Here is a 53855-nt window from a genome sequence, read left to right on the forward strand (position 1 = left end):
CAGGTCCTGGTGGTTGCCCATCGGGAAGTCGGTGCGGCCGATCGATCCCTGGAACAGCACGTCGCCCACCGTCGCGAACTTCGATTCGGGATGGTGGAAGACGACATGGCCCGGCGTGTGGCCGGGGCAGTGATAGACGTCCAGGACGAGGTTGCCGATCGTGACCTGGTCGCCCTGCTCCAGCCAGCGGTCGGGCTCGAACACCGTCCCGCGGATGCCATAGTTGCGGCCGTCCTCGTCGAGTCGGGCGATCCAGAAGCGGTCCGCCTCGTGCGGCCCCTCCAGCGGCACGCCCAGTTCCTTGGCGAATTCGCCGGCAGCGCCGCAATGGTCGATATGGCCATGGGTGACGAGGATCTTCTCGATCGTCACATTGTGCTGCTTCGCTGCGGCGCGCAGCTTGTCGAGGTCGCCGCCCGGATCGACGAAGGCGCCGCGCATCGTCTCGGTGCACCAGAGGAGCGAGCAGTTCTGCTGGAGCGGCGTGACCGGGATCACCGCGGCGCGCATCGGGGGATTGGACATGGTGCGGAGATAGGCCGCGCGCTCCCGCGCCGCAACATGGGCTTGCCGTGGCGCGCGCAGGGCTGCATGCGGGGCACGGCATGACCCTGCCCGACGCTCCCTTCGTGCTGCTCGACGATGCCCGCCCGGGCGGCGCCGGCGCGCGCCTCTATCACGAAGTGCGGGAAATCGTCCGTGCAGACTCGTCTGACGACGTCGCCGCCGCGCTGGCGAAGCTCGGCCAGGGCCACCGCGCCGGCTTGCTGCGCTATGAGGCCGCCGCGGGGTTCGAGCCGCGCGCGGCGACCAGACCGGGAACTGCGCCGTGCCTGTGGTTCGGCCGATTCGCCCAGCGCGAAGCGGTGGATGTCGCCGCGCTGCTCCCCGATCCGGCGGGCGCCTGGGCCGGTGCGCCGGTGCCGCGCATCACCCGCGCCGCCTATCAGCGCCAGTTCGCCCGCGTCGCCGACTATATCACCGCCGGCGACATCTATCAGGCCAACCTCACCTTCCGCGCCGAGGTGCCGTTCGCCGGCCATCCCGCGGCGCTCTATGCATTGCTCCGCGCCCGCGCCGGCGCCGGCCATGGCGCGCTGGTCTTCACCGGCGATGCCTGGATCCTCTCCTTCTCGCCCGAGCTGTTCTTCACGCTCGACGAGACCGGCTTCACCGTGAAGCCGATGAAGGGCACCGCGCGCCGCGGCGCCACCCCGGCCGAGGACGATGCGCTTGCCGCGCATCTCGCCGCCGATCCCAAGCAGCGTGCCGAGAACCTGATGATCGTCGATCTGATGCGCAACGATCTCACCCGCGTCGCCCGGCCCGGCACCGTCCGTGTGCCGTCGCTGTTCGAGGTCGAGCGCTACCCCACCGTCCACCAGATGGTCTCCACCGTCGTCGCCCAGCCGGCGGAGGGCATCACTGCGCGCGACGCGCTGGCCGCGCTCTTCCCCTGCGGCTCGGTCACCGGCGCGCCCAAGCTGCGCGCGATGGAAGTGATCGCCGAGGTCGAGGGCGATGCCCGCGGCGTCTATACCGGCGCGATCGGCGCGATCGATGCCGACGGCAGCGCCGCCTTCAACGTCGCTATCCGCACCTTGACCATAGAAGAGGGGGCGACACGCGCGACGCTGGGGCTAGGATCGGGTGTGGTTGCCGATTCGAACGCTGCGGAGGAATGGGACGAGTGCCTGGCCAAGGGCGCCTTCGTCACGTCCGGCGAGACGCCGTTCGACCTGATCGAGACGATGCGCTTCGATCCACTCGCCGGCCTGCCCCTGCTCGAACGCCATCTCACGCGGATGAAGACGAGCGCGCAGGTCTTCGGCTTCGAGTTCGATCGCCATTCGGCGCGCAACGAGCTGCAGGCGGCGACCTTCCGCCTGCGAGCGCCGGCGCGCGTGCGCCTGCTGCTCGCGCCCTCGGGGGCGATCGCGATCGGCATCGCGCCCCTGCCCGACGCGCCCGCCGGCCCGGTCGAGGTCGCAGTCCGGCCGAGCGAAGTCGCGCGAGACGACTTCCGCCTCGCCCACAAGACCAGCCGCCGCGGCTTCTACGACGCGGCGCGCCAGGCTTCGGGCGCCTGGGAAGTGGTGTTCACCGATGCGCAGGGCTTCCTCACCGAGGGCAGCTTCACCTCGATCTTCGTCGAGCGCGGCGGCATGCTGGTGACGCCGCCGCTGGCGCGCGGGCTCCTCCCGGGCGTGCTGCGCGCCGAGCTGATCGCGACCGGCCGCGCGGTGGAGGGCGACCTCACCCCCGCCGATCTCGCGGGCGGCTTTTACCTCGGCAATGCCCTTCGCGGACTGGTTTCAGCCGTAACGGTTGCGAAAGCCTAGAAGCGGGTCCTATAGGCCCGGCGTCTCCCCTCCGGAAAAGGCGCCATTCATGCAGACCTCGGCCGCGCTCAATCGTATCCAGCCCTCCGCCACGCTCGCGATGACGAGCCGGGTGTTCGAGCTGAAGCGCCAGGGGATCGACGTGATTGGCCTCGGCGCCGGCGAGCCCGATTTCGACACGCCCGACTTCGTCAAGGAAGCCGCGATCGAGGCGATCCGCGCGGGCAAGACCAAATATACCCAGGTCGACGGCACTCCGGAGCTCAAGCAGGCGATCATCGCCAAGTACGGCCGCGACAACGGCCTGGCCTATGCCGAGAACCAGATCAGCGTGAACTCGGGCGGCAAGCACACCTTGTTCAACGCCTTCTGCGCGACGATCGACGCGGGCGACGAAGTGATCATCCCGGCGCCCTATTGGGTGAGCTACCCGGACGTGGTCGAGTTCGCCGGCGGCAAGCCGGTCTTCATCTCGGCCGGCGCCGAGCAGGGCTACAAGATCAAGCCCGAGCAGCTCGAGGCCGCGATCACCGCGAAGACCAAGTGGGTCGTGCTCAACTCGCCGTCCAACCCGACCGGCGCCGCCTATTCGGCCGCCGAATTGAAGGCGCTGGGCGAAGTGCTCGAGCGCCATCCGCATGTGCTGATCTATGCCGACGACATGTACGAGCACATCCTCTACGACGGCTTCGAATTCGCCACGATCGCCCAGGTCTGCCCGTCGCTCTATGATCGCACGCTGACCGCCAACGGCGTGTCCAAGGCCTATGCGATGACCGGCTGGCGCATCGGCTATGCGGGCGGCCCGGCCTGGCTGATCAAGGCAATGGGCAAGCTCCAGTCGCAGTCGACGTCGAACCCGTCGAGCATCTCGCAGGCCGCGTCCGTGGCAGCCTTGAACGGCGACCAGGGCTTCCTCGCCGAGCGCGTCGCCGCCTTCCAGGGCCGCCGCGACCTCGTCGTGTCGATGCTCAACCAGATCAACGGCATGCACTGCCCGCGTCCGGAAGGCGCCTTCTACGTCTATCCCGAGTTCAGCCAGCTGATCGGCAAGACCACGCCCAAGGGCCAGAAGATCACCACCGACGAGGAGATGGTCACCTATCTGCTCGACGATGCGCGGGTCGCGGCGGTGCACGGCGCGGCGTTCGGCTTCTCGCCGGCGCTGCGGATCAGCTATGCGACGTCGGAGGCTTTGCTCACCGAGGCGTGCGGCCGCATCCAGGAAGCCTGCGCGGCCTTGCGCTAAGCCTCCGCGCATACGACATTGCGGCCATGCTCAAATGGTCGCTCCCCGCTGTCGCCCTCCTCGGAGCCGCGCTGTTCCTTGTCCCCGATGCGCTTTCGAGCGCGGGGATGGTCGAGCGCGCGGTGCCGGTGCCCGTCCCCACGCTCGATGTGAAACCGGGCAAGGGCGAGCAGGTCGCAGTGCTCGCCGGGGGCTGCTTCTGGGGCATGGAAGCGGTCTTCCAGTCGGTGAAGGGCGTGCATTCGGTGACGACGGGCTATGCCGGCGGCACGCCGCAGACCGCCACCTATGACCAGGTCTCGACCGAGCGGACCGCCCATGCCGAGGCGGTGCGCATCGCCTATGATCCGCGCAAGGTCAGCTACGGCACCCTGCTGCGCGTCTATTTCTCCGTCGCGCACGATCCGACCCAGCTCAATCGCCAATATCCCGATACCGGCTCCAGCTATCGCTCGGCGATCTTCCCGCAGGATGCGGAGCAGCGCAGCGTCGCCGCCGCCTATATCGCGCAGCTGACCAGGGCGAAGGCCTTCTCCAGGCCGATCGTCACCAAGCTGGAGACCGGCGGCTTCTATCCAGCCGAAGAGTACCACCAGGACTTCTTCTGGCGGCACCCGACGCATCCCTACATCGTGCGCTGGGACAAGCCCAAGGTCGCGGCGTTCCGGAACGCCTATCCGCAGCTGGTGAATTGACGGCCCAGCCGTCGCCCCGGCGAAAGCCGGGGTCTCGTGGGGCAGGCGGGCGCTAGCGGCCTGCGATCCGGGCCTTTGCTGGCATGACGGTTTCCGTCAGATCAGTCCCAGCCCCGCCAATTCCCCCATCAGCGCGGGCGGCAGTTCGTCCAGCCCCGCCCCGGCCTCGCCCAGGTCCTTGGGCGCGTCGGCATCTTCGAGATAGCGCCAGCCCTGGTGCGCGCGCTTGGGCCGGGCGGCGACCAGGATAAGCTTCGGCTCCATCAGGATCGCGGTGCGCCCGCCCTCGGCCTCGCCGAAGCCGACGATCGGCGTGCGGCCGATCAGCTGGTGCTTGAGGATCCAGAACAGCGAGCCCTGCCCGCCGATCTCCTCGTGCCGCTTGGGCAAATAGCGGGTGGTCAGCCCCCAGGGGTTCGCGCGCGATGCGAGGCGCTCGGCGAGATACTCAACGGAATCGCACCCGAAGGCGACTTTGGTCAGATGCAGTGGCACGCCCCTGATTTGGAGGCGCAGCCGCTCGCGATCAAGTCAGCTGCCGAGGCCCGCCAGCGTGGCGAGGCCGAGGAAGGAGAAGAATCCCATCACGTCGGTCATCATCGTGACGAACACCGCCGAGGAGACCGCGGGATCGACGCGCAGCCGGTCGAGCGTCAGCGGCACCAGCACGCCCGAAAGCCCGGCGATCAGGTTGTTGATGATCATCGCCAGCCCGATCACCAGCGCCAGCATCGGGATATGATAGATCAGCAGCGTGCCCAGCCCGATCGCGAGCCCCAGCGAGGCGCCGTTGGCCGCGGCGATGCGGAACTCGCGCACGATCATGCGCACCGTGTTGGTGTCGGTCAGCTGGTTGGTCGCGATCGCGCGCACCACCACCGCCAGCGTCTGGGTGCCGGCATTGCCTCCCATTCCCGATACGATCGGCATCAGCACCGCGAGCAGCGCGAACTTGGCGATCGTGCCTTCGAACAGCCCGACCACCGATGCCGCGATGATCGCGGTGAACAAATTGACGAACAGCCAGGTCAGCCGCGTCCGCACGGTGAGCAGCACCGGCTCGTTGATGTCGCCTTCGCCGGCGCCCGACAGGCGCAGGATGTCCTCGCCGGCCTCTTCGGAAATGATGTGGACCACGTCGTCGACCGTGATCACGCCGACCAGCCGCCCGCTGGGATCGACCACCGCGGCGGAGATCAGCGCGTATTTCTGGAAGCGCAGCGCCACTTCCTCCTGGTCCATGTCGACCGGGATCAGCGTCTGCTCGCGCTTCATCACGTCGCCCATCGACACGACGCGCGGGGTGCGCAGGATCCAGGACAGCGCGCAGGTGCCGACCGGCTTGTGCGCCGGATCGACGATGAAGATCTCCCAGAAGTCGGTCGCCAGGTCCTCGTTCTTGCGCAGATAGTCGAGCACGTCGCCGACGGTCCAATGCTCGGGCACCGCGATCAGCTCGCGCTGCATCAGGCGGCCGGCGGACTCCTCGGGATAGGACAGCGCCTCCTCGATCGCGGCGCGGTCGTCGGGGTCGAGCGCGCGGAGCACCTCGCGCTGGTCCTCGACGTCCATGTCCTCGATGATCGCGACGGCGTCGTCGGTATCGAGCTCGGAGGCGATGTTGGCGACCTGGTGCGGTTCGAGCGCGTCGACCAGCGCCTCGCGCACCCAGTCGTTCATCTCGGCGAGCACGTCGCCGTCGATCAGGTCGGCGATCGCATCGACCAGCGCCGGGCGCGCCTCGGCCGGCGTCAGCTCGACCAGATCGGCGATGTCGGCGGGGTGGAGCGGCTCGGCCAGCTCGTGCGCGCGGGCGGAGTCGCCGGCATGGACCGCGTCGAGCACGGCATCGACGAACTCCGGCCGCAGCCGGTCGTCCGCGTCGAGCTGGGACTCGGGAGCCGGGCTATCTGCTTGAAGTTCGGTCTCGCTCATCGTTCGACCTCCCTGTTTGGCCCCGCCCCGCCGCTGCCACCCTGCGCCGCGATTTGCAAGTCGCCCCGCACGCCATTACGTGCGGTGCAAATCGTTCTCAGGAGTAACAACGTGTCCGAACCGACCAAGCTCATCATGACCCTCGACACCGGCGACGTGACCATCCAGCTGCGCCCCGATCTCGCGCCCCAGCATGTCGAGCGGATCGCGACGCTGGCGGACGAGGGTTTCTATGACGGGGTGATCTTCCACCGCGTGATCGACGGCTTCATGGCCCAGGGCGGCGACCCCACCGGCACCGGCATGAGCGGCTCGCAGCTGCCCAACCTGCCCGCCGAGTTCAGCCGCGAGCCGCATGTCCGCGGCGTCTGCTCGATGGCGCGCACGATGGATCCGAACAGCGCCAACTCGCAGTTCTTCATCTGCCTCGACGACGCGACCTTCCTCGACGGCCAGTATACCGTGTGGGGCGTGGTGACCGAGGGCATGGACCATGTCGACGCGCTCCCCAAGGGCGAGCCGCCGCGCAACCCGGGCAAGATCGTCAAGGCGCGCACCGAGGCGTAAGGCCTTCTCGAGCCCCTTCCCTTCAGGGGAGGGGTTGGGGTGGGGCTTGTCCGCGGGCGAAGCGCTCGGCGAGACGCCCCCACCCCGCAACTTCCTACGCCACCCGGTCGGCGCCGAGCACGTCGATCAGCCAGTCGTGGAACAGCTTGACCGGCCGCGTGGTCAGCGCGCGCGGGCGGCAGACGAACCAGTAGCTGTAGTCGCTCTCCACCGTCAGGTCGAAGAGCTGGACGAGCCGGTCGTCGCGCGCCGCCTCGAAATGCGATTCGAGCATGAACGCCACGCCCAGCCCCTGCGCCGCCGCCTCGAGCATCAGCGTGCCCGAATCGAAATGGTCGATCGCGGCGGGCTCGATCTCCATGTCCGAGAGACCCGCCGCCGCGCGCCACGCGGTGAAGGTGTCCGCCATGTCGCGGTGGACCAGCGCGGTCAGCTTCGAGAGCTGCTCGGGCCGGGTGATCGGATCCGGCCCCTCGAGCAGCGAGCGCGCGCCGATCACATAGACGCGGTTGCGGTCCAGCCGCTTCGAATAGAGCGTCGGGTCGATGTCGCGCGCCACCACGATCGCCGCGTCGAGGCCGTCGCCCAGCCGCGCCACGGCATGGCCGCCGGTATCGACGTCGAGATGCAGCTCGGGATGCTTGCGCTTGAGGTCGCCCATGTGCGGCATCAGCCGCTGCGTCGCGAACAGCGGCAGCAGGCCCAGACGCAGGCGGAGCAGCTCGGTCCCGCTGGTCATCGTCTCGACCGCGTCGGCCATGGTGTCGAGCGCCGGCGCGATCATGCCGAGCAGCCGGTCGCCATCGTCGTTGAGCTTGAGCGCCTGGTGGCGCCGCTCGAACAGCGGCTTGCCGATGAAGCGCTCGAGCGCCTGGACGCGGCGGCTGAGCGCGGGGGAGGACAGCGCCAGCTCCTCGGCGGCGGCCTTGATCGATCCCAGCCGGGCGACCTGCACGAACGCCTCGATGGCCGTCAGCGGGGGAAGTCGTCGCATATCGCTCTCTTTTTGTTGCGCTGCGTCATTATCCTTGGCGGGTGTTTCACGCCACGCCAATGCCCTTTTGGGTGTTAGGCATATATCACCCCAGTTATTCGCGATTGCAAGTTATGCACGCGTTAATGTTTCTTTTCGCACTTGCACAAAAACCGGCCGCACTGCACAAAGCACGTGCCTTTCAGGCATCCTCTCCTAAAACTTTCCCGGCCGGTCCTCGTGATCGGCCTTTTTTTTGTGCAACTCATCCCTAGCTTCTGCGTCTCACGCCTGGGGAGAACAGAAAATGGCGGACGAAGAAGCGCAGCCCACCCGGCTGCAGGTTGCCAATGCCCGGCCCGAGGATAGCGGCCGCGGCCTCGCGCATCTGCCGCGCTCGCTGATGGCGCGGCTCGGCCTCACCGAAGGCGATGTGATCGAGATCATCGGCAAGCGCACCACCCCGGCGCTCGCCGTGCTGCCCTATGCCGAGGACGAGGGCCTCGAGATCCTGCGGATCGACGGTCTCCAGCGCGCCAATGCCGGCGTCGGCTCGGGCGATTTCGTCGAGGTACGCAAGGGCGTCTCCAAACCCGCGACTCGCGTGGTCTTCGCGCCCGCCCAGCAGAACCTCCGCCTCCAGGGCAGCGGCGAGGCGTTGAAGCGCGTCTTCTTCCAGCGCCCGCTGGCGCAGGGCGACGTCGTCGCCACGGCCGGCCAGCAGCGCGCCGACATCCCGCCCCAGGTCGCCCAGTTCCTCCGCGCGCCCGCTTATGCGCTGCAGGAGATCCGCCTCACCGTCGTCGCGGCGAGCCCCAAGGGCATCGTCCATATCGACGAGAATACCGAGGTCGAGCTGCGCCCCGAATATGAGGAAGCCACGGGCGACGCGCGCCGCGCCGACGTCACCTATGACGATATCGGCGGCATGGCCGCCACGATCGACCAGCTGCGCGAGATGGTCGAGCTGCCCTTGCGCTATCCCGAGCTGTTCCAGCGCCTCGGCGTCGATCCGCCCAAGGGCGTGCTGCTCCATGGCCCGCCCGGCACCGGCAAGACGCGCCTCGCCCGCGCCGTCGCCAACGAATCGGACGCGCAGTTCTTCCTGATCAACGGGCCCGAGATCATGGGCTCGGCGTACGGCGAATCCGAAGGGCGGCTGCGCCAGATCTTCGAGGAAGCAGCCAGGGCGGCCCCGTCGATCGTCTTCATCGACGAGATCGATTCGATCGCGCCCAAGCGCGGCCAGGTCTCGGGCGAGGCGGAGAAGCGCCTCGTCGCGCAGCTGCTCACCCTGATGGACGGGCTCGAGGCGCGCGCCAACATCGTCGTCATCGCCGCCACCAACCGGCCCGATGCGATCGACGAGGCGCTCCGCCGCCCGGGCCGCTTCGACCGCGAGATCGTCGTCGGCGTGCCCGACGAGCGCGGCCGCCGCGAGATACTCGGTATCCACACGCGCGGCATGCCGCTCGGCGATCGCGTCGATCTCGGCGAGCTCGCGCGGACCACCTATGGCTTTGTCGGTGCCGACTTGTCCGCGCTCGCCCGCGAGGCGGCGATCGAGGCGGTGCGCCGGATCATGCCCAAGCTTGACCTGGAGAAGGGCACGATCCCGCCCGAGGTGCTCGATACGCTCGCCGTCACCCGCGAGGATTTCCTCGAGGCGCTGAAACGCGTCCAGCCTTCGGCGATGCGCGAAGTGATGGTCGAGGCGCCGCGCGTCCGCTGGGAGGATGTCGGCGGGCTCGACGATGCCCAGATGCGCTTAAAGGAAGGCGTCGAGCTGCCCTTGAAGGACCCCGACGCGTTCCGCCGCCTCGGCATCCGCCCGGCCAAGGGCTTCCTGCTCTATGGCCCGCCCGGCACCGGCAAGACCTTGCTCGCCAAGGCCGTCGCGCGCGAGGCGGAGGCGAACTTCATCGCCACCAAGTCGAGCGACCTGCTCAGCAAATGGTACGGTGAATCCGAGCAGCAGATCGCCCGGCTCTTCGCCCGCGCCCGCCAGGTCGCGCCCTGCGTGATCTTCATCGACGAGCTCGATTCGCTGGTCCCTGCCCGCGGCGGCGGCCTCGGCGAGCCCCAGGCGACCGAGCGCGTGGTCAACACGATCCTGTCCGAGATGGACGGGCTCGAAGAGCTGCAATCGGTGGTGGTGATCGGCGCGACCAATCGCCCCAACCTGATCGATCCGGCGCTGCTCCGCCCGGGCCGGTTCGACGAGCTGATCTATGTCGGCGTCCCCGATGCCGCCGGCCGCGAGCGGATCCTCAGGATCCAGACCGAGAAGATGCCGCTCGCCGGCGACGTCGATCTCAAGGCGATCGCGGGCAAGACCGAGCGCTATACCGGTGCCGACCTGGAAGACGTGGTCCGCCGCGCCGGCCTGGTCGCGCTGCGCCAGTCGCTCCAGACCAAGGAAGTGACCCAGGCGCATTTCGAAGAGGCGCTCGCCGATTCGCGCGCCACGGTCACGCCCGAGATGGAGGACGAGTATCTGGCGATGTCCGGCCGGCTCAAGCAGCAGGCCTCGGCGATCCAGCCGCTCGGCTTCATCGCCCCGGGCATGCTGCGCGGCCACGGGCCGAAGGGCGAGGGCTGATAAATCCTCCCCCGGAGGAGTGTTGGGTTGGATTGCCCCCGGCAATCCAAGCCCGTGCCGGGGGCACGGGCGACCCAACACTGGGGACCAGCCGCAGGCTGGTGGAGGGGGCCAGCCACAGGCGATATCGTCGGTGGCTTTCCCTCTCCACCACCGCCTAACGGCGGCGGTCCCCCTCTCCCTCCGGGAGAGGACTTGAAGGACCCCGCGTCGCCACCCAGGCGTAGACCAGCAGGCAGCCCAGCCACCCCGCCGCGGTGAGATACGGCAGCGGCCGCCACAGCTCGTACAGCCCGACCCCCAGCGACGGCCCGAGCACGAACGCCGCGCCGTTCACCGAGGTGACCTTGCCCGCCACCGATCCCTGTGCCTCCGGCCCGACGCCGAGCGAGGCGCCGGCGGTGAAGCCGGGCCGCGCCAGCCCCATGCCGAGCGCCGTCACCGCATAGCCGAGCGCGATGCCGTAGAGCGACGTCGCCGTCCCCACCGCGACGCAGCCCAGCGCCCCCAGCGCCGCGCCGGCCAGGATCAGCGCGCGCGGCTTCAGGTCGAGCATCGGGATCAGCCCCCATTGCGCGAGCAGCGACGATCCCGCGCCGATCATCAGCACCAGCCCGGTCGGGTGGATCGCATCGATCGGCGCCACGTGCATCCGGTCGATGATCAGGAAGCCGATCGCCTGGCCGGTCATCGCCTGGGCATGGCCGACGATCAGCCCGGCGATGATCCAGGCGCGGATGCGTGGGTCGAAATAGCGGACATTCTCGCTGGTCTCGGCGGTCGCGGCGGTCACCGTCGCGCCGGTGCCCTGCCCGCCGATCGAGGGATAGGAGGCCGCGGCGCCATGCGCATTGCCCTCGTCCTTGGAAAGCCCGCGCGCTGCGGCGATCCAGATCACCACCCCTACCGCGCTCGCGGCAAAGGCGGGGCCCGCCAGCCCGATCATCGGCCCGCCCGGCCACAGCCGCCCCATCACCAGCAGCGGCGCGATCGCCGGGCCCAGGATCGTGCCGAGCCCGAAGGCGGAGGCGAGCAGCGTCAGCGCGCCGGTGCGTTCCTCGCGGCTCGTGCGTCCGGCGACGATCGCCTGCACCGCCGGCGGCGCCGCCGCGCCGAACGCGCCATAGAGCATCCGCCCCAGGATGAAGGCGATGAAGGTCGCCGCCGGCCCGAGCAGCCCGTTGATCCCCATCGCCAGGCATAGGCCGCACAGCCCCAGCGACACGGTGAAGCCGGCCACCCCGACCAATACCATCGCGCGCCGCCCGTGCCGGTCCGACCGGTTGGCCCAGAAGGGCGCGGCGATCACCCAGAGCAGCGCCGAGACCGAGAACACCGCGGCGACCGCGCTGTCGGGCGCGTGGAGCGAGCGGCCGAGCGCGGGCAGCACCGATTGCAGCGCGGTATTGCCCGCCGCGATGACGAGCATGACGGTGAAGAGCAGGCCGAAGGTCCGGTCGAAATGCCGAAACCTCATTTGCGCTCCCAGCTGTAGCTGCGCCCGATTGCGGCGACATGGAGCATGTACCATTTGTACCAGCGCCCGCGGCCCTTCTCGCGCGTCGCCGCGTGTTCCGGATGCTTGCGCCAGGCGACCGCGCTCGCCTCGTCGGCCCAATAGCTCAGCGTGATCGCCTGGCCGCTCGCGTCGCCGACATGATCGACGCCGCGATAGCCCGGCTGCTGCGCCGCCAGCGCGTCCATCGCCGCTGCGGCGGCGGCATAGCCCTCGGCGTCCTCGCCGGTGCGCTCGGAGATGAACAGGACGGCGGTTTGCCCGGTGCGATCCTCTGCCATGGGTCGCCGACTTAAGCCCCTCTCCCTATTTCGTCACCCCCGCGAAAGCGGGGCCCATCTCCTGGACCCTCCACGATCGCAACGGTGGTATTTGCTCCGCGCGCACGAGATGGGTCCCCGCTTTCGCGGGGATGACGGTTGAGGCATGGGGCTGGGTATGATCACCGATTGGCATTTCTACGCGCTCGCCGTCCCCGCGGTGATCCTGCTCGGCCTGAGCAAGGGCGGGTTCGCCGGCATGGGCGCGCTCTCGCTCCCGCTGCTCGCCTTCGCGATCGATCCCGTCCGCGCCGCCGCGATCACGCTGCCGATCCTGATCGCGCAGGATGTTGTCGGCGTATGGGCCTTCCGCCGCACCGTCGACTGGCGGTTGCTCGGCTGGATGCTGCCCGGCTCGATGCTCGGCATTGCGCTCGGCTACTGGTTCGCGGCGAGCGTCTCTTCCGCCGCGGTGATGGCGATGGTCGGCGCGATCTCGATCGTCTTCGGGGCCTATCGCCTGTGGGCCGCCCGCCACGCGACACCGAGCGATACTGCGCGCTGGCCCGACTGGATCGGCTCGATCTTCGGCGTGGCCTCGGGCTTCACCAGCCAGATCGCCCATGCCGGCCAGCCGCCCTTCCAGCTCTGGGTGCTGCCCCGCAATTTGCCCCGCGACCTGCTCGTCGGCACCACCGCGCTCTTCTTCGCCGCGACCAACTGGATCAAGGTCCCCGCTTATTGGGCGCTCGGCCAGTTCACCGCAGCTAACGTCATGACGTCGGCCGCGCTGCTGCCGCTGGCGCTGGTTTCCACCGTCGCGGGCGTCTGGCTGGTGCGCAGGGTCGACGCGGCGCGCTTCTACACTGCGATCTATGTGCTGATGATGCTGGTCGGCACCGCCCTCGTCGCCGAGGCCGTATTTTAGGCTTTCAATGTAGGATTTTGCATGGTCTGGTCGTCGTCATGACCAGCGCCGTGCCCTTCGCCCGTTCCACGCGGCGGCCGGGCGAAAGCGGCAAAGTGAAAGAATGTTGGTCGACTCCCTTCACTTTGCCGTCAACCAAATCAGTCGAACAGCGAGGAAACCGAGCTCTCGTCCGCGATGCGCTTGATCGCCTCCGCCAGCAACGGCGCGATCGTCAGATGGCGGATCTTGCTGCTCTCGGCGATCACCGCGTGGTTGCCGATCGAGTCGGTGATCACCAGCTCGGCCAGCGCCGACCCGTCGACCCGGGCGACCGCGCCGCCCGAGAGCACGCCGTGGGTGCAATATGCGACCACATCCTCGGCGCCCGACGCCTTGAGCGCGGCGGCGGCGTTGCAGAGCGTGCCTGCCGAATCGACGATGTCGTCGATCAGGATGCAGAAGCGCCCTTCGACATTGCCGATGATGTTCATCACCTCGGATTCGCCCGGCCGCTCGCGGCGCTTGTCGACGATGGCGAGCGGGGCGTTGTCGAGCCGCTTGGCCAGCGCGCGGGCGCGGACCACACCGCCGACGTCGGGCGAGACGACCATCCACTGCTTGCCCGGGAAGCGGCTATGGATGTCGGCGCTCATCACCGGAGCGGCGAAAAGATTGTCGGTCGGGATGTCGAAGAAGCCCTGGATCTGCCCCGCGTGCAGGTCGACCGAGAGCACGCGGTCGGCGCCGGCGGTGGTCACCAGATTGGCGACCAGCTTGGCCGAGATCGGGGTGCGGGGGCCGGGCTTCCGGTCCTGGCGGGCATAGCCGAAATAGGGGAGCACCGCAGTGATGCGCTTGGCCGATGCGCGCTTCAGCGCATCGATCATGATCAGCATCTCCATGAGGTTGTCGTTCGCCGGATAGCTGGTCGACTGCATCACGAAGACGTCCTCGCCGCGGACGTTCTCGAGGATCTCGACGAAGATCTCCTCGTCGGCGAAGCGGCGGACATTGGCCTGGGTGAGCGGAATCTCGAGATACTCGGCGATCGCCTTGGCGAGCGGCGCGTTCGAATTGCCGGCCAACAGTTTCATGTGCGCCACTCCCCAGGTTTGCTACGCTGGGCGCGCATTAGAGGGCAAAGGGCGGGGTTGAAAAGAGCGGATGGCGATTGTCCACGACGAACCTGCGACAAGTGTGACTTATGTGCTCGGCGAAGAACCCCAGATCGCCGCCGCGAAGGCGCATCTTTGGCGCTATATGCGCTCGCGGCGCGGGCTGACGCGGATGGCGATTGGCATTCCGATCATGCTCGTGCTGGGGGCAGTCCTTGGCTTGGCGCTCGGCGAGGATCCGCTGTGGTGGATGCTGATATTCGCCGTCGAGATCGTGCTGCTGGTTCCACTGATCTATCTCCTGCTCTTCCCTGCGGCGCCGCGCCGAATCCGCCGCCTGGTGTCGCAGAGCCCGATCTGGAAACAGCCTGTCACGGTAACCTGGTCGGCGGCCGGGCTGTCGTCGGACGCTGCCGTCGGTACCACCGCATTGGCCTGGGCCGATTATCACGCCTGGCACAAAGCGCCCGCCGGCTTCCTGCTCTATTTCAACGACCTGCAATATCAGGTCATCCCGGCATCGGCGTTGGCACCGGGGCAGATGGATGGGCTGCGTGCTATTCTCGAGCGCTCGGGGCTGCGCCGTTTCTGAGCCGTTTGCGTGCATCGGCGGCGCCCGGTAGAGCGCCGCGATGACCGTCACCACCCGTTTCGCGCCCAGCCCCACCGGCAATCTGCACGTCGGCAATATCCGCACCGCGCTCCACAACTGGATGTTCGCGAGAGCGAATGGCGGCCGCTTCCTGCTGCGGATCGACGATACCGATGGCGCGCGCTCGGAGGAGCATTTCGTCGCGGCGATCCGCGCCGATCTCGCCTGGCTGGGGCTGAACCCCGACGGCGAAGAGCGCCAGTCGGCCCGTTTCGGCCTGTACGAGGCGCGCTTCGAGGAATTGAAGGCCGCCGGCCGCGTCTATCCGGCCTATGAGACTGCGCAGGAGCTCGAGCTCAAGCGCAAGGTCCTGCTCGGCCGCGGCCTGCCCCCCGTCTATGACCGCGCCGCGCTCGCCCTTACCGGCGAGGACCGGGCCAGGCTCGAGGCCGAGGGCGTGCGCCCGCACTGGCGCTTCAAGCTCGATCATGACGCCATGATCGAATGGGACGACATGGTCCGCGGCCCCCAGCGCTTTGATCCCAGGACGATGAGCGACCCGGTGGTCCGCCGCGCCGACGGCTCCTGGCTCTATCTCCTCCCCTCGGTGATCGACGATATCGACATGGGCATCAGCCATGTCGTGCGCGGCGAGGACCATGTCTCGAACACCGCGACCCAGCTCCAGATGTTCGCGGCGCTCGGGGCCGCTGCCCCGCGTTTCGCCCATGAGGCGCTGCTCACCGGCAATGAGGGCAAGCTCTCCAAGCGGCTCGGCTCGCTCGGCATCGATCATTTCCGCGAGCTCGGCATCGAGCCCGAGGCGCTGATTGCCCTGCTCGCCCGGCTCGGCACCAGCGATCCGGTCGAGCCCTATGTCGATCCGGCGCCGCTGGTCGCCGGCTTCGACTTCGCCCGTTTCGGCCGCGCACCCGCCCGTTTCGACGAGGAGGAGCTCGCCCAGCTCAACGCCCGCATCGTCCACCAGCTCGGCTTCGACGCGGTGCGTGAGCGGCTCCCCGCCGGCATGACCGAGGCGGGCTGGGAAGCGATCCGCCCCAATCTCTCGACGGTCGCCGAGGCGGCGGACTGGTGGCAGGTCGTCGAGGGCCCGGTGACCGCCGAGATTGCCGAGGAGGATCGCGCCTTCCTCGCCCAGGCCGCCGGGATCGCCGTGACGCTCGACTGGGCAAACCCCTGGCCCGCCCTCACCGGCGCGCTCAAGGAAGCCACCGGCCGCAAGGGCCGCGCGCTCTTCCTGCCGCTGCGACTCGCGCTCACCGGCCGCGAGCATGGGCCGGACATGGCGGCGCTGCTGCCGCTGATCGGCAAGGAAAATGCCCTGGATCGTCTCCGCAGCGGATGATTCGGGAACTATTTACCTGAGTTGTGTAATGTTGTATCATCACTGAAGCCGGCCTCAGACCGGCGTGGAGATGGAGTGCAACGCCATGTATGCCGATACTCGCTACCAGCCCCGCAAACCGCGTGCCGCCAGCATCGGGGCCTCGCTGCTGTTCAGCGGCGCGATCATCACCGGGATGATCTATTCCTCGCCCAATTTCGTGAAAACCTTCATCGACAAGCCGATCGAGACCTATCCGGTCATCGAGAAGATGCCGCCCCCGCCGGAGCCGACCGAGAAGCCCGAGATCAAGGCCAAGACGCCCACCCAGCCGCCGATCACCGCGCCCGATCCGATCCTAAAGACCGATAGCGACGTCGTGATGAAGACCACGCCGGACATCCCGCCGGTGCTGCCCGACATTGCCAAGCCGCCGGTCGATACCGGGCCCCTGGTCAAGGCCGAGCCGCGCGTCGAGCCCGCGCCTGCCTTCTTCGTCGCCCGGCGCGATCCGCGCTACGCCGATGCCTTCCAGCCCGAATATCCCGCGATCGAGCTGCGCGGCCAGCGCGACGGCAAGGTTTCGGTCAAGGTGCTGGTCGGCGCCGATGGCCGGGTCAAGGCGGTCGAGCAGGTCAGCGCCACCAGCCCTGCCTTCTTCGACGCGACCAGGCGTCAGGCGCTGTCGAAATGGCGGTTCAAGCCGGCGACCCGTGGCGGCGTCGCCGAGGAAAGCTGGCTGACGCTCAGCGTCACCTTCCGGATCCAGGACCAGTAACAGGGACTGGCGGTGCGCGGGGGCTGGCTCTCGGGCCCCCGCGCCCCTATCTTCGGCAGCGAGATGCAGTACCTCCAGAAATACAATCCCCTGCGCGCGTTCGGCGACCTGCGCCGCTGGCTTGCCACCCGCAAGCCCTATGAGCTGTGGTTCATGATGCTCGCGATGCTGATCACGCTGGTGATCCTGTGGATGTTCGTGAAGGATTCCAATGTCGCGACGCCCTACAAGCGCGACATCATCTATGTGCAGCAATGGCGCCTCGATCGCAGCGATGCGGACATCAAGGCGCAGCAGGCCAAGGACCTGCCCGAGGAGCTGAAGCGCAAGGCCGCGTTCGAGGCGGCGCAGAAGAAGCGCCAGGCCGAATTCAAGAAATATGACGATTGGCTGACCAAGCACGGCTTCTGAGCGACGCGCGCTGCATGGGTGCCGCGCTCGCTCTGGCGGAGCGCGGCCGCGGGCGGACTGCGCCCAATCCCAATGTCGGCTGCGTGATCGTCCGCGACGGCGTCGTGGCCGGCCGCGGCTGGACCCAGCCCGGCGGACGCCCGCATGCCGAGGCGATGGCGCTCGCTGCAGCCGGCGAAAAGTCGCGCGGCGCAACTGCGTACGTCACGCTCGAGCCCTGCGCCCATGAATCGGCGCGCGGCCCGGCCTGCGCGAACCTGCTGGTCGCGGCCGGCGTCGCCCGCGTGGTGATCGCGCTCGGCGATCCCGATCCGCGAACCAACGGTGCAGGAGCCGCGCGCCTGCGCGCCGCCGGGATCGAAGTCATCGAAGGCGTCCGTGCCGCCGAGGCGCGCCGAGCGATGGCCGGCTTCCTGACGCGGCTCGAAAAGCATCGCCCCTTCGTCACGCTCAAGCTCGCCACCTCGCTCGACGGCCGCATCGCGCTCGCCTCGGGCGAGAGCCAATGGATCACCGGCGCCCAAGCCCGCGCCCACACCCATCTCGAGCGCGCGCGGCATGACGCCATCCTGGTCGGCCGCCGCACGATGGCGGTGGACCAGCCGCGCCTCGACGTACGCTTGCCCGGCCTCGAGGACCGCTCGCCGCGCCGGCTGATGCTGTCGTCGACCGGCGATCTCAGGCGCCCCGAAGACATCGCCACCCTCGAAGGCGTCGATCATCTCTTTGTCGAAGGTGGCGCCGAAACCGCCGCGTCGTTCCTACGCGCCGACCTGGTCGACCGGCTGCTGTTCTACCGCGCGCCGATCCTGATCGGCGACGGCAAGCCCGCGCTCGGCGACATCGGGCTTACCCGGCTGGGGGATGCGCAGGGCCGCTGGCGGCTGCAGGATAGCCGCATGCTTGGCAGTGACAGGATGGAGGTCTACGAGCGCGCCTGATGTTTACAGGAATCGTCACCGATATCGGCACGGTCGATGCCGCGGAGAAGCAGGGTGACCTGCATGTCCGCGTCTCCACCGCCTATGAAACCGCCGGCATAGACCTGGGCGCCTCGATCTCCTGCTCGGGCGTGTGCCTGACGGTGGTCGACAAGGCGTCAGGCTGGGTCGCGTTTGACGTCTCGGGCGAGACGATCAGCCGCACCGCGCCCGGCATGTGGATCTCGGGTCGCAAGCTCAACCTCGAGCGTGCGCTGCGCCTCGGCGACGAACTGGGCGGGCATATTGTCACCGGCCATGTCGACGGCATCGGCACGGTGAAGTCGATCGAGGAGATCGGCGGCTCACACCATGTCGTGATCGAAGCGGACAAGGCGCTCGCGCCCTACGTGGCGCCCAAGGGCTCGATCACCGTCGACGGCGTCTCGCTCACCGTCAACGCAGTGCGCGATACCGATGCCGGCGTCGAATTCGACCTCAACATCATTCCCCACACCGCTTCCGTCACTACATTCGGAGCACTTCAACCCGGACAGGCCGTCAATCTCGAGATCGACGTGCTCGCCCGCTATCTGCAGCGCATGGAGGCGCTCCGTGGCAAAGCCTGAACTCGCCCGCCTCAAGCACGCCTTCCTCTCCTCGCCCGAGGAGCTGATCGACGAGGCCCGCAACGGCCGCATGGTCATCCTGGTCGATGACGAGGATCGCGAGAACGAAGGCGATCTCGTCATTCCCGCCCAGATGGCGACGCCCGACGCCGTCAACTTCATGGCGCGCTTCGGGCGCGGGCTGATCTGCCTGGCGCTCACCGCCGAGCGCGGGCGCCAGCTGCAACTCGAGCCGATGGCGCGCGTCAACGGCACCCCGCTCGGCACGGCGTTCACGGTGTCGATCGAGGCGAAGGAAGGCATTTCGACTGGCATTTCCGCCGCCGACCGCGCGCGCACGGTTGCTGTCGCGATCGATGCGGCCAATGGCCCCGATGCGATCACCTCGCCCGGCCATGTCTTCCCGCTGATCGCGCGCGACGGCGGCGTCCTCGTCCGCACCGGCCATACCGAGGCCGCGGTCGATCTGGCGCGCCTCGCCGGGCTCAATCCCTCGGGCGTGATCTGCGAGATCATGAAGGACGACGGGACGATGGCGCGTCTCGACGATCTCATCGCTTTCGCGCAGTTCCACAATCTCAAGCTCGGCACGATCCGCGACCTGATCGCCTATCGCCGCCGTCACGACCATCTCGTCGAAAAGCGCGCCGAGACGCGTTTCGAGAGCGAATGGGGCGGCGAGTGGACTGCGATGACCTTCTGGAACAAGGCCACCGAGACCGAGCAGGTCGCGCTGGTCAAGGGCAGGATCGACTCGGCCAAGCCGACCCTGGTGCGCATGCACGCACTCTCGCCCTTTTCCGACATGTTCGGCGAAGGCGGCGCGCGCGGCGGGCTGCTGCGCCGCTCGATGGAGCTGATCGCCGAGGAAGGCGCCGGCGTCGTCGTGGTGATCAACAAGCCGCGCCCGGACCAGTTCACCGTCGCGCTCCAGGCCCGTGCCGGCACGCTCGAGCCCAAGGACATGGACGAGCTGCGCGACTATGGCGTCGGCGCGACCATCCTTACCGAACTCGGCGTGCAGGACATGATCCTGCTCACCAACACGCATCACACGCTCGTGGGGCTCGATGGCTATGGCCTGTCGATCGTCGGCGAGCGTCCCATCGACACCGGAGAATGACTTGGCACGTGTATTGATCGTCGAGGCGCGGTTCTACGCGCATCTGAATGACCTGCTGCTTGCAGGCGCGCGCGCCGCGATCGAGGAAGCCGGGCACAGCCATGAGACGATCACCGTCCCCGGCGCGCTCGAGATTCCCGGCGCCGTGGCGATGGCCGCCGAGACCGGCCGCTACGACGCGTTCGTCGCATTGGGCGTGGTGATCCGCGGCGAGACCTATCATTTCGAAGTGGTCTCGAACGAGAGCGCCCGCGGGCTGATGGCGCTGGCGATGGATTCGCTGCCGATCGGCAACGGCATCCTCACCGTCGAGAACGAGGCGCAGGCGCTGACCCGCGCCAGGCCCGACGAGAAGGACAAGGGCGGCGAGGCTGCCAAGGCCGCGCTGGCGATGCTCGCGCTCAAGAGCAAGTTCGGCTGAGCCGATGGACATGCCCCCGTCTCGCTATCGCGTAGTCGAGCAGGGGCGCCGGCTGGTCGTGGTCGACAGCTGGTCGGGCGAGCCCGTCCAGCGCGTCGCCGCGCCGCCGCCGGAAATGCCGGGCGAACAGCGCCGCAAGATGGAAGCGCCGCCCGCCCCGCCGCCGCGTCCGAGTCCGCGCCCGCAGCCGGGTCCGGCGCCCGCGCCCGCTGGCTATCCGGGCGACGAGGGCGTCAGCTTCGTCACGGCGCGCTGGTACGACAATGAAGGTCCGCGCCGCATCCGGCTCAATCAGGACGGGCAGGGCCAGCTCGCGGCGGTGCTGCTCGTGATCCTGGCAGCGCTGGTTGTCCTGGTGCTGGTGATCGGCTGGCCGATCGCCCTACCGCTGGCCTTTGTCCTGTTCAACACCAAGGTGCGCGACGGCCTCCGCACTGCCGTCACCACCGGTCTCACCGCCGTCGATACCGGCAAGGGCTAGGCTGCCGCGGGGTAGTCCGAATAGCCCTCGGCACCGCCGATATAGAAGAATTCCTCGCGCTGTTCGTTGAGCGGCAGCCCCTCTCGCAGCCGCCGCGGCAGGTCCGGATTGGCGAGGAAGGTGCGGCCATAGGCGATCGCATCGGCCTCGCCTGCGTCGAGCGCTGCCTGGGCATCGTCGAGATGATAGTCCGAATTGAGGATCAGCGGCCCCTTGAAGACCTTGCGCATCCCCGGGTGCACGGGGGGATGATCGGGCTTGCCGCGCGTGCCGGTCGCGCGTGGCTCGCGCATCTCGAGAAAGGCGATGCCGATCGCGTCGAGCGCGGCGGCGGCTGCCTCGAACAGCGGCGCCGGATTGCTGTCGTTGACGCCCTGCACTTCGCCATTGGGCGAAAGGCGCACGCCGGTGCGGTCGCCGCCGACCGTGTCGGCCACGCGCTGCGTCACTTCCCTGAGCAGCCGGATGCGGTTGGGGATCGAGCCGCCATAGTCGTCGTCGCGGAAGTTGCTGTTGTCGCGCAGGAAGGTGTCGATCAGATAGCCGTTGGCGGCATGGACCTGCACGCCGTCGAACCCGGCGCGGATCGCGTTCTGCGCAGCGCGGGCATAATCGTCGAGCAGGCCGGGGATCTCGTCGACGCGCAGCGGCCGTGCCTGGGCATAGGGGCGCTTGATCTCGCCGCTCTCCTCGGCCGGATAGGTGCGCACCGTGCCCGGCGCGGTGTTCGCCGACGCCGCGACCGGCGCCTCGCCGCCAATGAAGTCCGGATGGACCAGCCGGCCCATGTGCCAGAGCTGCGCGGCGATCCGCCCGCCCGCCTTATGCACCGCCTCGACCACCGGCTTCCAGCCTTCCACCTGCTCGTCGGTCCACAGCCCCGGCGCATAGGCCCAGCCCAGGCCCTGCTGGCTGATGCCGGTCGCCTCGGTGATGATCAGCCCGGCGCTTGCCCGTTGCGCATAATAGTCCGCCATCACCGGCGTCGGCACATGGCTGCGGGTCGCGCGCCCGCGGGTGAGCGGCGCCATCAGGATGCGGTTCGGCGCGTGGATCGCGCCCAGCTGGATCGGATCGAACAGGCTCGGCATTGTCGGCAAATTCCCTGATGACTGTGACGCGGGCGAAATAGGAAGCTAAGGGGGCGCATGCATCGTCCCGCCGCCCCAAGAAAAGCTATTCTCGCGCAAAACGCCAATGCGTTGCCGATCGCCGCGCTGCTCGGCGGCAACATGGCGCTCGCCTTCGGGCCGTGGTTCGTCCGGCTCGCCGATGTCGGCCCGGTCGCGGCGGGCTTCTGGCGCATCGCGCTGGCGGTGCCGGTGCTGGTCGCGCTCGCCTTTGCCGGGCAGAAGAGGCCCTTCGCTGCCGCCCGCGCGCTGTGGCTGCCGATCGCGCTCGGCGGCGTCGCCTTCGCCGCGGACCTGGCGAGCTGGCATCTCGGCATCCTCAAGACCACGCTCGCCAACGCCACGCTGTTCGGCAATTCGGCGACGCTGATGTACCCGGTATACGGCTTCTTCATCGCCCGCGCCTGGCCGAGCCGGACCCAGGGGCTGGCGCTGGCGCTCGCCGCGGCGGGTGCCGCGCTGCTGCTCGGCCGCTCCTTCCAGCTTTCGCCCGAGCATCTCGCCGGCGACCTGCTCTGCCTGCTCGCCGGCACGCTCTACACCGTCTATTTCGTGCTGATGGGCAAGGCCCGCGCGGCGATGGCGCCGATCCCCGCGCTCGCGCTCTCCACGCTGGCCAGCGTGCTGCCGCTCCTCATCGCCGCGCATCTGCTCGGCGAGCAGTTCTGGCCCACGCATTGGGGCATATTGATCGGCCTGGCGCTCGCCAGCCAGGTGGTGGGGCAGGGGCTGATGATCTACGCGATCGGCCATCTCTCGCCGCTGATCGTCGGCATTGCGCTGCTCACCCAGCCGATCATCGCCGGCACGGTCGGCTGGATCGTCTATGGCGAGACGCTCGGCCCCGCCGACCTGCTCGGCGCCGTGCTCGTCGCGATCGCGCTGGTGCTGGTGCGCAGCGGCGGTCCGCGGGTTGCGCCCGAGGCGGAGGAGCCTAAACCGGCATGATGGACCTCAAGGACGCGACTCTCGACGAACTGCGCGCCGCGCTCGCGCCGCAGGTGGCGGCCAATGCCGCGTTCGACGGCTGGAACCTGCGCGCCGTCGATGCCGCCGCCGACAGTCTCGGCGTCGACCGCGACGTCGCCCATCTTGCCTTCACCGATGGCCCGGTCGCGATGATCGATGCCTGGTTCGCCGCGATCGACGCCGCGATGCTCGCCCGCTTCACCCCCGAGCAGCTTGGCGGCATGAAGATCCGCGCGCGCATCACCGCCTTGGTCGAGGCCCGGCTCGATCTCGCCGCCCCCCACCGCGACGCGCTGCGCCGCGCGCTCGCCATCCTCGCCATGCCGCAGAACGCGGTGCGTGGCGCCCAGCTTGGCTGGCGCGCGGCCGACGCGATGTGGCGCGCCGCCGGCGACACCGCGACCGACTATAACCATTACAGCAAGCGCACCACGCTCGGCGCCGTCTATGCCGCGACGATCGCGGTCTTCCTCGACGACGAGAGCGAGGGCCAGGCCGATACCCGCGCCTTCCTCGCCCGCCGGATCGAGAACATCATGCAGTTCGAGCGCGCCAAGGCGAAATGGCTGACCCCGCCCGAGCATCGCTTCAGCCTGTCGCGCTTCATCGGCCGCCTGCGCTACCCGGCGGTCTGAATTTCCCTCTCCCATTGGGAGAGGGAAGGGGCCCGCGCGCGAAGCGCGTGGGAAGGGTGAGGGTGACTCATCCTGCGACCCTCACCTTTCCGCGCCTTCGGCGCTCCCTCCCTCTCCCAATGGAAGAGGGATTGAAGGTACTGGCGCCAGCTCCCCGCAATTGATAATGACTCGCAGCATGAATGCCCCCGCTGTGATTCCCGTGCCCATTCCGCTCGCCAGCCTGCCCCGCCACAAGCCCGGCGCCGTCGCGACGGTCGACTGGAGCAAGCTGAGCGAGCCCGAGAGCCGGCGCCTGCGCGAGCTGGGGCTCGATGAGGGCGTCGAGGTCGAGCTGCTCCACAAGTCGGGGCTGCTCGGCGGCGGCCCGATCGCCTGCCGGATCGGCCGGATGATCGTCGCGCTGCGCCGACACGTCGCCGGCGCCATCCTCGTCAGTCCCGGCGCATGAACGCCGCCCCGCTGATCGCGCTGGTCGGCAATCCCAATGCCGGCAAGAGCGCGCTGTTCAATGCGCTGACCGGCGCGCGCCAGAAGGTCGGCAACTATCCCGGCGTCACTGTCGAGCGCCATGCCGGCCGGCTGGCGCTGCCCGATGGCCGCCCGGTCGAGCTGCTCGACCTGCCGGGCACCTACAGCCTCGATCCCTCCAGCCCGGACGAAGCGGTCACCCGCGACGTGCTGTTCGGCAAGCAGGAAGGCGAGCGGCTGCCCGACGGGATCATCGTCGTCGTCGACGCCACCAATCTCGACAATCACCTGCGCTTCACGCTCCAGCTCGCTGCGCTCGGCCTGCCGATGGTGGTCGCGCTCAACATGGTCGACATGGCCGAGCGCGACGGGCTGGTGCTCGATGCCGAAGCGCTCGAGCGTGAGCTCGGCGTGCCGGTGGTCGCCACCGTCGCGGTGCGCAAGCGCGGCCTCGATGCGCTGAAGGAGCGGCTCGGCGAGGTCATCAAGGGCAATCACAAGCTGCGCGAGGGCGCCGGCGTCCAGCACGATATCGTCGTCCTCCAGCGTCGCGCCCGCCAGATCGCCACCGCGGTCACCGTCTCGGAGACCGCGGCTCGCCGCTGGACGCACCGGATCGATGCGGTGGTGCTCCACCCGGTCGCCGGCCCGGTCATCCTGCTCGCGCTGATGTTCGTCATGTTCCAGTCGGTCTTCACGCTGGCGACGGCGCCGATGGACTGGATCACCGCCGGCATGGGCTGGATCTCGGATAGCGTCGCGGGCGCGCTGCCTGCCGGCTTCGTCCGCGATTTCCTCGTCCAGGGCCTGATCGCCGGTGTCGGTGCGGTCGTCGTCTTCCTGCCGCAGATCCTGATCCTGTTTGCCTTCATCCTGGTGCTAGAGGCGACCGGATACATGGTCCGCGCGGCGATGCTGATGGACCGGGTGATGGCGAGCGTCGGCCTGTCGGGCCGCGCCTTCATTCCGCTGCTCTCCAGCTTCGCCTGCGCCGTGCCCGGCATCATGGCGACGCGCACGATCGCCGACGAGAAGGACCGGCTGACGACGATCCTGATCGCGCCCTTGATGACCTGCTCGGCCCGCCTGCCGGTCTATGCGATCATCATCGGCGCGCTGATCCCGGAGCGCGCGGTGCTGCCGGGCGTCGGGCTGCAGGGACTGGTGCTGTTCGGGCTCTATATCCTCGGCATCGTCGGCGCCTTCTGCGCGGCGCTGATCCTGCGCCATACGGTCACCAAGGGCGCGACCTCGGGCTTCATGATGGAGATGCCGAAGTACCAGATGCCGCGGCTGAACGACGTGCTGCTCGGCCTGTGGCAGCGCGCGCTGATCTTCCTCAAGCGCGCCGGCACCACCATCGCCGCCACGGTGGCGATCCTCTGGTTGCTCGCCACCTTCCCCCAGGCGCCCGCCGGGCAGAAGCAGAGCGAATATTCGATCGCCGGCCGCATCGCGAGCGGGATCGAAGTCGTGGTCAAGCCGATCGGCTTCAATCATGACATCTCGCTGGCGCTGCTGCCGGCGATGGCGGCACGCGAAGCAGCCGTCGCGGCGATCGGCACCGTCTATGCGGTCGACAATCCCGACGACGCCCAGGGCGAGGCGACGATCACCGACAATCTGCGCAAGCGCTGGACGCTGCCGACCGCGCTTGCCTTCCTGATGTGGTTCGTCTTCGCGCCGCAATGCATCTCGACGATCGCGGTGACGCGGCGCGAGACCAATGGCTGGAAATGGCCGCTGTTCATGATCGGCTATCTCTTCGCGCTCGCCTATGTCTCGGCGGGGCTCACCTATTGGAGCGCAGTGGCGCTGGGGCTCTGATCTCCCGCAGTTGATCCCCGGCGAAAGCCGGGGCCCAGGGTTTCTCTGCCGCGTCGCTCGCGACCCTGGGCTCGGCCTGCGCCATAGAACAAAAGGGATACATTTCCCTTGCAATGTTGGACCGCGCGTGCTTGGCTCGCCCGGTCCGGGAACCATCCCGGCCGCTCTTTGCACCGGTTGGAGGAATAGGATCACGCCAGCGCAATAATCTTGCGAGATGCGGCGCGTTTGCGGGAATTGTGTCAATCTAAGGCGCCGCGAAACGCGCCAATGGCGTGAACTTTGTGAACTTCCGATCCTGCGCTGTTGGACGGGCTCAGTCGCGCTTCGCGTCGTCGATCGTCCGGGCGATCCGCGCCGCCTCGGCGGCCTCGGCCTGCTTCTCGGCCTTGGTGCGGCCGAAGCGCGCGCGATTTTCCTGTGCACGAACCGTCTTGTCGGTGCGTGCCTTGGCTTTGCGCGCCTTGTTCAGGTTGATGATCTCGGCCATATCGTCTGGCCACACGAATAGAGAATAAGAAGCGGAGTTTCCATGGCGGGCAGCGTCAACAAGGTCATCCTGGTCGGCAATCTCGGGCGCGACCCCGAGAGCCGCAGCTTCCAGAACGGCGGCAAGGTCGTCGAGCTGCGCATCGCCACGTCCGAAAGCTGGAAGGACCGCAACTCGGGCGAGCGCAAGGAAAAGACCGAGTGGCACACGGTCAAGGTCTTCAACGAAGGCCTTGCCAATGTCGCCGAGCGCTATCTGCGCAAGGGCAGCAAGGTCTATATCGAAGGCGCGCTGACCACCCGGAAGTGGCAGGATGCGCAGGGCCAGGACCGCTACTCGACCGAGATCGTGCTCCAGGGCTTCAACTCGGTGCTGACCATGCTCGACGGCGCGCCAGGGGCCGGCGGCGGTGCTGGCGGCGGCCGTTCCTCGGGCGGCGACGATTGGGGTGCCAGCGGCGGCGGCGACGAGTTCGCCGGCCAGTCCTCGAGCCGCGGCGGCGGCAATTTCAACAGCGGCGGCCAGCGCTCGGGCGGCGCCGGCGCGGGCGGCGGCAACAATAACTTCGGTGGCGGGTTCCCCGATGACCTGGACGACGACGTTCCGTTCTGATCGGGAGAAGATGCGATGCGGATGGTTGTGATCGGGCTGGCATTGCTGGCTGCGGGCTGTGGCGGCCCCAAGACGACCGACGACCCCGCCGCGCAGAATGTGATCGACGCGACGTCGAAGGGCGTGCCCGCCAAGGTCGCGGCGGGCACCTGCAACGACAAGCCCGATTGGGTGCCGATCTTCAAGGAAGCCAAGATCATCAGCTGCACGAGCGGCGATGGCGCGGTGACCGGCAAGCGCAGCGGCACGGTGATCTACACCGATTTCGGCTCGCCCTCGAGCGTGCTCGCCTGGTCGAAGCAGCAGGCGATCGCCCAGGGCCTGTCGCTCAGCATCGAGGACGGCAAGTCGTTCAGCGCCGCCCAGGGCGACACGCGCACGCTCAAGGTGACGGCGGAGTCGGGAACGGCAGTCACCAACGTCACCGTCAACTGGGGCGCGGCGAACTAGGCTTCGACGATCTCGGCGACGCCGAACTTGCCGGCCTGGTAATCGAGGAACGCCTGGCGGATCTCCGCCTCGCTGTTCATTACGAACGGGCCGTGCGCGACGATCGTCTCGTCTATCGGCGCGGCATGGCCGAACAGGAAGAGCGCGGGCGCGTCGGCGGTGATCGTCACGCTGTCGCCGGGCGTGAGTTCGGCGAGATGGAAATGCGGCACCGCAGTGCCTTCCACGTGGAACATGCCCCGGCCGCCATAGAGGAACACCTCGCGGCCCGCGAGGTGGTCGAAGGTCACGCTGCCGCCGGCCTCGATCTCGACCCAGCACAGGAACACGCCGGTCAGCGAATCGACGACGCCGCTGGTCCCGCCGAAGTCGCCCGATATCAGGTGCACCGTGGCGCCGTCGGTGGCCACCGTCGGGATCGCCGCGGCCTGCGCGCCGACATAGCGCGGCGCCGTCATTTTCAGCCGGGCGGGCAGGTTCACCCAGAGCTGGAGGATCTCCATCGGTCCGCCGTCGCGCTTGAAGTCGGCCGGCGAGACCTCGGCATGGACGATCCCGCTGCCCGCAGTCATCCACTGGATGCCGCCGGCGCGGATGATGCTGGCATGGCCGGCGCTGTCGGTATGCGCCAGCTCGCCGTCGAGGATGAAGGTCACCGTCTCGAAGCCGCGATGCGGATGCGGGCCGAAGGGGAGGCCGCGATTGTTCGGCGGATAGGTCTGCGGCCCGTGATGGTTGAGGAACAGGAAGGCGCCGACATGCCCGATCGCCGGGCCCGGCACCGGCCGCCGGGTGACGAGATCGCCGATATCGTCGCGAAAGGCCGGATGGAGCCGCTTCACCGTCCGCATCATGTCACCTCCTCAGCAGGAACACGGCATGTTCGGCGAGCAGGTTCGCCATCGCCGAGGCCGTGCTCTGGTCGCCCTTCAGGAACCATGCGCCCTCGATGCGGATCCCGCGCTCTTCGACCAGCGCGCGGAAGTCGTCGATGGTCACATGGTGGATGTTGGGGGTGGCGTACCAGGCGATCGGCAGCAGCCGCGTCACCGGCATCCGCCCGCCGAACAGCAGCGAGGCCCGCACCCGCCAGTGCGCGAAATTGGGGAAGGAGACGAAGGCGTGCTTGCCGATGCGCAGCAGGTGCTCGAGCACCAGGTCCGGCCGGCGCGTGGTCTGCAGCGTCTGGCTCAGGATCGCATAGTCGAAACTGCCGTCGGGATAGTCGGCCAGGTCGGTATCGGCATCTCCCTGCACCACCGATAGGCCACGGCCCACTGCGGCGGCGACGTCGCCGGCATCGAGCTCGAGCCCGCGCGCATCGACCTGGCGCTGGTCGCGCAGCGCCGCCATCAGCGCGCCGTCGCCGCAACCGACATCGAGCACGCGGCTGCCCGCGGCGACATTGGCGGCGATCACCGCAAGGTCCGGGCGCAGCGTCATCCTGTGTAGAGATCCACCTGGTGCCGCTCCATGCAGCGCTCGGGATGCGGGATCTGGGTCCAGCCGAGCTTGGCGTAGAGCGGCTGCATGTCGCGGGTGAACAGCAGCCAGCGCCGGAGGCCGGCCAGCTCGGGATGCGCCTGTACCGCTTCGAGCATCTGCCGCGCCACGCCCTTGCCGCGATGCGCCGGCAGCACGAACACGTCTGCCAGATAGGCGAAGGTAGCATGATCGGTGATCAGCCGGGCGACGCCGACCTGCTCGTCCTTGCCGTCCTCGTCCTTGGCGAACACGCCGGCACAGAAGCTGTTCTTGATCGAAGTCTCGACGATGTGCCTGGGGATGCCCTTGGCCCAGTACGACCCGCTCAGGAACGCGTGGATCAGGTCGAGATCGAGCTCGGCCTTGTCGAACGAGATGCGATAGTCGCTCATGGCTTGCCCGCCTCCAGGAAGCCGCCCACCACCCGGTCGAGCTCGGGGCTCTCGAGCAGGAAGGCGTCATGGCCGAAGGGGGATTTGAGTTCGACGAAGCTCGCCCGCGCGCCGGCGGCGTTGAGCGCATGGACGATCGTGCGCGATTCGCTCGTCGGATAGAGCCAGTCGGTGTCGAAGCTCACCACGCAGAAGCGCGTGTCCTTGCCCTTGAACGCATCGGCGAGCAGCCCGCCATGCTCCTCGGCCAGGTCGAAATAGTCGAGCGCGCGGGTGATGTAGAGATAGGAGTTGGCGTCGAACCGGTCGACGAACGCCAGCCCCTGGTGGCGGAGGTAGCTCTCCACCTGGAAGTCGGCGTCGAAGCCGAAGGTCTTGGTCTCGCGGCTCTGCAGCTTGCGCCCGAACTTGGCGGTGAGCCCGGCCTCGGAGAGATAGGTGATGTGCGCCGCCATCCGCGCCACCGCCAGGCCGGCGACGGGCGGATCGTTCGCCTCGTAATAGTCGCCGCCATTCCACTTGGGATCTGCCATCACCGCCTGGCGGCCGACTTCGTGGAAGGCGATGTTCTGCGCCGAATGCCGCGCCGCGCTGGCGATGACCACCGCGGAGGCGACGCGCTCGGGGAAGGTCGCTGCCCAGCTAAGCGCCTGCATCCCGCCCATTGATCCGCCGACGACCGCGAACAATTTCTCGACGCCCAGATGGTCGAGCAGCATCGCCTGCGCACGCACCATGTCGCGGATGGTGATCACCGGAAAGCTCATCCCCCAGGGCTTGGCCGTGGCGGGGTTGATCGTGGCGGGCCCCGAGCTGCCGAGGCAAGAGCCGAGCACGTTCGAGCAGATCACGAAATAGCGGTCGGTATCGATCGGTTTGCCCGGCCCGACCATCCGCGTCCACCAGCCGGGCTTGCCGGTGCGCGGATGCTCGGAGGCGACATGCTGGTCGCCGGTCAGCGCATGGCAGACCAGGATCGCGTTGCCGCCATCGGCGGCGAGCGTGCCATAGGTCTCGTATCCGATGTCGACGGGCGAGAGCAGCACCCCGCCGTCGAGGCGCAGCGGCCCCGGCAGCGTTACCGAGCGGCCAGTGCCAAAGCGCGGATCGACGGACATTCCCGGTCGTTAGGGGCGCGCGCCCCGCGGTTCAAGCGACCTTGGCGTCGATCGCCTTGCCGAGGATCGCCGCCGCCGCCATCCGCCCGGTCTGCGCGGCGCCGTTCATATAGCCCGGAAAGGCATCGGAGAGGTGCTCGCCGGCGAACCAGATCCGCCCGGCATGGGGCACCTGGTTGCCGCCTTCATCCTCGACGCAGAGCAGCTTGGAGAAGCGGGTGAGCTGACCGGGGGCATAGTTGCAATAAGCGCCGAGCGTCAGGGCCTGGGCGTGCCAGTTGGTGCGGGTGAAGGGGCCGGTGGCCGCCTCGACCAGGCCGGGGATCGCCGGGGCGGCGCTGGCGGCGAAGCGCTTGGCCAGCGCGGAGGGCGCTTCGCTCTCGGCGCGGAGCACTTCGTCGCCGCCGAGGAACCAGGTCCAGACCGGCGAGATCCCGTCCTTGCGGTGGACGCTGCCGTCCCAGCCAAGCGCCCAGCCGGCGTCCGAATCGGTCTGCCACAGCTCGCCGCCGACGCCCATCGGCTGGCGCCACGGCGTCGCATTGGTGCCCGACTGGACCTTCTCGTTATAGCCCAGCTCCATCACCTCGATGAAGGCGCGCCAATCGGCGGGAAGCGGCACGCGGAAGTCGATCTGGCGGGTGAGCGGCGCGGGGACCGCGACGATCAGCGTGTCGGCCGTCTCGGCCGAGCCGTCGAGGAAATGGAGCTTGAGCCCCGGCTCGACCCGGAGCAGCCGCTTTCCAGTGGCGATCCGGTCGGCGTAGAATGCAGTCATCGCCTCGACCAGCGCCGAGCTGCCGCCCTCGATCACATAGCGCTCGTCGGCACCGCCCAGCACCTCGGCGCGCTGGCCTTCCACCGTCGGCAGGTTGAAGATCAGTTCGATCGCCGAGGCGCGCTTCGGCTCGACGCCATATTCGGTGCGGCTGGTTGCCTCGAGCAATTGGCGCAGCCAGGGCGCGCGGATCAGCGCCGCATACTTGTCGAGATAATCGTGGATCGACATCCGATCGAGATCGGGCGCCACCCGCGCCTGGTCCTTGTCGAGCCGGTCGGCATCCTTGCCGATCTGCGCGGCGATGGGGCGAAGCGCCTCGGCGAGCTCGTCATCGGTGACGAGACGGCCATTCGCCAGGATCAGCGTGTCGTGCGGCTCGCCCTTGCGGTCGACCAGCGCGATGCCGAAGCGCTTGAGCAGCGCGTGCATGTCGTAGTGATCGGTGTTGACCAGCTGGCCGCCGGCCTCGAACGTCCAGTCGCCGGCCTTGTGGGTGTACATCCGCCCGCCGGTGCGACCCCGGCCTTCGTAAAGAAACGCATCGACGCCCGCAGCGCGCAGATGGTGGAGCGCGGTGAGCCCGGCGATGCCGCCGCCGATGATCGCCACGCGTCCGTTCGGCCTCGCCATGGCCGGGCGGGGCAGGGCGCCGGCGAGCGGTGCCGCGGCCATCGCCTTGAGCACGCCGCGCCGCGTGGCGCCGCTTGCGCCCTTGACCGGCATCGCCTCGCCAATCGCTGCCAGATTGCGTCTGCGCGCCGCTTCCAGCGCGCGCCAGACGATCCCGTTCCCCCGCATTGCCCCTCCGTGGCTCCCTTTAACCATGAAGCACTAAAGCGCGACCCTTGCCATCCGGTAACCATTCCGCCAAGCCGCGCGACCATGACCGCACCAGTTCCCAAGCCCTGGATCATGGAAATCGCCCCCTATGTGCCGGGGCGCTCCACCACCGATGACGGCCGCAAGGTGACCAAGCTCTCGTCCAACGAGAACCCGCTCGGCACCTCGCAAAAGGCGCGCGACGCGTTCCTTACCGCCGCGACCAGCCTCGAGCGCTATCCCGACGCCAGCGCCGTCGAGCTGCGCGAGACGATCGCGGCCAAATACGGCCTCGATCCCGCCCGCATCATCTATGGCAATGGCTCGGACGAGGTTCTCCACCTCGCCGCCGGCGCGTTTGCCGGGCCGGGCGACGAGATCATCTACGTCCATTACGGCTTCACCGTATACCCGATCGCCACCCGCCGCGTCGGCGCGATCCCCGTCGTGGCGCCCGACAAGGATTATGCGACCGACGTCGATGCGATCCTCGCCTCGGTGACCGACAAGACCAAGATCGTCTTCGTCGCCAACCCCAACAACCCGACCGGCACCTATGCGCCGCGCGCGGAGATACTGCGCCTCCATGCCGGGCTGCCGAGCGACGTGCTGCTCGTGCTCGACCATGCCTATGCCGAATATATCGAAGGCGATGACGATGACGGCGGCATGGAGCTGGCCCGCACCGCGCCCAACGTGCTGGTGACGCGCACCTTCTCCAAGATGTACGGCCTCGCCGCCGAGCGGATCGGCTGGGGCTATGCCTCGGCGCCGATCATCGAGGCGATGCACCGCATCCGCCTGCCCTTCTCGATCACCATCGCGGGCACCGCGGCAGCGGTCGCGGCGCTGGGCGACGAGGACTTCGTCGCGCACACCAAGGCGCACAATGCGCAGTGGCGCCGCTGGTTCGCCGACGAGATCGCCAAGCTGGGCAACAAGGGCCTGCGCGCCGTGCCGAGCCAGGCGAACTTCGTGCTCGTGCTGTTCGAAGGCCAGCTCACCGCCGAGGCGGCGTACAAGGGCCTGATGGACGCCGGCTATATCGTCCGCTGGCTGCCCGGCCAGGGCCTGCCGCACGGCCTGCGCATCACCATCGGCACCGAGGAAGAGACGCGCGGCGTCATCGCTTCGCTGCGTAGCCTGGCGGGCGAGGACTGATGCTCCCCTTCGCGCGGGTCACGATCATCGGGCTGGGCCTGATCGGCTCGTCGATCGCGCGCGCGGTGCGCCAGCACATGCCGAGCGTGCGGGTGACCGGCTATGATGCCGATCCGGCGGTGCGCGAGACCGCGGTGCGGATCGACCTGTGCGACGACATCGCCGATACCGCCGGCACCGCGGCGATCGATGCCGACTTCGTCATCCTCTGCGTGCCCGTCGGCGCGATGGGCGCGGCGGCGGCGGACCTGGCCGCGGACCTGGCCAGTGACGCGATCGTCAGCGATGTCGGCTCGTGCAAGGAAAGCGTGGTCGAGGCGGTGCGCGCCGCGCTTCCCGATGCAGTGTTCGTCCCCGCGCATCCGGTGGCCGGCACCGAGAATAGCGGACCCGAGGCCGGCTTCGCGACGCTGTTCCACGGCCGCTGGTGCATTGTCACCCCGGTCGAGGGCACCGACGAACTCGCGATCGAGCGCGTCCGCGAATTCTGGAAGCGCATCGGCGCCCAGGTAGAGACGATGGCGCCCGACCATCACGACCGCGTCCTCGCCGTCACCAGCCATTTGCCGCACCTCATCGCCTATACGATCGTCGGCACCGCATCGGACATGGAGGAAGTCACCCAGTCCGAAGTGATCAAATATTCGGCCGGCGGCTTCCGCGACTTCACCCGCATCGCGGCGTCGGACCCGACGATGTGGCGCGACGTGTTCCTGGCGAACAAGGAAGCGGTGCTCGACATGCTCCAGCGCTTCTCCGAGGATCTGACCGCGCTCCAGCGTGCGATCCGCTGGGGCAAGGGCGACGAGCTGTTCGAGCTGTTCAGCCGCACCCGCACGATCCGCCGCTCGATCATCGAGCAGGGCCAGGACGATGCCGCCCCCGATTTCGGGCGCTCGCACGACTAGGCGCGCGCTTTCCTACACCGCCATTGGCGCCGACTCGGCAAAGTGGGCAAGTTTACGCCAAGCGCGGGTTTTCCGCGGCGCTTAGGTTGACACAATTCGCGTGAACGCGCGGCATCTCGCAACATCCTTGCGCGCGTGAGATCCTATCTTTCCAACAGATTCAAATAGCGGTCCGGCAAGCCCGACTGCGCGAGCCAAGCAGGCGAAATCCTACATTGCAAGCGGCACTGAGCCTCAGCCGTTCAGCGCGTTGATGCCCGCATGCACCCGCGCCTCGGCTTCGGCGCGGGGCAGGCCGGGCGGGATCGGATCGAGGAAACGGAAGGTGATCACGCCCGGCTTCTTGATCCCGTGCTTGGGCCAGACATGGCCACTCCTCACGGCGATCGGCACGACCGGCAGGTCGAGCATCCGGTAGAGCCCGGCAAAGCCCGAGCGCAGCTCCGGCTGCTCGCCGACTTTCACGCGGGTGCCTTCAGGGAAGATCAGCACCGATCGGCCCTGCGCCAGCGCGGCCTTGGCGTCCTTCATCATTGCGCGCAGTGCCGAAGCATTGGCGGTGCGGTTGACGATGATGACGCCATAGCGCCTGGCCGCCCAGCCCCAGAGCGGGATCTGCGCCAGCTCGCGCTTCATCACCGTGGCGGGCGAGCCGAGCAGGCGGCTCAGCTCCAGCGCCTCGAAGATCGCTTCATGCTTGCCCGCGAAGAGCACCGGACCCTTGGGGATCACGCCTTCGATCCGCACGCGGATGCCGAGGATCCATCGCGCCGACCAGGTCATCACCCCCACCCAGGCCATCGCATAGGTGCGGAGCGCATCGCCGCCGAGCAGCGCGACCAGCGGAACCAGCAGCACGAGCACCACCGAGAGGCCGTAGAAGACGATCGAGAAGAGCAGCGTACGCAGGAAGTTCATCAATTCGCCCCGAGCAGGAGGGCGATCCGCCGCACCAGATATTTGTGATATTCGCGAAACAGCATGGCGAAGCCGGGCTGGCTGCGCACCGGATCGCCGACGACCTCGACGCCCTTGAGCGTGTGGGCCAGCTCCATCCGCGCCCGCGGCATGTGCCAGTCCGAGGTGACCAGCCGCACGGTCTTGTACTGGTGCTCGCGCACCCATTCCGCGGTCTCTTCGGCGTTGGAACGGGTATCGACCGCCTGCCAGCCGAGATCGACGCAGCAGCGCATCAGCTTGCGCTCGATCTTGTATTCCGCCGCGAACTCGCCGGGGCGCACATCGGGATCGACGCCGCTCACCAGCATGCGCTCGGCATCGCCGGCGCGCAGCACCTCGAGCCCGCGATCGATCCGCTTGGAGCCGCCGGTCAGCACCACGATCGCATCGGTCTTGCGGCCCTCGAGCGGCTTGCCGAGCGAGAGCATGAACGCGGCGAAGCCGAGCAGCCAGGCGATCACCACCAGCGCGAGCAGGCGCAGAATCACAGCGTGCGGCCCAGCGCGCGCAGCACGGTACGCCGGGCTGCCAAGGTGGCAAGCAGCGCGAAGCTCAGCGGCAGGAGCAGCAGCAGGAACCAGTCGCGCTGCTGCAGCGCCACGCCGCTCAGCATCTCCGAGCCGACCAGCGTGATCCGCGACTGCAGGAACCAGACGAGGCCGAGCGCCGCCGCGGTGCCGAGCAGGCCGCCGAGCAGCGTATCGAACGCGATCCGCCGCTGGAACAGCCGGGCGATCTGGACATCGGTGGAGCCGAGCATGTGGAGCACATCGATGGTGTCGCGGTGCGTGTCCAGCCCCGAACGCGCGGCGAGCAGCACCACCGCGGCGGTGGCGGTGGCGATCAGCAGCATCAGCCCGAGCGCGAGCCAGGTCATCGTCATCATGAACCCGCGGACGGGCGAGAGCCACTGCGCATGCCGGTCGATCCGGGCGCCCGGCACGATCGCGCGGGCCGCCTGCTCCACTGCCGCCGTGTTGCCGCCATGCACCTCGACATCGATCATCGCCGGCATCGGCAGGTCGGGGTCGAGCCCGGTATCGCCGAGCCAGGGCTTGAGCAGCTCGGCCAGCCGCTCGCGGTCCACCGGCTGCGCCTTGACCACGCCCGGCACCCTGGCCACCGCCGCGGTGATCGCGGCCGCCTCGCTGTCGCGCACCGCTTCGTTGGGCTCGACGATCTGCACGGTCAGCCGCCCGGAGAGCTGGCGATCGAGCTGCGCGGTCGCGGCGAACATGCCGAGGCCGAGCGCGCCGGCGAGCACGGTGAGGAACACCATGATCGCCATGATCCAGGTCATCGCGCGGGTGCGCCGGCTCTCGTCGAGCAGGCGCCGGTCAGGCGCGTTGGGGTTGAGGCTCAGCTTCACGGCGCCCTCGGCGGGTTGCGCAGCGCGCCGGTGGGATCGTTGAGCCGGCCCTTCTCCAACCGCATCATGTGCGCATTCGGGATGCGGTTGAGCAAATGGAAGTCGTGCGTCGCCACCACCACGGTGGTGCCGAGGCGGTTGAGGCTGTCGAACAGGTGGAGCAGCCGCTCGGCCATGTCGGGATCGACATTGCCAGTGGGCTCGTCGGCGACGAGCAGCTCGGGGCGGGCGATGACGGCGCGGGCGATGGCGATACGCTGCTGCTCGCCGCCCGATAGCGTCGGCGGCTTGGCCTTGCCGCGATCGGTGAGGCCGACCCAGGCGAGCATCTCGCGCACCGGCGCCTCGATATCGCTCTCCGACACGCCGGCGACGCGCAAGGGCAGGGCGATATTGTCATAGGCGGACAAATGCGGGACCAGGCGGAAGTCCTGGAACACCACGCCGATGCGGCGGCGGAAGCCGGGCAGGCGGGCGCGGGGCAGGGCGCCGGCATCCTCGCCGAACAGCCGCACCGTGCCGCGCGTCGGCCGCTGGGCAAGGTAGAGCAGCTTGAGCAGCGAGGTCTTGCCCGCACCCGAGGGGCCGGTGAGGAAATAGAATGCGCCGGTGTTCAGCGAGAAGCTGACGTCCGAGAGAGTCTCGTCGCCCGAACCATAGCGCAGGCCGACATTCTCGAATTGAACGATGCTGGCCATCGGGCTCCCGGCGCTTCCCCAGCGCATGCCATCGCACAGCCGGTGCCGCGCCTCAAGAAGCTGGGGATACTCGGGACGGGACTCTTGTGGCCGCGAATCGATGAGTCTAGAATCGTGACAATCGGGCGACAGGCCCCGTAGGGTGAGCCGGCGTAATGATCCTCGAATGCAGCCAGTGCCGTACCCGCTATCTGGTACCGGACAGCGCCATTGGCGCCGACGGCCGCACCGTGCGCTGCGCGAGCTGCAAGCATAGCTGGTTCCAGGCGCCGGTCGCGCTCGACCTGACGACGCGGGCCACTGCTGCAGATGGGCCGGTCACGCCCGCGCCCAAGCGCGAAGCCGAGGCGCCGAAGCGCGACAAGGGCGCGCCGCGCGTGTTCGACGATGCCTCGATCAGCGCCGCCGCCGCTTCCTCCGGGCCGGACTATGATCCCTTCGCGCCGCAGCCGCCGTTCAAGCCGCGCCGCAACCCGGCCAAGCGCTGGACCGCGGCCGCGTTCATCGCCGGCTTCTCGATGCTGCTCGGCACCGGCGCGATCCTCTATTCGGGTGCGCCCGGCCTCGCGGCGCAGCTCGGGCTCGGCATCGGCGGCGAAGTCGAGACGCCGCTGCTGTTCACCGACAAGAATGTCGAGCTCAAGCCGCAGACCAATGGCAGCGAGCTGTTCATCATCTCGGGCAAGGTGGTGAATCCCACCGCCGACAAGCAGCATGTGCCCGATATCCGCATCGAGCTGAAGGACGAGCAGGACCATCTCGTCTATAGCTGGCGCGTCACCCCGCAGCTGCGCCAGCTTGGCCCCAAGCAGGCGATCGAGTTCAATTCGGCGCAGGTCGACCTGCCGCGCACGGCGCGCTCGGCGCGGCTGACCTTCGCGACCGAGATCGGCGGCTGACCGCCGTCAGCGAAATCGCCGGCTGACCGCCGCTAGCGAAACCGGCGGCTGATCCACAACAGCCGGGCACCGTGCAGCGCCGCGGCGACCACCATGCCGATCCCCGATGCCAGGCACAGCCCGGTCGCGCCCCAGCCGGCATGGACCAGCCCCAGCCCCACCCCGCCGGTCACCACGAAGAAGGCGATCACCGAATTGATCCCGGCCGCGACCTGGTCGCCGAGCGAGCGCAGCGCATAGACGAACACCACCTGCACCCCGTCGAACAGGATGAACGGCGCCCAGACCGGCAGCATGGCGAGCGCGAGCCGGTGGACCTCGGGCACCGCCGGGAACAGCGCGACCAGCGGCCAGGGAGCGAGGACCAGCAGCACCGCCAGCGTGCCGGTCGCCAGCGCCGCGAGCGTGGCGGCGATGGCGGTGCGCCGGCCCGCGGCCTCGGGCACGCCTTCGCCCACGGCATTGCCGGCGCGCACGCCCGCCGCTGATCCCAGGCCGAGCGCGACCGAGAAGGTGACGTTGTGGATCGAGAAGACGATCTGGAAGGCGTGGGTGGTGATCTCGCCCAGCTCGGTCGACAATGCGATCAGGATCGAGAAGCCGGCCAGCTCGAGGCCCGAGGCGATGGCGGGCACCAGCCCGAACCTGGCGAGGCCCAGCGCGCCCTTCAGCGAATCGCGGCGGAAAATGCCGGCCAGGTCGTGCACGCCGCGTGCTTTGGCGCGGGGCAGGGTCCAGGCGGCGGCGAGCATGCCGGCGGCGCCCAGCGCCGAGGCGATCGCGGTGGCGAGCGCCGCGCCGGTCGCGCCCAGTGCCGGCAGCCCGAGATGCCCGCCCGACAGCGCCCAGGCGAGCAGCGCGTTGACCGGCAGGATGGCGAGATTGACCACCGTCACGCGCTGCGGCCGGCTCACTCCCTCCAGGAAGAAGCTCGCGGTGACGATCAGCAGCTGGAAGGGATAGGCGAGCGCCATCACCCGCACGACATCGGCGGAAAGCGGCGCGATCTCCCGCGCCACGCCGATCCCGCGCAGCATCGGCTCGGCGAACAGGAAGAGGAGCGCGGCGCTGAGGATGCCGAGCGCGACCGCGAGCAGCAGGCCCTGGTGGAGCACGCGGCCGGTGCCCGGCAGGTCCTTGGCCCCGTCGGCGCGCGAGACATGGACGAGCACGCCGGTAAGCGCCCCCAGTCCCATCACGATGCCGGGAAAGGTCAGCGCCCGGCTCGCGCCGAGCGCCGCCACCTGCTCGGTGCCGCTGAAGCCGACCACCACCACGTCGGTCACGTGCAGGATCGTCCAGTTGAGGCTGGTGAGGGCAACCGGCCAGGCCAGGCTGAGGATTCGGCGCATCTCTGCGGAAAGGGCGGGGGAGAGACGCATGGGAGCGGGCGCTTAGCGGATTTCGCTTCATTTGGAAAAGCGCGGCGGAAGCGCTTGCAATGTAAGAAACGCGTTGCTAGGGGCCGCTGCCTTACCAGCCGCTGGTACTCATCCAGCGGATTTCACGTGCGGTCGTGGCGGAACTGGTAGACGCGCAACGTTGAGGTCGTTGTGGCCGAAAGGCCGTGGAAGTTCGAGTCTTCTCGACCGCACCAGTGAAAAATGCAGGCACCCGGCAGACATGCCGCGGTGCCGCAATTTTTTCGGGAACCCGGCAAACTTCTGCGACATGTCGCGGGTAGCCACGCGGCGTTCATGCAAGCGGTGTCAGGTGCGCCGCGGGGTTTTCGGGAAAAGTGGGGAATTCGATGCGTTCGACGTTGATGCTGGGGTCTGCCATTGCCGCGTTGCTGGCGGGCACAATGCCGGGGGCAGCTTTTGCCCAGGCGCAGCAGACGCCGGCGCCGACTCCGGCCCCCGCCCCCGCGCCCAGCCAGACCCCGCCGCGCGCCCCCGCGCAGGATCAGGGCAGCGACGAATTCAGCGACGAAGGCACGATCGTCGTCAACGGCGTGCTGCCCGGCGCGGTGAAGACCGACGTCAAGCCCGAGGTCCAGCTCGCCCCGGCCGATATCCGCGCCTATGGCGCCTCGAACGTCTCGGAGCTGATCACGGCGCTCCAGGCCCAGCTCGGCAGCGGCTCGGGCCGTGGCGACGAGCAGCCGGTGATCCTGATCAGTGGCCGCCGCTCGAGCATGAACGAAGTCCGCGACCTGCCGACCGAGGCGATCGAGCGGATCGACATCCTGCCCGAGGAAGTCGCGCTGCAATATGGCTATGCCGCGACGCAGAAGGTGATCAACTTCGTCCTGCGCAGCCGCTTCCAGGCAGTGACGACGGTGCTGGAAGGCCAGATGCCCACCGCCGGCGGCAATTCGACCGAGAGCGGCAACGTCAACATCCTCAAGCTCAACCGCAACGGGCGGGTGACGCTGGATGTGAAGTACAACCAGAATTCGGGCATCCTCGAGAGCGAGCGCGGCGTGACCCGCGCGGCCTCGACGCTGTTCGACACCACGGGCAACATCGCCGGCCTCGGTGCCGTGGTCGTCGATCCGGTTACCGGCGAGACCGGCCGCGAGATCGACCCGGCGCTGAGCGCGCTGGCCGGCAGGCCGGTGACGGTAGCCGGCGTGCCCCTCAGCGCCCAGCAGTCGCTTGCCGGCTATGCGGCGAACGCCAACGATCCCAACGTCACCGATCTCTCTCCCTATCGCACGCTGGTCGGGCCGGCGAAGAACCTGGCGATCAGCGGCATCTACAACCGCGCGCTCTCGGCCAAGGTGAGCGCCACTGCGACGATCAACCTCGACGTGACCGAAAGCGAATCGCTGCTCGGCCTGCCGAGCGCGACGCTGACCCTGCCGGCGGGCAATCCGTTCTCGCCCTTCTCGCAGAACGTCCAGCTGCTGCGCTACTACGACAATCTCAACCCGCTGACCCGCTCGAACGGCAGCCAGTCGCTGCGCGGCGAGATCACGATCAACGGCGACAGCGCGCCCTGGATCAAGAGCTGGCGCTGGTCGCTCAACGCCAATTACCAGCAGACCGGCAGCGACACGACGACCACCGTCGGCTTCGATCCCGCCCAGGCGCAGGCGCTGCTCAATGCGCGCGATCCGAACTTCAACCCGTTCGGCCCGATCCCCTACGACCTGCTCGGCAACCGCCCCGATTCGTGGAGCGAATCGACCGCCAAGGTCGGCAATGTCGAGTTCCTGACCAACGGCTCGCTGTTCAAGCTGCCCGCCGGCGACGTGACCACCAGCCTGCGCGTCGCGGGCCGCACCAACGACCTGGACAGCCGCACGTCGCGGCTTGGCGTGGTCACCACCGGCGCCGTCTCGCGCGACACCGGCAGCGTGCGCGGCAACATCTCGATCCCGATCGCCAGCCGCCGCCGCGCGTTCCTCGACGCGATCGGCGACCTCTCGATCAACGCCAATTTCGAAGTCGAGCAGCTTTCGGACTTCGGCCGGCTGACCACCACCGGCTATGGCTTCAACTGGTCGCCGATCACCCAGGTCCAGGCGATCGTCAGCTTCATCGACGACAGCAACGCGCCCTCGCCCGGCCAGCTCGGCAACCCCACGCTCGTCACCCCCAACGTGCCGATCTATGATTTCGTGCGCGGCGAGAGCGTCAACATCACCCAGATCACCGGCGGCAACCCGCTGCTCTCGGCGGACAGCCGCAAGGTGTTCCGCGCCGGGCTCAACATCCGCCCGTTCGACAAGACCAACCTCGGCATCGTGGTGAACTACACCAACACCCGCTTCCGCAACGCGGTGCAGAACTTCCCGGGTGCCTCGGCCGAAGTCGAGGCGGCGTTCCCCGACCGGTTCGTGCGCAATGCGGACGGCGACCTGGTCAGCGTCGACTATCGCCCGGTCAATTACGACCGCACCGAGCACCAGGAGCTGCGCTGGGGCTTCAACCTGTTCCTGCCGATCGCCTCGCCCCAGGCGACGCGGATGCGCGAGCGCCGCGAGGCGTTCATGAAGGCACGCGAGGAATCGCGCCGCACCGGCCAGCCGATGCCGCCCGAGATGACCGCGATGTTCGACCAGTTCCGCAAGCTCGGCCAGCAATCGAGCCTGTTCGGCGGCACGCTGAGCAGCCAGTTCGGCGGCGGCCGGCGTCCGGACGGCCAGCGCGGCGAAGGCCAGCAGGGCCAGTCGTCGTCCGGCCAGGAGCAGGGCCAGGCCCGCACCCAGGGCGATGCGCCCGGCGGCCAGTCCGGCACCACCGTCAGCACCGGCGGCCCGGGCGGCGGCGGTGGCGGCGGTGGCCGCAACTTCGGCGGCGGTGGCGGTGGACGCGGCGGCTTTGGCGGCGGCGGTGGCGGCAATCGCCTGATCTTCAGCGCCTATCACACCTGGGTGCTGCACGACGAAGTGATGATCCGCCCGGGCCTGCCGGTGATCAACCGGCTCGACGGCTCGAGCGCGCAGACGATCGCCGCGCACCGCGTCGACGTCATCGCCGGCGTCAAGCGCGATGCGCTGCTGTTCCAGCTCAACGGCAACTGGACCAGCGGCACGCACACCGTCACCGGCACCGGCGCGCCGGGCAGTGCCAGCGAGCTCAACTTCGGCAGCCTTGCCAAGGTCGGCATGCTCGCCGAGTTCAACCCCGGCCAGGACATCGATTTCCTGCTCAAGCATCCCTGGTTCCGCGGCTCGCGGATCCAGCTGCGCGTCGACAATGTCTTCGACGCCCGCCAGCGCGTGACCGACCAGAATGGCGAGACGCCCTCGGCCTATGCGCCGAACCTGCGCGATCCGATCGGCCGCACGGTGAAGCTCACCTTCCGCAAGCAGTTCTTCTGATCGGGTAGCGCCGCGTCATCCATCTTCACCCCTCCCCGCAGGGAGGGGAGGTCTCAGCGATCGAAGGGCGAGCCGCCTTCCTTGCTGGCGCGCAGGCCGGGGCGGAAGCGGCCCTGCGGGTCCTGGTCCATGATCCGGCGATAGAGCAGGGTGATCGACACGCGGCGGTTGCGCGGGTCGGCGGGGTTCTCGACGATCAGCGGCTCGCGGTCGGCGACGCCCTCGATCCGCTCGAAGCGCATCTCGGTGACGTTGCCCGAGAGCAGGCGCCGGCGCGTCGCCTCGGCGCGGCCGCTGGAGAGCATCCAGTTGTTCATCGCCAGCGGGTCGCCATAGGGCAGGCTGTCGGTATGGCCGCGGATCATGATCGGGTTTTCCATGCCCTTGATCGAGTCCGCGATCGTGCCGATCAGCGCGCTCGCCTCGGGCACCAGCGCGGTCGTGCCCAGGTTGAACATCGAATAATTGGCGTCGTCGATCAGGTCGATCCGCATGCCGTCGCGCGTCGGCACGAAGCGGATATGGTTGGCGAGCTTCGACAGCGCCGGCGTTGCCTGCATGCGCTGGCGGATGCGCTTCTGCGCCTCGTCGAAATTCTTCTGGTCCTGCTGCGTCAGCGCGCGCTGGTCCTTGAGCGTGCCCTTGGCGCCGGTGCCGACATCCTTGCCGCCGCTGCCGCCCACCGGCACGGTCAGCGACTTGGTGCCGGTCTGCGATGCCTTGCCGGGATAATTGTCGCGCTGGTTGATCGCCTCGCCGCCGAACAGCCCGTTCGAGCCGGCGCTGTTCTGCTTCAATTCGACCAGGGTCGGCGCGAAATAATCGGCCAGCGCCTTGCGCTGCTTCTCGGTGGTGGCGCCGAGGATCCAGAGCAGCAGGAAGAACGCCATCATCGCGGTCACGAAATCGGCATAGGCGACCTTCCAGGCGCCGCCGTGATGGCCGCCATGCCCCTCGACGAAGATCTTCTTGACGATGATCTTCGGCTGGACCTGGTTCCCGTGCGGTGCGCGGGCAGCGGCCATTTACCGGCCCCTCAACCCGTCGAACACCTCGCCGAAGCCCGGCTGGTTGGCGTGTGCGATGCTCGAGCGTGCGGCCTCGATCACCAGCGGCTGCGGATGGCCGTGGAGCGAGGCGATGATGATCTGCTTGACCACGTGGTAGATGGCGGAATCGGCGTCGATCACCTGCTGCAGGCGCCCGGCGAGCGGCGCGACGATGCCGTAGGCGAGCAGCACGCCCATGAACGTGCCGACCAGCGCCGAGCCGATCATCGCGCCCAGGATGCTCGGCGGCTTGTCGATCGAGCCCATCGTCTTCACCACGCCGAGCACCGCGGCGACGATGCCGAGCGCGGGGAGGGCGTCGCCGAGCGACTGGAGCGTCGTCTGCGGGCCCTGGACCTCGTGGTGGTGGGTCTTGATCGAATTGTCCATCACCTCTTCGACCGCGTGCACGTCGAGCGTGCCCGACGAGACGACGACGAGGCGCAGCGTGTCGGTGATCAGGTTGATCAGCGTGTGATCGGCCTGCAGCCGCGGATACTCGGCGAAGATCGCGCTGGACTTGGGGTCCTCGACATGCGGCTCGAGCGCGATCGGGCCCTCGGTCCGCAGCATCTTCATCAGCTTGGAGACCAGGAAGATCGTGTCGAGATAGTCCTGCTTCTTGTATTTCGGGCCCTTGAGCACTTTCATGAAGCCGCCGCCGAGCGCCTTCAGCTCCTTCATCGAGTTGCCGATGACGAGCGCGCCGATGGCGGCGCCGCCGATGATGAGCATCTCGTGCGGGATGGCTTCCAGCACGGGGCCAAGCGCGCCGCCGGTAATTGCGAAACCACCGAAGACCATCGCCAGCAGGATGACCAGGCCGATTGCCGGAAACATTGTGCGCGAACCCCCGATTTGTCGTCTCGGTTAACGACCTGTTGGCTGTGATATTCAGCGGAAAATCATGGTTAATTCGTTACCGGCACGAATTATTTCGCGGTTTCGCTTGGGTTTCGCCCGCGCGCCGCCTAGCCGCGCCGGCCTTTGCCGGGCGCGCAGAGGAAAATCGCGGTTTTCCCGAAGCTTATTTCAGATAGTCGAACAGCGAGACGCTGGTCAGCTTGGTGAAGCTGGCCTGGGTCGCCTGCAGCACGGTCAGCGTCTTCTGCAGGTTCGCTACCGCGGTCGGGATGTCGGTGTCCTCGATGCCCGATCGCGTCTCCTCGCGCGTCTCGGCCACCTTGGTCAGCCGGTCGGCCTCGATGTCGAGCCGCGCGCCGCGCGCGCCGATCGAGGCGCGGGCGAGCGTCACCTGGTCGAGCGAGGTGTTGATCCCGTCGAGCGCGGTGCCGGCCGCCGCCTTCACGTTGCCGCCGGCCTTCAGCGCGTCGGCGAGATTGCCGATGATCGCGAACATGTCGGCATCGGCGGTGGAGAACACGCGCTGGCCGCTGATCGTCGGCTGCACCGTCTCGCCGTCCGCGACCGGGATGCCCGAAGGCTCGCCGGCGCCGGCGAAGCTGATCGAGCCGTCGGCGTTGGTCACATAGGCGGTGTCGCCGGTGGCGCCGCCGAACAGCGGCTGGCCGCGGATATCGTCCTTGGTGTTGGCGAGGCCGTAGAGCGTGTCGCGGATCGAGCTCAGTTCCTCGCCGATCGAGGCGCGGTCCGAGTCCGAGAGCGTGTCGTTGGCGGCGCGCGTCGCCAGCTCAAGCGCGCGCTGGAGCTGCGTCTGCACGCTGTCGAGCGTCTGGTCGGTCTGGGCGAGCACGCCCTGCGCCACGGTGATGTTCGACTTGTAGGTCGCATCGCCGGTGGTGGCGCGCTGGATCTGCTGCAGCTTCACATAGGATGCCGCATCCGAGGCCGCGGTCACGCCCAGCTTGGTGGTCGCGATCTGGGTCTGGGTCTTGTCGGCCGAGGCGGTGAGCTGGCTCATCAGCGACACCGATTGGCTATACATCTGCGAAGTGGCGATGCGCATGGCGGGTTACCTGATGTCGAGGATGGACTGCAGCGTCTCGCGCGCGACCTGGATCACCCGGGTCGACGCCTGATAGGCCTGCTGGAAGCGCATCAGATCGACCGCCTCCTCGTCGATATTGACGCCGCTCACCGAATCGCGCGCCGAAACGGCGGCGTCGCGAATCGAGGTCTGGGCGTCGGCGATGCTGTTGCGGCCCGCGAGCGCGGCGCCGTTGGCAGCGGTGAGATCGGTCACCCCCTGCTCGAAATTGCCGCTGGTGCGCAGCGCGTCGAGCCCGGCGAGGTTGGAATTGTCGCGCGTGCCGCCGCCGGTCGCCGCGGCGGCGATGCCGCGCGGGTCGTCGAGCGCGACGCTGAGCTGATAGGCCGGGTCGCCGACGGTGAAGATCGGCTGGCCGGCATTGCCTTGCAGGTCGTTGCCGGCGGCCTGCACCGCGTTGACGCCGTCGGCGAAGTCCTGCGCCATCTGGCCGATCGCGTCGCGCGCCGCGGCGATGCGCGAGCCGCTCTCCGCGATGCCGGCGAGCGCGCCGCCGTTCGGGGCCATTGCCTGCACCGCGCCGGTCGCCTGCTTTACCGTGAACGCGAAGCTGCCTTCGTCGTTGCTGCTCTGCGCGACGATGCCCGCCTGCGCGCCCTCGACGAGCAGCGGACCGGTCGCATTGCCGGCATGGACGGTGGCGCGGCCATAGCTGTCGAAGTTCACGGTGACGTCGGTCAGCGCGCTCATCTGTTCCAGCATCTGGTCGCGCTGGTCGAGCAGGGCCGCCTGGCCGGCGGTGCCGTCGGTGGCGCGGGCCAGGCCGGCATTGACCTTGGCGAGGCTCGCCGAGAGGTTGTTGAGCTGCGTCACCGCGGTATCGGCCGAGGCCTTGAGGTCGGTCATCGCGCCGTCGAGCGCCTGCCCCGTCGCGCTGAACGCGGCGGCGACGCCGCGGGCGTTCTCGAGCATCGTCGCGCGCGCCGGCAGCGCCGTCGGGTCCGCCGCCACCGCCTTGGCCGAGGTGAAGAAGGCCGTGAGCTGGCTGCCCAGCTGGTTGCTGGTCAGGCCGGTGTCGATCCGCCCGAGCCAGCTCGCGCCGGTGAGCGTGCGGGCGAGGTCGGCGCTCGAGGTGCGCACTTCGCTCGCCTTGAACGCGTCGGCGGTACGGGTGACGCCGCTGACATTGGCGCCCAGGCCCGCGCCGATCGCGCTGGTGTTGCCGCCGGTGGCGACGATCTCGCGCACCGTGGCGACGCGGCGCGAATAGCCCGTGGTCGCAGCGTTGGAGATATTGTCCGACGTGGTGGCGAGCGCGGACTGATAGGCCCGCGCGCCGCTGGCGCCGATCGAAAGCAGGTCGGTCATTTGACGGCGCCTCCCTTGGCCGCGCCGAGCGCCGCATCGGCTGCGGCCGTCGTGGCGCCGGCATCGGACGGCACGGCCTGGGCGCTCTTGGAGAGGAAGGCGGTCATCGCCTTGCCGATGCCGATCGGCGCGTGGACGGCCATGTCCTGGGCGAGCTTCTGGTCCTGCATGTCGCGGAACTGGTCCTCGCCCTTGCTGTCGAACAGCCCGTCGCCCAGCTTGGCCTGGCGCATCGACTTGAGCATCATGCCCGTGAAGATCGCCTCGAAGCGCTGGCCGGCGGCTGCGAGGTTCTCCTTGGAGGCGAGGCGCGACGTGTCGGTCGACACGCCGCTGCTCGGGCTCCCGACAGGGCCGACGACGTTGCTCACAGGATGATCAGCTCGGCCTTGAGCGCGCCGGCCTCCTTGAGCGCCTCGAGGATCGCGACGAGGTCCGCCGGCGACGCGCCGATCGCGTTCACCGCCTTGACCACATCCGAAAGCTTCGGCCCCGGTGCCATCAGGAACATGGGGTGCTTCTCCTCCTCCACTCCGACCGTGGAATGCTCCTCGGTGCGGGTCTCGCCCTTGCTGAACGGCGCGGGCTGGCTCGTGCGCTGATTTTCATCAATACGAACGGTGAGTTTACCATGTGTTACCGCGGCCGGGCTGACCCGGACGGCCGAGTTGATCACCACCGTGCCGGTGCGCGCGTTAACGATGACGCGGGCGGCGGCCTCGGCGGCCTCGACCTGGAGATTCTCGACTTCGCTCATCAGCTCGGCGCGCACGTCGCGGCCCTCGGGCGCCTGGATGGCGATCGAGACGCCGTCGAGCGCGCGGGCGCGGCCCGGGCCGAAGCGGGTGTTGATGGCGTCCTGCACGCGCTGCGCCGTGGTGAAGTCGGCACGGGCGAGGTTGAAGGTGAGGAAGGGCGACTTGTCGAAGCCGGTATCGACGCTGCGCTCCACCGTCGCGCCCTCCGGGATGCGACCCGAGGAGGGGGTGTTGACCACGATCTTCGAGCCGTCGGCGCCTTCGGCACCCAGGCCGCCCACCGCGAGGTTGCCCTGCGCCATGGCATAGATCTGCCCGTCGGCGCCCTGGAGCGGCGTCAGGATCAGCGTGCCGCCGCGCAGCGACTTGGCCTTGCCCATCGACGAGACGGTGATGTCGAGCTTCTGGCCCGGCTTGGAGAAGGCGGGCAGCTCGGCGGTGATCATCACCACCGCGGCGTTCTTGAGGCCCGGGGCGACGCCCTGGGGCAGCTGGAGCCCGAAGCGCGACGCGACGCTCTTCATCGACTGGACGGTATATTCCAGATTGTCGTCGCCCGTGCCCGGCAGGCCGACGACCACGCCATAGCCCGTGAGCTGGTTGGTACGGATGCCCTGGAAGGTGCCCAGGTCCTTCACGCGCTGGGCGTGCGCCGGCGCGATGGCGGCGGCGAGGGAGAAGGCGGCGAGCGCGAGGAGGCGACGGATCATGGCTCTGGCTCCGGCTCTTAGAAGGGACTGATCACGGAGAAGAACCGGCTCAGCCAGCCCTGGCGGCTGGCGCGGGCGACATCGCCCTTGCCGGTATAGGCGATGCGGGCATCGGCGACGCGCGTCGACAGCACGCGGTTGTTCGCGTCGATATCGGCGGTGCGGACGATGCCCTTGATCTGGACATATTCGTCGCCGCGATTGAGCGTCACGCGCTTCTGGCCCTGCACCAGCATCGTGCCATTGGGATAGACCGCGGCGACGGTGACGCTGATCTCGCCCGACAGCGCGTTCGACTGGTCGGCGGCGCCGGTGCCCGCGAAGTTGCGCTTGCCGCTCACGCTGGCATCGGTGTCCTTGAACAGCGAGAGGTTGCCGGTGGTCGGCGGGGTGATGCCGAAGCCGCCCGAGCTGTCGAGCTTGCTGCCCGCCGACTTCGACGCCGCGGTCTTCTCGACCAGCAGGATCGACAGCGGATCGCCGACGCGCCGCGCGCGCATCCCCTCGTAGAGCGCGGCATAGCCGTCGCCCGCCTGGAAGATGCCGCCATTGGCCGGCGGCGCGGCGGGCTCGGCGGCGGGAAGCGTCACGGAGAAATCCTCCTTCTGCTTCTTCTTGCCGATGCCCAGGAACTGCGCCTTGGCGGGCGTGGCGGTGAACGCCATTGCGGCGGCGACCAGCGAGCCGGTGGCGAGGCCTGACAGGAACTTCATCGTGCGGCCCTCAGATGTTCTGGTTGACATATTTTTCCATCTCGTCGGTCGCCGAGATCATCTTCGAGTTCACCTCATAGGCGCGCTGGGTCTCGATCATGTCGACCAGCTCCTCGACGACATTGACGTTCGAGCCTTCGAGCATGCCCTGGCGCACGGTGCCGCGGCCGTCGGCGCCGGCATTGCCGAGCGCGACCGTGCCGCTCGCCGGCGTCTCGATCAGGTAGTTGTCGCCCACCGCCTGCAGGCCCGCCGCATTGGGGAAGCTCGCCACCTGGATCTGGCCGATCTGGGTGAGGTCGGTCTGGTTCGGCATCTGCGCCGAGACGGTGCCGTCGCTGCCGACGGTGACCGAGATCGCGCCTTCCGGAATGGTGACGCCGGGCATCACCTGATAGCCTTCGGAAGTGACCAGCTGGCCCTCTGCCGAGCGCGAGAAATTGCCGGCGCGGGTATAGCCCATGCCGCCGCCGGGCATCTGCACCTGGAAATAGCCATTACCGTCGATCGCCATGTCCAGGCCGTTGCCGGTGGTCTGCAGCGAGCCCTGCGTCTCCATGCGCTGCGTGCCCTGCACGCGCACGCCGGTGCCGAGGTTGAGGCCGGTCGCGTATTTGGTCTCCGCGGTCGAGGCGGCGCCCGGCGCGGTAACGACCTGGTAGGCGAGCGTCTGGAAGCTGGCGCGGTCCTTCTTGAACGCGGTGGTGTTCACGTTCGCGAGGTTGTTCGAAATGACCCGCATGCGCGTGTCCTGGGCGTCCAGGCCCGTGCGCGCGATGTGCAGTGCTGCCGATCCCATGTTCTAACTCCTTATCAGGACGGCATCCGCATCAGCGATGCGGAGCTTTCGTCCATGTTCTTGGCGTCCTTGAGCAGGCCCGCCTGCACTTCGTAGGCGCGCTGGTTCTCGATCATGTCGACCAGCGCTTGCGTGAGGTTGACGTTGGATTGCTCGAGCGAGCCCGCGGTCACCTTGGCATCCATGTCCTCGGGCAGCACGCCGCCGCCCTTCACATGGAGGAGATTGTCCAGCCCCTTGACGGTCTGGCTGCCGTCGGTGCTGCACAGCTTGATCTTGTCGATCACCTGCGGCTGCGTCGGATCGCCGCCACGCGGCACGATCGAGACGGTGCCGTCATCGGCGATCATGATCTTGTCGGCGGGCGGCACGGTGATGGGGCCCCCCGACCCCATCACCGGGAAACCGTCTCCGGTTTCCAGCACGCCCGAGGGCGCGATCGTCAGATCGCCGCGCCTCGTATAGGCTTCGGTGCCGTCGGTCGCCTGGACTGCCATCCAGGCATCGCCGTTCACCGCAACGTCGAGCGGGTTGCCGGTCTGGATCATCGTGCCCTTGGTGCGGTCGAAGTCGTTGACTTCCTCCGAGGCCATCTGGCGCGTATCCAGTCCGGTGCCCTGGAGGACCAGCCGGTCGAAGCTGACGCGCTCGGCGCGGAAGCCGATGGTCGAGGCGTTCGCGATGTTGTTCGCGATCGTCGCCTGCGACTGCATCTGGCTGCGCAGCCCTGACATCGCTGTGTAGACAAGCCGGTCCATATTCTACTCCTCCTCAGCCGATCGGATCGGCTGCGGATGTTGAAGCCGCCGTAGCGTCAGCTACGGATGTTGAAGATCGTCTGGGACATCTGGCTGGCGGTATCGAGCGCCTTGGCATTCGCCTGGAAGTTGCGCTGTGCCGCGATCAGATTGACCAGTTCCTCGGTGATGTCGACGTTCGAGCGCTCGATCGCGCCCGACATCAGGCCGCCAAAGCCGTTGGTGCCCGGCTCGCCCAGCCGCGCATCGCCCGAGAAGCCGGTGGCGGCCCAGGTCGAGTTGCCGAGCTGGCGCAGGCCCGCATTGTTGGTGAAGCTCGCCAGCACGACCTTGCCGAGCGCCTGGGTGTCGCCGTTCGAGAAGCTCGCCGTCACGGTGCCGTCGTCGCCGATCGTCACGCCTTCGATCTGGCCCACCGGCGAACCGTCCTGGCTGGTCGTGTTGAGGCTGAACGGCGAGCTGACCTGGGTGGTGCCCTGGGTCAGGTCGAGCTTGAGCACCTGCTCCGAGGTCGCGCCCGGCGCCAGGAAGCCCATGAAGGTGATCGGCGCGGTCGGATCCGAGAGCTTGCCGGTGCTGTCGAAGGTCAGCTCGATCTGCTTGAGCGTGTTGGGATCGTCGCCGGCATTGAGCTGCTGGTCGCCGACGAACGAATAGACCTTCCAGGTGCTGGTCGCGTCGGTGCCGGCCGGCTTGGTCTCGCGGACGAAATAGTTGGTCAGCGTCAGCGCGTTGCCGTTCGCGTCATAGACCGTGGTCTGGACCGACTGGTTGTAGGTGGTCGGGTCGAAACGGTCGAACTTGTACTCGGTATCGTCGAACTTCGGATTGTCCGACGGGATCGCCGAGCCGGCATTGAGGTTGAGGCCCAGCTTGACGTTCTCGGTCTCCTCGGGCGTGCCGCTGGTCTGCGGCAGGCGCAGGCTGACGGTCGAGGAAAGGCCGGTCGCGACCACCGCGCCCGAGCCGTCCACCGGATAGACCTGGAGCTTGTTGCCCTGCGCATCGACGACATAGCGGTCGGCATCGACCTGGAAGCTGCCGTTGCGCGTGTAGGAGACGCCGTTGCCGCTCTTCTCGTCGCCCTTGACGATGAAGAAGCCATCGCCCGAGATCGCGACGTCGAGCGCCGACGAGCTCTGGGTGAAGCCGCCCTGGCCGAACTGCTGGCGCACCGCCTTCACGACGACGCCCGAACCGACCATCTGGGTGGGGTTCATGTTGGCGGTCGACGCGATGACGTCGGCGAACTGCGTGGTGCTCTTCTTGAAGCCGTTGGTCTGCACGTTCGCGAGATTGTGCGAGATCGTCGACATGTCGGTCTGAGCGGCCTGCAGGCCCGAGAGCGAAGTGAAGAAGGACATTTTCCGTAACTCCTAAGGAAAAACTGGTTCAGCCGACCTGCCAGACGGCGTCGGTGGACACGTTGCCGATGCCCGGAAGCGTGAGCGTGGGCTTGCCGTCGGATCCCATCGCGACCGCGGTCACGGGCGCCCAGACGAGCGGATAGGCCTTGACGTTGCCGGTGCCGTCGGTGGCGGTGACACTGACGTTGAACGGGCCCGCGCCGGCATCCTCGCCGGCATCGGTCTTGCCGTCCCAGTCCCAGGCGACCGCGCCGGAGGTTTCCTTGCCCATCTCGATCGTCTTCAGCGTGTTGCCGTTCTGATCCTTGATGGTGACGGTCACGTCCTTGGCATCGGCCTCCAGCGCCACGGCGCCGGCCAGGCCGCCGCTGGTGCGCGGATAGGCAGTCGAGCCCTGGACGAGCACGTTCTTGCCGACATAGCCGATCGCGTCGTTCAGCGTGCTGGTGCCCAGCTGGCCGGCGATCGTCTTCAGCGTCGAGCTCATCTCGGTGATGCCGGAGAGCGACGAGAACTGCGCCATCTGGGCGACCATCTGGGTGTTGTCGACCGGCGCGAACGGATCCTGGTTCTTGAGCTGCGCGGTCATCAGCGACAGGAAGTCCGAGACGCCCATATCGGTCGTGCCGGTCTTCGACGTGTCGGTGGTGTTGTTGAGCGTGGTGCCCGACGAGGACGTTGTGCTGCCATTGTACCGGGTGATGCCCAGGTTGGTGAGGGTGGTATCGAAATCACTCATGTTCAGCGACCCAGCTTGAGGGTGTCGACGATGAGCTGCTTGGCAGTCTGCATCACTTCGACGTTGTTCTGGTAGTTCCGGGAGGTCTCCATCATGTCGACCAGCTCCCGGGTCTCATCGACGGCGGCTTCCCAGACATTGCCGTCCTTGTCGGCCATCGGGTTGCCGGGATCGTAGCGCTTGGTGGGATCGGAGCCCGCGGTGACGACCTGCTCGACATCGACGGTCGACATGCCGCTCGCCTGGTCGAAGGCGGTGCGGAACACCGGCTTGATCGTGCGATAGGCAGCCTCGGGGCTCGACGCGACATTGCCGACATTGGCCAGGTTCGACGCCGTGGTGTTCATCCGCACCAGCTGCGCGCTCATCGCGCGGCCGGAGACCTGGAAGATCGAAAGCGGCTGGTCCCCCATGCTTATTCTCCCTTCAGCGCGCGCGTGATCTGGCCGATGCGGCCGTTCAGGAACGACAGCGTGGTCTGATAGGCGACGGCGTTCTCGGCGAAGGCGGTCTGCTCGGTGGTCAGCTCGACGGTGTTGCCGTCGGCCGAGGGCTGGAGCGGCACCCGGTAGAGCGTGTTGGCGTCGATCGAGGCATCGATCGAGCCGCCATTGGCGGTGGCGCCGTTGAGCGCCGCCTGGAAGTCGATGTCCTTGGCCTTGTAGCCAGGGGTCGATGCGTTCGCGATGTTGGACGCGAGCAATCCCATGCGCTGCGAGCGCACGGTCAGCGCTGCGCCATGTACGCCGAAGAGGCTGTCGTTGGGCATTGCAGGTCTCCCGTACAAAAGATCGCCGGAGGGCTTGGGCACCTCTCTGCAACCGTCGTGCCAATTTGTCCTGGGGGGCGAAAAAACCTGATTTCCTCTCGGGA

The 53855-nt window shown here is 68.2% G+C and carries 57 protein-coding genes and 1 tRNA gene (1 of these 58 running past the window's edge); 26 read left to right on the plus strand and 32 right to left on the minus strand.

From position 1 onward, the window contains the following. Nucleotides 1-525, minus strand: partial view of an MBL fold metallo-hydrolase gene (locus ABLE38_RS09300; RefSeq protein ID WP_348973871.1) — the 5' portion only. 138 nt of this gene lie to the left of the window's left edge; the window shows 525 of its 663 coding nt (coding positions 1-525); it begins with the start codon at nucleotides 523-525; its stop codon lies off the left edge, out of view. 80 nt (nucleotides 526-605) lie between these two features. Between ABLE38_RS09300 and pabB the strand changes: the two genes are divergently transcribed. The 3 genes from pabB to msrA are packed head-to-tail and all read left to right on the plus strand — an operon-like array spanning nucleotide 606 to nucleotide 4286. After that, on the plus strand, nucleotides 606-2342 hold the full coding sequence (gene pabB, locus ABLE38_RS09305; protein WP_348973872.1) for an aminodeoxychorismate synthase component I: 1737 nt from the start codon (nucleotides 606-608) through the stop codon (nucleotides 2340-2342). Between the two features lie 49 nt (nucleotides 2343-2391). After that, a complete protein-coding gene (locus ABLE38_RS09310) occupies nucleotides 2392-3591 on the plus strand; it encodes a pyridoxal phosphate-dependent aminotransferase (protein WP_348973873.1) in 1200 nt (399 codons plus the stop codon). Between the two features lie 26 nt (nucleotides 3592-3617). Then, nucleotides 3618-4286, plus strand: coding sequence for a peptide-methionine (S)-S-oxide reductase MsrA (msrA, locus tag ABLE38_RS09315; RefSeq protein WP_348973874.1), 669 nt, complete (start codon nucleotides 3618-3620; stop codon nucleotides 4284-4286). 96 nt (nucleotides 4287-4382) lie between these two features. Here the strand turns inward: msrA and ABLE38_RS09320 are convergent, their stop codons facing one another. Beyond that, nucleotides 4383-4781, minus strand: coding sequence for a DUF1489 domain-containing protein (locus tag ABLE38_RS09320; protein ID WP_348973875.1), 399 nt, complete (start codon nucleotides 4779-4781; stop codon nucleotides 4383-4385). 36 nt (nucleotides 4782-4817) lie between these two features. Then, on the minus strand, nucleotides 4818-6221 hold the full coding sequence (gene mgtE / locus ABLE38_RS09325) for a magnesium transporter (RefSeq protein WP_348973876.1): 1404 nt from the start codon (nucleotides 6219-6221) through the stop codon (nucleotides 4818-4820). A gap of 111 nt (nucleotides 6222-6332) precedes the next feature. Between mgtE and ABLE38_RS09330 the strand changes: the two genes are divergently transcribed. Then, on the plus strand, nucleotides 6333-6788 hold the full coding sequence (locus ABLE38_RS09330) for a peptidylprolyl isomerase (RefSeq protein WP_348973877.1): 456 nt from the start codon (nucleotides 6333-6335) through the stop codon (nucleotides 6786-6788). Nucleotides 6789-6882: 94 nt separating this feature from the next. Here ABLE38_RS09330 and ABLE38_RS09335 read toward each other — a convergent pair whose 3' ends face one another. After that, a complete protein-coding gene (locus tag ABLE38_RS09335; RefSeq protein WP_348973878.1) occupies nucleotides 6883-7782 on the minus strand; it encodes a LysR substrate-binding domain-containing protein in 900 nt (299 codons plus the stop codon). A gap of 286 nt (nucleotides 7783-8068) precedes the next feature. On the opposite strand from ABLE38_RS09335, the gene ABLE38_RS09340 reads away from it, so the two are divergent. Next, nucleotides 8069-10363 (plus strand): CDC48 family AAA ATPase, encoded by a 2295-nt coding sequence (locus tag ABLE38_RS09340; RefSeq protein WP_348973879.1) that lies wholly within the window; start codon nucleotides 8069-8071, stop codon nucleotides 10361-10363. 157 nt (nucleotides 10364-10520) lie between these two features. Here ABLE38_RS09340 and ABLE38_RS09345 read toward each other — a convergent pair whose 3' ends face one another. Together ABLE38_RS09345 and ABLE38_RS09350 are read right to left on the minus strand one after the other, a co-directional pair. After that, nucleotides 10521-11840 carry an MFS transporter gene (locus ABLE38_RS09345; protein ID WP_348973880.1) on the minus strand — a complete coding sequence of 440 codons (1320 nt, stop codon included), beginning with the start codon at nucleotides 11838-11840 and terminating at the stop codon, nucleotides 10521-10523. Beyond that, nucleotides 11837-12160, minus strand: a complete 324-nt coding sequence (locus tag ABLE38_RS09350) for an antibiotic biosynthesis monooxygenase (protein ID WP_348973881.1) — start codon at nucleotides 12158-12160, stop codon at nucleotides 11837-11839. The genes ABLE38_RS09345 and ABLE38_RS09350 overlap by 4 nt, the downstream gene beginning before the upstream one ends. Before the next feature lie 157 nt (nucleotides 12161-12317). Here ABLE38_RS09350 and ABLE38_RS09355 point away from each other — a divergent pair, with 157 nt between their 5' ends. Further along, the gene (locus ABLE38_RS09355) at nucleotides 12318-13067 is read left to right on the plus strand and encodes a sulfite exporter TauE/SafE family protein (protein ID WP_348973882.1); all 750 of its coding nucleotides are present in this window, start codon (nucleotides 12318-12320) and stop codon (nucleotides 13065-13067) included. Between the two features lie 140 nt (nucleotides 13068-13207). Here ABLE38_RS09355 and ABLE38_RS09360 read toward each other — a convergent pair whose 3' ends face one another. Continuing rightward, nucleotides 13208-14143 (minus strand): ribose-phosphate pyrophosphokinase, encoded by a 936-nt coding sequence (locus ABLE38_RS09360; protein WP_348973883.1) that lies wholly within the window; start codon nucleotides 14141-14143, stop codon nucleotides 13208-13210. 70 nt (nucleotides 14144-14213) lie between these two features. On the opposite strand from ABLE38_RS09360, the gene ABLE38_RS09365 reads away from it, so the two are divergent. From ABLE38_RS09365 to ABLE38_RS09405, 9 genes are all read left to right on the plus strand, one after another. Beyond that, entirely contained in the window at nucleotides 14214-14756 is a 543-nt protein-coding gene (locus ABLE38_RS09365) for a YcxB family protein (protein ID WP_348973884.1), read from the plus strand. Between the two features lie 40 nt (nucleotides 14757-14796). Next, complete coding sequence (gene gltX / locus ABLE38_RS09370; protein WP_348973885.1) at nucleotides 14797-16122, plus strand: glutamate--tRNA ligase; 1326 nt, start codon at nucleotides 14797-14799, stop codon at nucleotides 16120-16122. Nucleotides 16123-16207: 85 nt separating this feature from the next. Further along, on the plus strand, nucleotides 16208-16879 hold the full coding sequence (locus ABLE38_RS09375) for a TonB family protein (protein ID WP_348973886.1): 672 nt from the start codon (nucleotides 16208-16210) through the stop codon (nucleotides 16877-16879). 63 nt (nucleotides 16880-16942) lie between these two features. Next, entirely contained in the window at nucleotides 16943-17290 is a 348-nt protein-coding gene (locus ABLE38_RS09380) for a hypothetical protein (protein WP_348973887.1), read from the plus strand. A 14-nt stretch (nucleotides 17291-17304) separates the two neighbouring features. Then, nucleotides 17305-18231: a bifunctional diaminohydroxyphosphoribosylaminopyrimidine deaminase/5-amino-6-(5-phosphoribosylamino)uracil reductase RibD gene (gene ribD / locus ABLE38_RS09385; protein ID WP_348974476.1), complete on the plus strand. Its 927-nt coding sequence runs from the start codon at nucleotides 17305-17307 to the stop codon at nucleotides 18229-18231. Beyond that, on the plus strand, nucleotides 18231-18839 hold the full coding sequence (locus ABLE38_RS09390; protein ID WP_348973888.1) for a riboflavin synthase: 609 nt from the start codon (nucleotides 18231-18233) through the stop codon (nucleotides 18837-18839). Before ribD ends, ABLE38_RS09390 begins: the two co-directional genes overlap by 1 nt. Further along, nucleotides 18826-19962 (plus strand): 3,4-dihydroxy-2-butanone-4-phosphate synthase, encoded by a 1137-nt coding sequence (ribB, locus tag ABLE38_RS09395; RefSeq protein WP_348973889.1) that lies wholly within the window; start codon nucleotides 18826-18828, stop codon nucleotides 19960-19962. Before ABLE38_RS09390 ends, ribB begins: the two co-directional genes overlap by 14 nt. A gap of 1 nt (nucleotide 19963) precedes the next feature. Continuing rightward, complete coding sequence (gene ribH, locus ABLE38_RS09400; RefSeq protein ID WP_348973890.1) at nucleotides 19964-20383, plus strand: 6,7-dimethyl-8-ribityllumazine synthase; 420 nt, start codon at nucleotides 19964-19966, stop codon at nucleotides 20381-20383. A gap of 10 nt (nucleotides 20384-20393) precedes the next feature. Then, a complete protein-coding gene (locus ABLE38_RS09405; protein WP_348973891.1) occupies nucleotides 20394-20864 on the plus strand; it encodes a hypothetical protein in 471 nt (156 codons plus the stop codon). Here ABLE38_RS09405 and ABLE38_RS09410 read toward each other — a convergent pair. After that, nucleotides 20861-21955, minus strand: coding sequence for an alkene reductase (locus ABLE38_RS09410; RefSeq protein ID WP_348973892.1), 1095 nt, complete (start codon nucleotides 21953-21955; stop codon nucleotides 20861-20863). The two genes, ABLE38_RS09405 and ABLE38_RS09410, sit on opposite strands and share 4 nt — an antisense overlap. A gap of 57 nt (nucleotides 21956-22012) precedes the next feature. Here ABLE38_RS09410 and ABLE38_RS09415 point away from each other — a divergent pair, with 57 nt between their 5' ends. From ABLE38_RS09415 to ABLE38_RS09430, 4 genes are all read left to right on the plus strand, one after another. Next, complete coding sequence (locus ABLE38_RS09415) at nucleotides 22013-22942, plus strand: DMT family transporter (protein ID WP_348973893.1); 930 nt, start codon at nucleotides 22013-22015, stop codon at nucleotides 22940-22942. Then, nucleotides 22942-23598, plus strand: a complete 657-nt coding sequence (locus tag ABLE38_RS09420) for a COQ9 family protein (RefSeq protein WP_348974477.1) — start codon at nucleotides 22942-22944, stop codon at nucleotides 23596-23598. The genes ABLE38_RS09415 and ABLE38_RS09420 overlap by 1 nt, the downstream gene beginning before the upstream one ends. A 178-nt stretch (nucleotides 23599-23776) precedes the next feature. Further along, entirely contained in the window at nucleotides 23777-24049 is a 273-nt protein-coding gene (locus tag ABLE38_RS09425; protein ID WP_348973894.1) for a FeoA family protein, read from the plus strand. Further along, complete coding sequence (locus ABLE38_RS09430; protein ID WP_348973895.1) at nucleotides 24046-25896, plus strand: ferrous iron transporter B; 1851 nt, start codon at nucleotides 24046-24048, stop codon at nucleotides 25894-25896. Before ABLE38_RS09425 ends, ABLE38_RS09430 begins: the two co-directional genes overlap by 4 nt. Nucleotides 25897-26212: 316 nt before the next feature. Here ABLE38_RS09430 and ABLE38_RS09435 read toward each other — a convergent pair whose 3' ends face one another. Next, complete coding sequence (locus ABLE38_RS09435) at nucleotides 26213-26386, minus strand: DUF4169 family protein (protein ID WP_348974478.1); 174 nt, start codon at nucleotides 26384-26386, stop codon at nucleotides 26213-26215. Between the two features lie 42 nt (nucleotides 26387-26428). On the opposite strand from ABLE38_RS09435, the gene ssb reads away from it, so the two are divergent. Together ssb and ABLE38_RS09445 are read left to right on the plus strand one after the other, a co-directional pair. Continuing rightward, the gene (ssb, locus tag ABLE38_RS09440) at nucleotides 26429-26998 is read left to right on the plus strand and encodes a single-stranded DNA-binding protein (RefSeq protein ID WP_348973896.1); all 570 of its coding nucleotides are present in this window, start codon (nucleotides 26429-26431) and stop codon (nucleotides 26996-26998) included. Nucleotides 26999-27013: 15 nt separating this feature from the next. Beyond that, entirely contained in the window at nucleotides 27014-27448 is a 435-nt protein-coding gene (locus ABLE38_RS09445) for a hypothetical protein (RefSeq protein WP_348973897.1), read from the plus strand. On the opposite strand, the gene ABLE38_RS09450 is transcribed toward ABLE38_RS09445, so the two are convergent. The 5 genes from ABLE38_RS09450 to ABLE38_RS09470 are packed head-to-tail and all read right to left on the minus strand — an operon-like array spanning nucleotide 27445 to nucleotide 32022. Beyond that, nucleotides 27445-28302, minus strand: a complete 858-nt coding sequence (locus tag ABLE38_RS09450; RefSeq protein ID WP_348973898.1) for a pirin family protein — start codon at nucleotides 28300-28302, stop codon at nucleotides 27445-27447. The two genes, ABLE38_RS09445 and ABLE38_RS09450, sit on opposite strands and share 4 nt — an antisense overlap. A gap of 1 nt (nucleotide 28303) precedes the next feature. Next, nucleotides 28304-28891 carry a methionine biosynthesis protein MetW gene (metW, locus tag ABLE38_RS09455; protein ID WP_348973899.1) on the minus strand — a complete coding sequence of 196 codons (588 nt, stop codon included), beginning with the start codon at nucleotides 28889-28891 and terminating at the stop codon, nucleotides 28304-28306. Next, a complete protein-coding gene (locus ABLE38_RS09460) occupies nucleotides 28888-29325 on the minus strand; it encodes a GNAT family N-acetyltransferase (RefSeq protein WP_348973900.1) in 438 nt (145 codons plus the stop codon). The genes metW and ABLE38_RS09460 overlap by 4 nt, the downstream gene beginning before the upstream one ends. Next, entirely contained in the window at nucleotides 29322-30443 is a 1122-nt protein-coding gene (locus tag ABLE38_RS09465) for a homoserine O-acetyltransferase (protein WP_348973901.1), read from the minus strand. Before ABLE38_RS09465 ends, ABLE38_RS09460 begins: the two co-directional genes overlap by 4 nt. A 31-nt stretch (nucleotides 30444-30474) precedes the next feature. Continuing rightward, complete coding sequence (locus ABLE38_RS09470; protein ID WP_348973902.1) at nucleotides 30475-32022, minus strand: NAD(P)/FAD-dependent oxidoreductase; 1548 nt, start codon at nucleotides 32020-32022, stop codon at nucleotides 30475-30477. A gap of 84 nt (nucleotides 32023-32106) precedes the next feature. Between ABLE38_RS09470 and hisC the strand changes: the two genes are divergently transcribed. Together hisC and ABLE38_RS09480 are read left to right on the plus strand one after the other, a co-directional pair. Then, entirely contained in the window at nucleotides 32107-33204 is a 1098-nt protein-coding gene (gene hisC / locus ABLE38_RS09475) for a histidinol-phosphate transaminase (RefSeq protein ID WP_348973903.1), read from the plus strand. Then, nucleotides 33204-34112 (plus strand): prephenate/arogenate dehydrogenase family protein, encoded by a 909-nt coding sequence (locus tag ABLE38_RS09480; protein WP_348973904.1) that lies wholly within the window; start codon nucleotides 33204-33206, stop codon nucleotides 34110-34112. Before hisC ends, ABLE38_RS09480 begins: the two co-directional genes overlap by 1 nt. Nucleotides 34113-34346: 234 nt before the next feature. On the opposite strand, the gene ABLE38_RS09485 is transcribed toward ABLE38_RS09480, so the two are convergent. From ABLE38_RS09485 to ftsE, 4 genes are read right to left on the minus strand one after another with little or no spacing between them, the layout of a single operon-like run. Beyond that, nucleotides 34347-35030, minus strand: a complete 684-nt coding sequence (locus ABLE38_RS09485) for a lysophospholipid acyltransferase family protein (RefSeq protein ID WP_348973905.1) — start codon at nucleotides 35028-35030, stop codon at nucleotides 34347-34349. Further along, on the minus strand, nucleotides 35030-35560 hold the full coding sequence (locus ABLE38_RS09490) for a YdcF family protein (RefSeq protein ID WP_348973906.1): 531 nt from the start codon (nucleotides 35558-35560) through the stop codon (nucleotides 35030-35032). Before ABLE38_RS09490 ends, ABLE38_RS09485 begins: the two co-directional genes overlap by 1 nt. Beyond that, complete coding sequence (locus tag ABLE38_RS09495) at nucleotides 35557-36441, minus strand: FtsX-like permease family protein (protein ID WP_348973907.1); 885 nt, start codon at nucleotides 36439-36441, stop codon at nucleotides 35557-35559. Before ABLE38_RS09495 ends, ABLE38_RS09490 begins: the two co-directional genes overlap by 4 nt. Beyond that, entirely contained in the window at nucleotides 36438-37139 is a 702-nt protein-coding gene (ftsE, locus tag ABLE38_RS09500) for a cell division ATP-binding protein FtsE (protein WP_348973908.1), read from the minus strand. Before ftsE ends, ABLE38_RS09495 begins: the two co-directional genes overlap by 4 nt. 155 nt (nucleotides 37140-37294) lie before the next feature. Here ftsE and ABLE38_RS09505 point away from each other — a divergent pair, with 155 nt between their 5' ends. Continuing rightward, nucleotides 37295-38038 (plus strand): MJ0042-type zinc finger domain-containing protein, encoded by a 744-nt coding sequence (locus ABLE38_RS09505; RefSeq protein WP_348973909.1) that lies wholly within the window; start codon nucleotides 37295-37297, stop codon nucleotides 38036-38038. Nucleotides 38039-38070: 32 nt separating this feature from the next. Here the strand turns inward: ABLE38_RS09505 and ABLE38_RS09510 are convergent, their stop codons facing one another. Continuing rightward, nucleotides 38071-39390, minus strand: a complete 1320-nt coding sequence (locus ABLE38_RS09510) for an MATE family efflux transporter (RefSeq protein WP_348973910.1) — start codon at nucleotides 39388-39390, stop codon at nucleotides 38071-38073. 158 nt (nucleotides 39391-39548) lie between these two features. Here ABLE38_RS09510 and ABLE38_RS09515 point away from each other — a divergent pair. Further along, nucleotides 39549-39635 (plus strand) — tRNA-Leu (locus tag ABLE38_RS09515). Nucleotides 39636-39788: 153 nt separating this feature from the next. Beyond that, nucleotides 39789-42812 (plus strand): TonB-dependent receptor, encoded by a 3024-nt coding sequence (locus ABLE38_RS09520; RefSeq protein WP_348973911.1) that lies wholly within the window; start codon nucleotides 39789-39791, stop codon nucleotides 42810-42812. Nucleotides 42813-42865: 53 nt separating this feature from the next. On the opposite strand, the gene ABLE38_RS09525 is transcribed toward ABLE38_RS09520, so the two are convergent. The 13 genes from ABLE38_RS09525 to flgB all read right to left on the minus strand — a co-directional run bounded on the left by ABLE38_RS09525 (nucleotide 42866) and on the right by flgB (nucleotide 53751). After that, on the minus strand, nucleotides 42866-43837 hold the full coding sequence (locus ABLE38_RS09525) for a flagellar motor protein MotB (protein ID WP_348973912.1): 972 nt from the start codon (nucleotides 43835-43837) through the stop codon (nucleotides 42866-42868). Beyond that, nucleotides 43838-44701, minus strand: a complete 864-nt coding sequence (gene motA / locus ABLE38_RS09530) for a flagellar motor stator protein MotA (RefSeq protein WP_348973913.1) — start codon at nucleotides 44699-44701, stop codon at nucleotides 43838-43840. Between the two features lie 187 nt (nucleotides 44702-44888). After that, nucleotides 44889-45788 (minus strand): flagellin, encoded by a 900-nt coding sequence (locus ABLE38_RS09535; RefSeq protein WP_348973914.1) that lies wholly within the window; start codon nucleotides 45786-45788, stop codon nucleotides 44889-44891. 6 nt (nucleotides 45789-45794) lie between these two features. Next, on the minus strand, nucleotides 45795-47138 hold the full coding sequence (gene flgK, locus ABLE38_RS09540; RefSeq protein ID WP_348973915.1) for a flagellar hook-associated protein FlgK: 1344 nt from the start codon (nucleotides 47136-47138) through the stop codon (nucleotides 45795-45797). Beyond that, complete coding sequence (locus ABLE38_RS09545; RefSeq protein WP_348973916.1) at nucleotides 47135-47509, minus strand: rod-binding protein; 375 nt, start codon at nucleotides 47507-47509, stop codon at nucleotides 47135-47137. Before ABLE38_RS09545 ends, flgK begins: the two co-directional genes overlap by 4 nt. Next, nucleotides 47506-48606: a flagellar basal body P-ring protein FlgI gene (locus ABLE38_RS09550; RefSeq protein ID WP_348973917.1), complete on the minus strand. Its 1101-nt coding sequence runs from the start codon at nucleotides 48604-48606 to the stop codon at nucleotides 47506-47508. Before ABLE38_RS09550 ends, ABLE38_RS09545 begins: the two co-directional genes overlap by 4 nt. A 17-nt stretch (nucleotides 48607-48623) precedes the next feature. After that, nucleotides 48624-49271, minus strand: a complete 648-nt coding sequence (locus ABLE38_RS09555; protein WP_348974479.1) for a flagellar basal body L-ring protein FlgH — start codon at nucleotides 49269-49271, stop codon at nucleotides 48624-48626. 58 nt (nucleotides 49272-49329) lie between these two features. Then, a complete protein-coding gene (gene flgG, locus ABLE38_RS09560; protein WP_348973918.1) occupies nucleotides 49330-50118 on the minus strand; it encodes a flagellar basal-body rod protein FlgG in 789 nt (262 codons plus the stop codon). 14 nt (nucleotides 50119-50132) lie between these two features. Further along, nucleotides 50133-50876, minus strand: coding sequence for a flagellar basal-body rod protein FlgF (gene flgF / locus ABLE38_RS09565; RefSeq protein WP_348973919.1), 744 nt, complete (start codon nucleotides 50874-50876; stop codon nucleotides 50133-50135). A 56-nt stretch (nucleotides 50877-50932) separates the two neighbouring features. Continuing rightward, on the minus strand, nucleotides 50933-52240 hold the full coding sequence (locus tag ABLE38_RS09570) for a flagellar hook protein FlgE (RefSeq protein ID WP_348973920.1): 1308 nt from the start codon (nucleotides 52238-52240) through the stop codon (nucleotides 50933-50935). A gap of 28 nt (nucleotides 52241-52268) precedes the next feature. Further along, the gene (locus ABLE38_RS09575; RefSeq protein WP_348973921.1) at nucleotides 52269-52982 is read right to left on the minus strand and encodes a flagellar hook capping FlgD N-terminal domain-containing protein; all 714 of its coding nucleotides are present in this window, start codon (nucleotides 52980-52982) and stop codon (nucleotides 52269-52271) included. Nucleotides 52983-52984: 2 nt separating this feature from the next. After that, the gene (flgC, locus tag ABLE38_RS09580; RefSeq protein WP_180144305.1) at nucleotides 52985-53395 is read right to left on the minus strand and encodes a flagellar basal body rod protein FlgC; all 411 of its coding nucleotides are present in this window, start codon (nucleotides 53393-53395) and stop codon (nucleotides 52985-52987) included. A 2-nt stretch (nucleotides 53396-53397) separates the two neighbouring features. Further along, entirely contained in the window at nucleotides 53398-53751 is a 354-nt protein-coding gene (gene flgB, locus ABLE38_RS09585) for a flagellar basal body rod protein FlgB (RefSeq protein WP_348973922.1), read from the minus strand. Nucleotides 53752-53855: the final 104 nt, after the last annotated feature.

Source organism: Sphingomonas sp. KR3-1 (genome assembly GCF_040049295.1).
Classification (GTDB): Bacteria; Pseudomonadota; Alphaproteobacteria; order Sphingomonadales; family Sphingomonadaceae; genus Sphingomonas.

Coding starts and splice junctions, on each gene's coding strand:
- pabB (WP_348973872.1), top strand. CDS start 606: ATGACCCTGCCCGACGCTCCCTTCGTGCTGCTCGACGATGCCCGCCCG.
- ABLE38_RS09310 (WP_348973873.1), top strand. CDS start 2,392: ATGCAGACCTCGGCCGCGCTCAATCGTATCCAGCCCTCCGCCACGCTC.
- msrA (WP_348973874.1), top strand. CDS start 3,618: ATGCTCAAATGGTCGCTCCCCGCTGTCGCCCTCCTCGGAGCCGCGCTG.
- mgtE (WP_348973876.1), bottom strand. CDS start 6,221: ATGAGCGAGACCGAACTTCAAGCAGATAGCCCGGCTCCCGAGTCCCAG.
- ABLE38_RS09335 (WP_348973878.1), bottom strand. CDS start 7,782: ATGCGACGACTTCCCCCGCTGACGGCCATCGAGGCGTTCGTGCAGGTC.
- ABLE38_RS09340 (WP_348973879.1), top strand. CDS start 8,069: ATGGCGGACGAAGAAGCGCAGCCCACCCGGCTGCAGGTTGCCAATGCC.
- ABLE38_RS09345 (WP_348973880.1), bottom strand. CDS start 11,840: ATGAGGTTTCGGCATTTCGACCGGACCTTCGGCCTGCTCTTCACCGTC.
- ABLE38_RS09350 (WP_348973881.1), bottom strand. CDS start 12,160: ATGGCAGAGGATCGCACCGGGCAAACCGCCGTCCTGTTCATCTCCGAG.
- ABLE38_RS09355 (WP_348973882.1), top strand. CDS start 12,318: ATGATCACCGATTGGCATTTCTACGCGCTCGCCGTCCCCGCGGTGATC.
- ABLE38_RS09360 (WP_348973883.1), bottom strand. CDS start 14,143: ATGAAACTGTTGGCCGGCAATTCGAACGCGCCGCTCGCCAAGGCGATC.
- ABLE38_RS09365 (WP_348973884.1), top strand. CDS start 14,214: ATGGCGATTGTCCACGACGAACCTGCGACAAGTGTGACTTATGTGCTC.
- gltX (WP_348973885.1), top strand. CDS start 14,797: ATGACCGTCACCACCCGTTTCGCGCCCAGCCCCACCGGCAATCTGCAC.
- ABLE38_RS09375 (WP_348973886.1), top strand. CDS start 16,208: ATGTATGCCGATACTCGCTACCAGCCCCGCAAACCGCGTGCCGCCAGC.
- ABLE38_RS09380 (WP_348973887.1), top strand. CDS start 16,943: ATGCAGTACCTCCAGAAATACAATCCCCTGCGCGCGTTCGGCGACCTG.
- ribD (WP_348974476.1), top strand. CDS start 17,305: ATGGGTGCCGCGCTCGCTCTGGCGGAGCGCGGCCGCGGGCGGACTGCG.
- ABLE38_RS09390 (WP_348973888.1), top strand. CDS start 18,231: ATGTTTACAGGAATCGTCACCGATATCGGCACGGTCGATGCCGCGGAG.
- ABLE38_RS09405 (WP_348973891.1), top strand. CDS start 20,394: ATGCCCCCGTCTCGCTATCGCGTAGTCGAGCAGGGGCGCCGGCTGGTC.
- ABLE38_RS09410 (WP_348973892.1), bottom strand. CDS start 21,955: ATGCCGAGCCTGTTCGATCCGATCCAGCTGGGCGCGATCCACGCGCCG.
- ABLE38_RS09415 (WP_348973893.1), top strand. CDS start 22,013: ATGCATCGTCCCGCCGCCCCAAGAAAAGCTATTCTCGCGCAAAACGCC.
- ABLE38_RS09420 (WP_348974477.1), top strand. CDS start 22,942: ATGGACCTCAAGGACGCGACTCTCGACGAACTGCGCGCCGCGCTCGCG.
- ABLE38_RS09425 (WP_348973894.1), top strand. CDS start 23,777: ATGAATGCCCCCGCTGTGATTCCCGTGCCCATTCCGCTCGCCAGCCTG.
- ABLE38_RS09430 (WP_348973895.1), top strand. CDS start 24,046: ATGAACGCCGCCCCGCTGATCGCGCTGGTCGGCAATCCCAATGCCGGC.
- ABLE38_RS09435 (WP_348974478.1), bottom strand. CDS start 26,386: ATGGCCGAGATCATCAACCTGAACAAGGCGCGCAAAGCCAAGGCACGC.
- ssb (WP_348973896.1), top strand. CDS start 26,429: ATGGCGGGCAGCGTCAACAAGGTCATCCTGGTCGGCAATCTCGGGCGC.
- ABLE38_RS09445 (WP_348973897.1), top strand. CDS start 27,014: ATGCGGATGGTTGTGATCGGGCTGGCATTGCTGGCTGCGGGCTGTGGC.
- ABLE38_RS09450 (WP_348973898.1), bottom strand. CDS start 28,302: ATGATGCGGACGGTGAAGCGGCTCCATCCGGCCTTTCGCGACGATATC.
- metW (WP_348973899.1), bottom strand. CDS start 28,891: ATGACGCTGCGCCCGGACCTTGCGGTGATCGCCGCCAATGTCGCCGCG.
- ABLE38_RS09460 (WP_348973900.1), bottom strand. CDS start 29,325: ATGAGCGACTATCGCATCTCGTTCGACAAGGCCGAGCTCGATCTCGAC.
- ABLE38_RS09465 (WP_348973901.1), bottom strand. CDS start 30,443: ATGTCCGTCGATCCGCGCTTTGGCACTGGCCGCTCGGTAACGCTGCCG.
- ABLE38_RS09470 (WP_348973902.1), bottom strand. CDS start 32,022: ATGCGGGGGAACGGGATCGTCTGGCGCGCGCTGGAAGCGGCGCGCAGA.
- hisC (WP_348973903.1), top strand. CDS start 32,107: ATGACCGCACCAGTTCCCAAGCCCTGGATCATGGAAATCGCCCCCTAT.
- ABLE38_RS09480 (WP_348973904.1), top strand. CDS start 33,204: ATGCTCCCCTTCGCGCGGGTCACGATCATCGGGCTGGGCCTGATCGGC.
- ABLE38_RS09485 (WP_348973905.1), bottom strand. CDS start 35,030: ATGAACTTCCTGCGTACGCTGCTCTTCTCGATCGTCTTCTACGGCCTC.
- ftsE (WP_348973908.1), bottom strand. CDS start 37,139: ATGGCCAGCATCGTTCAATTCGAGAATGTCGGCCTGCGCTATGGTTCG.
- ABLE38_RS09505 (WP_348973909.1), top strand. CDS start 37,295: ATGATCCTCGAATGCAGCCAGTGCCGTACCCGCTATCTGGTACCGGAC.
- ABLE38_RS09510 (WP_348973910.1), bottom strand. CDS start 39,390: ATGCGCCGAATCCTCAGCCTGGCCTGGCCGGTTGCCCTCACCAGCCTC.
- ABLE38_RS09520 (WP_348973911.1), top strand. CDS start 39,789: ATGCGTTCGACGTTGATGCTGGGGTCTGCCATTGCCGCGTTGCTGGCG.
- ABLE38_RS09525 (WP_348973912.1), bottom strand. CDS start 43,837: ATGGCCGCTGCCCGCGCACCGCACGGGAACCAGGTCCAGCCGAAGATC.
- motA (WP_348973913.1), bottom strand. CDS start 44,701: ATGTTTCCGGCAATCGGCCTGGTCATCCTGCTGGCGATGGTCTTCGGT.
- ABLE38_RS09535 (WP_348973914.1), bottom strand. CDS start 45,788: ATGCGCATCGCCACTTCGCAGATGTATAGCCAATCGGTGTCGCTGATG.
- flgK (WP_348973915.1), bottom strand. CDS start 47,138: ATGACCGACCTGCTTTCGATCGGCGCCAGCGGCGCGCGGGCCTATCAG.
- ABLE38_RS09550 (WP_348973917.1), bottom strand. CDS start 48,606: ATGATCCGTCGCCTCCTCGCGCTCGCCGCCTTCTCCCTCGCCGCCGCC.
- ABLE38_RS09555 (WP_348974479.1), bottom strand. CDS start 49,271: ATGGCGTTCACCGCCACGCCCGCCAAGGCGCAGTTCCTGGGCATCGGC.
- flgG (WP_348973918.1), bottom strand. CDS start 50,118: ATGGGATCGGCAGCACTGCACATCGCGCGCACGGGCCTGGACGCCCAG.
- flgF (WP_348973919.1), bottom strand. CDS start 50,876: ATGGACCGGCTTGTCTACACAGCGATGTCAGGGCTGCGCAGCCAGATG.
- ABLE38_RS09570 (WP_348973920.1), bottom strand. CDS start 52,240: ATGTCCTTCTTCACTTCGCTCTCGGGCCTGCAGGCCGCTCAGACCGAC.
- ABLE38_RS09575 (WP_348973921.1), bottom strand. CDS start 52,982: ATGAGTGATTTCGATACCACCCTCACCAACCTGGGCATCACCCGGTAC.
- flgC (WP_180144305.1), bottom strand. CDS start 53,395: ATGGGGGACCAGCCGCTTTCGATCTTCCAGGTCTCCGGCCGCGCGATG.
- flgB (WP_348973922.1), bottom strand. CDS start 53,751: ATGCCCAACGACAGCCTCTTCGGCGTACATGGCGCAGCGCTGACCGTG.